Here is a 55,097-nt window from a genome sequence, read left to right as displayed (position 1 = left end):
AAAGCGAGATCCTGTGGCCGGAGCACCGTCGCGAGGAACCCGTCGAGATTGACGACGTCGATGCGAGCCGCGCTCAAGAATATTCACTGCTCGCCACGTTGCTGAGCCGTTCGCCGGATGCAGGGACTCTCGGTCGGATTGCCAAGCTCCGTGGGGATACGACCTCGCTTGGCCTCGCGCATTTGGCTCTTGCGCAGGCAGCCGGCAGCGCGAACGTGGAGCGGATTGCACGCGAGTACTTCACCCTTTTCATTGGAGTTGGGCGCGGCGAGTTGCTTCCCTACGGATCCTACTATCTCACCGGTTTTCTCAACGAGCGGCCACTGGCTCGATTGCGCGAGGATCTCCACGCGCACGGCATTGAACGAGCCGAGGGACAAACAGAGCCGGAGGACCACGCTGCCACGCTTTGCGAGATCATGGCCGGGATGGCTAGTGGTCAATTCCCGGTAACCGATAGAATGCAGCAGCGGTTCTTCGAGAGACATCTCGCATCCTGGATTGGTCGTTTCTTCGCTGATTTGGAGCGCGCCGAGGCGGCTGAGTTTTATCGTCATGTAGGGGCGCTCGGTCGGCTCTTCCTGCAGACCGAGACAGAAGCGTTCGCGTTGTCCGCGTGAGCGGAAGTGCAAAGAAGGAGGACGTGGCGATGCGAGCACTCGACAAGACCTTACTCGGACGTCGCCGATTCCTTTATGCGCTTGGCGCGGGAGCAGCGGTCGCCGCGGCGTCGCCACTTGCTCTAGAGGCGAAAGCCGATAGCGAGAGCAACGATGAAAAACGCAAGTCTCGCTACAAGGAAAGCGACCACGTGAAGGCCTACTACCGAGTCAACCGTTATCCGAGTTAAGGGAGGCGACCGTGCTGATCAAGAGAACCGAACGTGAAAAGCACCGTGGTTCGCTCGCCGCCGCTGCCGGCGATTCGAGCAAGCATCTCGATCGTCGTGCCTTCTTGCGCCGCTCGGGGCTTGCCGCAAGCGGCCTCGCCGCCCTCGGAACTTTGCCGCTCGTCAGCGTGCGCAGGGCGAAGGCCGGCCCGCCGGCCGCACCGGGCGCTGCGGTCACCATCCACAAGAACATCTGCACGCATTGCGCCGTTGGCTGCACGGTTACCGCGGAAGTATCCAACGGCGTATGGATCGGCCAGGAGCCGAGTTGGGATAGCCCGATCAACAGGGGATCGCATTGCGCCAAGGGCGCTTCGGTCCGCGAGCTGGTGCACAGTGAGCGCCGGCTAAAATATCCGATGAAATTGGTCGGCGGCCAGTGGACTCGCATCAAATGGGATCAGGCCATCGATGAGATCGGCAACAAGATGCTGGAGATCCGTCGAAAATCGGGACCGGAATCACTGTATTGGATGGGCTCGGCGAAATTCTCCAACGAGGGCGCCTATCTTTTCCGAAAAATTGCGGCGTTCTGGGGCACAAACAACAACGACCATCAGGCGCGTATCTGTCATTCGACCACCGTCACCGGCGTAGCCAACACCTGGGGCTTTGGTGCGATGACCAACAGCTTCAATGACGTTCGCAATTCCAAGACCATGGTGTTCATGGGCTGCAATCCGGCGGAGGCACACCCAGTCTCGCTGCAGCACATGCTAGAGGGCAAGGAGCTCAACAGGGCGAACTTCATCGTCATCGATCCGCGGATGACACGCACCGCCGCTCATGCGAACGAGTATGTCCGCATTCGTCCCGGCACCGATATTCCCGTGCTGATGGGAATGATGTGGCACATCTTCAAGAATGGCTGGGAGGACAAGGAGTTCATCAAGCAGCGCGTTCACGGTTTCGAAGAGGCGCGCAAGGAAATCGACAAATGGAATCCGCAAGAGGTCGAGCGCGTCAGTGGGGTTCCGGGCGCACAGCTCGAGCGCGTCGCCAAGTTGTTCGCGACCGAGAAGCCGTCGACCCTGCTTTGGTCCATGGGCCAAACCCATCATACGGTCGGCACCGCGAACGTTCGCGCCAGCTGTATGCTATTGTTGGCGACGGGTAACGTCGGCAAGCCGGGGACCGGCGCCAACATCATCCGCGGGCATGACAATGTGCAGGGCGCGACCGACATTGGTGTCGATACCGTCACCACCCCCTTCTACTACGGGCTAAGCGAAGGTGCGTGGAAGCATTGGGGTCGGGTCTGGGAGGTCAATTACGACTATCTGGTCTCCCGCTTCGATTCCAAAAAAATGATGGAAACTGCGGGCATTCCCCTAACGCGCTGGTTCGATGCCGTTCTTTTGCCAAGAGACCAGGTCGATCAGAAGGACAACGTGCGAGGCATGTTCGTGCAAGGACACGCGAGCAACAGCATCACGCGTATCCCGGAATCAATGAAGGCGTTGCCGCAGCTCGATCTGCTGGTCGTCGCCGATCCGCACCCCACCACCTGGGCCTCGCTTGCCGTGGCGGCCGGACGCAAGGACAATATGTACCTGCTGCCGATTTGCACCCAGTTCGAAACCTCCGGATCACGCGTTGCGTCCAATCGTTCGTTGCAGTGGGGCGAGCCGATCGTCAAACCAAGCTTCGAGTCCAAGGATGATTATCAGGTTTTGTACCTGATAGCGAAGAAGCTCGGCTTCGCCGACCAAATGTTCAAGAACATCAAAGTGGAGGGCGACCGTCCCGTTCCCGAGGACGTCCTGCGCGAAATGAATCGAGGTAGCTGGAGCACCGGCTACACCGGCCAGTCGCCGGAGCGGCTGAAAGCCCACATGAGGAACCAGCATAAGTTCGATCTAGTGACGCTGCGCGCACCCAAGGACGATCCTGAAGTCGGCGGTGACTTCTACGGTCTGCCCTGGCCATGTTGGGGCACGCCGGAGCTCAAGCATCCCGGCTCTCCCATCCTCTACAACGCCGACGCTGCTGTCATGGACGGCGGAAATGGATTCCGTGCGCGCTTTGGCGTGGAGCGCAACGGCCAGACGCTGCTTGCCGAAGGTTCCTATCTGCCAGGTTCGGAGATCAAGGACGGCTATCCTGAATTCACGATGGGTGTTTTCAAGAAGCTGGGCTGGGACAAGGATCTTACGGCCGCAGAACTCGCGACGATCGAGAAAGTCGCAGGCAGCCCCGGTAATATTGACACCATGTCGTGGTCGACGGATCTATCCGGCGGTATCCAGCGCGTTGCTATCAAGCATGGTTGTTCGCCCTACGGAAACGCCAAGGCGCGGACGGTTGCCTGGAATTTGCCTGATCCAATCCCCGTGCATCGCGAGCCGATTTATTCGCCGCGCGTCGATCTGATCGCACAATATCCGACGTTGCCGGACGCGAAGCAGTTCAGACTGCCGAATATCGGCTTCTCGGTACAGAAGAGTGCTGTCGACAGAGGCATTGCCAGGGCGTTCCCGCTGATCGTTTCGTCGGGGTCGCCTTGTGGAATACGAAGGCGGCGGCGAGGAAACCCGCTCCAACAGGTGGCTCGCCGAACTGCAGCAGGACATGTTCATCGAGATCAGTCCAGCGGACGCGGCCGACCGCGGAATCAAGGATGGCGGTTGGGTCTGGGTCACAGGAGCTGAGAACAGCGCTAAGGCGAAGATGAAAGCGCTGGTGACCGAACGTGTCGGCAAAGGCGTGACCTGGATGCCCTTCCATTTTGGCGGTTGGTTCGCCGGCGAGGATCTGCGGTCCAGATATCCGCAAGGCTCCGATCCGATCGTGCTCGGCGAAAGTGCCAACACGATCATGACCTACGGCTACGACCCCGCAACCGGCATGCAGGAGCCCAAGGTCAGTTTGTGTCAGATCAGTGCGGCATAGGGAGGCGATACCATGGCTCGTATGAAATTCCTCTGCGACGCTGATCGTTGCATCGAGTGCAACGCGTGCGTTACCGCCTGCAAGAACGAGCACGACGTCCCATGGGTGGAATCAACCGCCGGCGCGTCGTAACCATCAATGACGGCAAGCCGGGCGAGAGATCGGTCTCGATGGCCTGCATGCATTGCACGGATGCACCGTGCCAGGCGGTTTGCCCGGTGAACTGCTTTATCACCACCGCCGATGGCGTCGTGCTGCACTCCAAGGATCTCTGCATTGGCTGTGGCTATTGCTTCTACGCCTGCCCGTTCGGCGCGCCGCAGTATCCCCGTGTCGGCAACTTCGGCTCGCGCGGAAAGATGGACAAGTGCACCTACTGCGCCGGAGGTCCGGAAGCGGACGGCTCGAAGGAAGAGTATGCGAAATACGGCGCCAACCGGCTGGCCGAAGGCAAGCTGCCACTATGCGCAGAGATGTGCTCCACCAAATCGCTGCTGGCGGGTGATGGCGAGATCATCGCGCAGATCTACAAGGAACGCGTGATGAAACGCGGCTACGGCTCCGGCGCGTGGGGCTGGAAGACCGCGTATCACGAGACTGTTGTATCTTGATCCGAGCGCAGTGGGCAGGGCTCAGCTGCGTTCGAGGCTAGCCTCACGGGAGGATGTGAAATGATGATTGTTGCCACCAAATTCCGCGTCATCGCCGGAGCGCTGGCATTCCTCCTGATGGCGTTTGGGCAGCCTGCGAGTGCCCAGCAGCCCACGTCCGTCAACCCTCAGGCGAGCGCGGTCAAGGAAGGTCAGCTCTTGCAAGAACTGAATCGGATATCAGGTCGCTGCACGGTGCCCGATCAGAAGGCCTGCACGATCGAGCAGCCCGCCGGCCGCGATTGGCGACACTTCCACGAGGTGACGCTCCGTTGGATCGGTGGCCTCGTCATCGTCGGTATTCTGGCCATACTCATCGTCTTCTATCTCTGGCGCGGCATGGTGAAGATCGAGAGTGGACGGTCAGGGCGCACCATCGTGCGGTTCAACGGCTTCGAGCGGTTCGTGCATTGGATGACGGCAACCTGTTTCATCATTCTCGGCCTGTCGGGGCTCAACATAACGTTCGGCAAGCCTCTATTGTTGCCCCTCATCGGCCCCGAACCATTCACAGCGTGGTCGCAATGGGCGAAATACAGCCACGACTATCTGAGTTTCCCGTTCACAATCGGCGTGTTCTTGATCTTTCTCATGTGGATCGCGGGAAACATCCCCAATCGCGTAGATTTGGAATGGCTGAAGCGGGGCGGCGGCATCATCAGTCAGGATCACCCGCCGGCTTACCGGTTCAACGCCGGGCAGAAGATGATCTATTGGATCGTTGTTCTCGGCGGGACCGCTGTGGCAGCCAGTGGCTACGTGTTGATGTTCCCATTCTACGGCACTGATGTCGCAAGCATGCAGGTTGCTCAAGTCGCGCACGCTATCGTCGCGGTGCTGTTCGTCGCCGCCATGATCGGGCACATCTACATCGGTACTCTGGGCATGGAAGGCGCTTTCGAAGCCATGGGAACCGGAACCGTCGATCTCAACTGGGCCAAAGAACATCACAATCTATGGCTCGAGAAGGAGCAGGCACCAACGGGGCCGAACGAAATGCAGCGGCAGCAGGCCACCACCCCAGCAGAATAAGTACCTTCGCCGGGACCGCGTATTGGTCGACGGCGGGTCTTCATAAGGAAGCCGAGCTGCTGCGGCAGGAGACGGAAGCCGACGATAGGCGAGAACTAATTTTAACAATTCACGAAGACATCGAGGCAACGTGCCTGGGCTATTGCAAGTCGATGGCTATTCAGATGCCGTTCCAATTTCGAGCGCCGGAAGTGTCAGCTGGTAATACTCCGGTGCGGGGGTTGATTGGCTGCCTACGATCTATTTTCTCGGAGGGACGTCTTTTTTGCGATAGTTGGGGCGGGGGTTTGCGTGCCGGGCGGTGAACCCCCTGGGCGCTCGATGCCGGCGCGCCGCCGGACGTCGTGTTAGTCGGACCGGGATGACCTTGTGGCCGACATTGGAGAACGCTGTGGTCGGATTGCTCGCTGCGAGGTTAGCTGCTTGGATTGCTAGCAGCAAGCGGGAGACGCGCTCTGTGCAAGCGCGGCACCTCCGATAGGCGCCATACTGATCACGAAGATCGATGTCACGCGCGCACCGTTCCATCCTCTTCCGTGTCATGACAACCACTGCGGCACCTTCGCGTTCCACGCCTCGTGAATCTTTGCCAATCTATTTTGGTCGACCAATCGGTTCCAAATGTGCAAGATCAGGCAATGCCGACAACAAGTTACTAAAGGTGAAATGAGACGGCCCACCGACGTGACGTCCGCTGGGTCACCGGGATGTGTGCTTCCGGCTACGCCAATGCGTCTGCGCGATCTCTCTCCATGCGCAGTTCCGCCTGCAGGCTGTCATAATCCCGAAAGATGGAGGCTATCGCCAGTGTACGCCCGCCACGCTTGAACCGTAGAACGCAATCTCTGCTCGGTATATCGCCCTCAATTGTTACTTCATCCCAATTCTCGGCGTGGCCAACATAGTTGATCGGTACGTCGTAGTGCTGGCTCCAAAAGAAAGGAACAGCCGTAAACTTCTCACGACGTCCTATCATATTAAGTGCAGCGGTTCGCCCCTGGCGCTCCGCAACGATCCAATGATCGACCCGAATGTTTCCGCCACTATGCGGATCTGGCCAGCGCGCAATGTCTCCAGCGGCAAACACACCGCTTGCACTGGTCTCAAGATGAGAATTTACGACGACGCCACGGTCGACGACAAGTCCCGACTTTACGGCAAGTTCTACTTGCGGCAGAGCGCCGATACCAGCAATGATGAGATCACCTTCGAGGATGTTTCCGCCAGTCAAAAGCACTTTGTTTCCATCGATCGAAACTGCGGTCTCGCGGAGGTGGAAGATGACACCATGCTCCTCGTGGAGCGATCGCAAAAATCGACCGATCTCCAAGCCTAGAATGTTTCCCAAGGGCTGTCTTTCGGGGGCCACTACATGAACGTCGATGCCGCGTCCACGCAAAGCCGCCGCAACCTCAAGCCCGATGAAACTTGCTCCAAGAATGATTGCCCTGCGTGCTGCTTGGGCGCGTGCAACAATGGCACTACAATCCGCAAGCGAACGAAGGTAATGAACGTGCGCCTGATCGGCTCCCGGAATCCAGAGACGAATAGGCTCAGCACCAGTGGCAAGCAGCAATCGGTCATAAGGAATGCTTTGTCCGTCTGAGAGTGCGATTTCCCGCGAGCCCGGATTAAGGCGTGTAACATTGGTTCCAAGTCGCAGGTCAATTGCTCTTTCGGAATAGAATGAAGTCGGCCGGAGCGATACCGAATCATCCGAGGCGTTGCCGGAAAGATACTTCTTCGACAGACTCGGCCGATCCACGGGCGCGGCAGTATCCTTGCTCAAGATCACGACGCTGCCCGCAAAGTCTTGTCGACGTAGCATTTCAGCGGCGGAAAAGCCGGCGGCTCCCCCACCAATGATTACAATTCGCTTGGGAGTATCGCCGGCGAGCTTTGCGGTCCTCGGGGTCTTGGGCCGGCTATCCCTGGCACGAACGAATACCCGGTCCTTCCGTAGCTCAACCACCCAGCATGGCAACGGATCAAAGGCGGGGACCTGAAGAGCTTCACCTGTCCGCAAGTCGAAACAAGCATGATGCCAGGGACATCGGATCGTGTCACCAACCACAAGTCCCTCTACTAGCGGACCCCCATAATGAGTGCAGTGAGCTCCGATCGCGAAAAAGTCGCGGCCAATTCGCACAAGCAGTACCGCCTCATCACCGACACGACCAAGCAGCTTGGCGCCGTCTCCAAGAGCGTTTTGCGCAATACCAAGAGCAAAATCGGGACCATCAGGATCGAAACGTGGCGTCATTCTGTCTCTTTCGCCGGTGCGGGCTGCGTTCGAGGAGAACGCTTTCGTCACTTCTTATCCAACTGGCGACGGGAATGTCGTGCACGTGAACATCCCCTGACGAATGCCTGTTCAAAATGTGTTGCTCGTTCTTCGGCTTTGGCATCCCCTGGTTCGGACCCATAGCAGCAGATCTCCACGACCGATCTGCGTCTGTAGACAGTGCGTGTGGTTTCACCAGCCATTTAGCGAGGAGTCCACCGATAATGCCTTCGGCACCGCCGACCAGTGTTGCTGCAACTAGGGCGTAGGCGATTGCTCCACCCGAAGTTGAAACTGTGCCTGCCACAGTCCGTGGACAGTACTTTCTCCTATGTCTCTCACGCGGAACGGCACCCGACCATGCTCACTGATTATCAATCATCGACTAACCTGCTTACCGTCTGCGGCAAATTGCTTTAGGTAGGCGATCACGTCTGATATTTCCCGAGCTTTCGTCAGCCCGGAAAAGATCATCTTGGTACCAGGCACGACCGCCTAACGTCCGTTCGTCCCACACCAAACCTGAGTTCTTGTTCGCTGATGAGTAACTATAGTTTGGATACTGACCGGCCGACCGCCCAACAATCCCGTTAAGCACCGGTGCAATTCCATTTTGGGCGCTAGGGCCTATCTGGTGACAGGCCATGCATTTCTTAAAGACGATAGCACCGGCGTCGGGACTCCCCGCAGGGATGGCTGCATCCTGGCCTTGAACTGAGCCGACCGCGATAAGCATCAGCGTAAGCACTAGCGACGAAATTGGGTTCAATTTCTTCTTCCTGGGCAGAGCTTGCGGATAACTCTTTCTGCGTATGCTGCTGTCATTGGTGACGAGGGGAAAAGTTCGTAGTGCCAGCTACTGGCTTGTCAGCCTAAGCGTGACCTTGACCGCCAGGCTCTCTTGTCCTCGTCGGTGAGTGCCACTTTCTCATCGAATAACAAATCAGATAAACGAATTTCATTGACATTTGTACTCATTGATTATGCTATGAAACCATGGACATTGAACTCGCTAGAACGTTCATAGAGATCGTCTCCACGGGGAGCTTCATCAAAGCCGCCGACCGATTACATGTCGCGCAAACGACGGTAAGCGCACGCGTGCGCCTCCTGGAGCAGCAGCTCGGACGACCGCTTTTCGTCCGCAACAAGGCCGGAGCAAGCCTCACTCCGGCGGGTGAACAATTCCTTCGTTACGCTCCGACATTCGTACAGCTGTGGCAGCGCGCAAGACAGCAGGTCGCCGTACCTGAAGGACACCGCGCAGTTTTGACGGTTGGAAGCGAGGTCAGCTTGTGGCAGCCTCTTCTGCTCGAGTGGGTCAGGATGATGCGGCGTTCGCATCCGGACATAGCGCTTCGCGTTCATGTCGACGTTCCTCAGGATCTAATCACACACGTAGCGGCCGGACTCGTTGATATCGCGATCATGTACGCGCCTCAGCATCGACCTGGCTTGGAGATAGATTTGCTGATTGAGGAAGAACTCGTACTGGTAACAACCGATCTCAAGGCATATCACGCAAATGATCCCAGATACGTTCACGTCGAATGGGGACCGGATTTCGCCCTTCATCATGCGGTAAGTTTTCCAGACACGACTCCGAGCTTGGTAGCCAATCTCGGTCCGCTGGCCCTCAATTATATCTTGTCGGAGGGTGGCTCTGGTTACTTCCGAATGCATACCATTCAGCCCCATCTGGCATCAGGCAAACTCCATCTAGTTCCAGGCGCGCCTCACTTCTCTTTTCCGGTCTATGCCACGTACTCGACGAATGTCGATGCTGCTACATTGGGCGCAGCGCTCACGGTGTTGCGCACGGTCGCGAAGATCGAGGTAGATTAATCAATGGCCGGGCTTGATAGTATTCTTGAGATCGTCGAGCCGCAGAGCATAATTTGTACGATCGTTACCGCCAGCCGAGAGGAATACGTCATCGGATTACACGATCATTCTTTCAACGTCGATTAAGCTACCTTTGGAGTCTCTGTCGAACGAATGAACCGCTGGATGCGGCCGGCAAACGTCAGGAGAATTTTTTAGCGAATTGTTTGGCGAGGGCGTCCGCCGTCGCGTCTGCTATTTGATAGACATGCTTCTTCATTTCTTCCCAGGTCTGGGCCTCGGCGTCGTAATTTCGATCCCTCAATTGCTGGATTTGTTGGATGTGATGGCCCCCATGCGCCAGAAGAAGGCCTTGCACTGCGTCTTTCGGCAAATAGGGATTTGCTTGGCTCAAGAAGGTCGCGATCTCATCGGCGTTTGACGTTAGGGACTGCGTTGCCTTTGCCTGGGCAGAAACATCACCGGCTACAACCGCGACCAGATAGGCTTTCACGGCACCATAATGGCCGGCGAGAAGCTTGAAAAACTTATCCTTTGCCGGTGCACCATAAAACCGTTCAATCGAGGCAGCGATAGCTTGCGCATTTGCGACTGCTTGCTTTTCCGCGGCCTTGATCGCCAAATCATTTTTGTCGATCGCGGCGACCGAAACATTACGCACCCAGAAAATGTGACCAAGCCAAAGATCTCGAAGAGCCACTGCGGTGTGAAAAATCTTCTGATCACGGGCAGCATTCTTCTGTGTGTCAGATTCCGAAGTGGCGGTCTTTCTGTGATTGTGCCTGTCGCGCGCGAGAGCGCTTTCCGAAATTGAAACGATCGCCGCGGTGGCGACGGCGAGCGTAAGAAAGCGTCGGCGATTGGCGACGTTCTTTGAAGTCAAGGCTTCTGACATCCCGTCCTCCTATATCGGCGCCGATTTCGTGGTCACGTCCGTGACGAGCGCCGCAACGTCATTTTGGTATTTCATCCACGGCAACACCTAGCAAACGAATTTAATTGTCGTTTGAGTACAGGATTTATGTTTGGAGAATGCGCTACCCAACAGGGTCGCACCACGCGGCCCGCGTGACGATGGCTGAGATCGCGAGTGCGATCAAACTCATCGATGGAAGCAAGAGAGGTATTCGCGCCAGAAACAGGTAGAGGGGAGCGTAACGACCAATCAAAGGATCACCGAGACCTTATGCACGATTCGACGCACATAGCCGATGCAACTCCACGCCTGTTCCGTCTGTAGAGTAGGCATGGTGCCTCCTATCGCTCTCGTCGCCGACAATTCCAAATCAGGAGAGTTTTAAGAGCGAGATAGACTCGGCTTTCGGACCGTGCAAACGAATCTAATTATCGCTTTGCTACGATTGTCTTGTTCTGGGAAAGAAGACGATCGGGATAGGACAATCCGCCGCCCGCTGTCAGTACAGCCCCAGGAGTGAGAGATGCTGGCGCGAGGTGATTCGTCGCCATAATATGGAACACTGTCTCGCCCGCCGCGATGAGATAGTCAGCAATTATTCTTCGATGGCACCGCCACCAGACGGCCTCAGCACACATTATTGCAGGTATCGCTCCGTGGCCGAGTTCGCGCAGCCTGGCCATGCCGGATCGAAACTCGCCGCTCATGGCGTAGTCCGCATAATTGTGAAAGCTCCTATTTTCCCAGAACGAATTCACGTCCGCTGACACATCCCGCTTCCTGCCGCGGAGTCCCCCGAGCTCGGCGATGTGCTCATAGCCAATCTCAAACGTTGATAGAGTGTTGGCGAGCTTCGCGGTATCGTACTGTGGGTTAATCCCGGGATCGCGGAATGGCTCGAACATCGACGACGAGCTTGACCTCTTGCAGCCTTAACAGCTCCACGAACTCACCGATCGAGCGGGTCGAGTGCCCAATGGTAAAAAAGTGATGTTCCATGATCCGAACCAGTTGTCGGTCTAGAGAGCTTCCTCAGCAACGGCCAGAAGGGTATACCGACCAAGCCAAATGTACATTTGCTGGACCGGCGAGGGTCGCAATCCGAAATCCAAAGGCCGAGCCGAACAGAAGTCGAGACGGCGATACGAAACATTAGCCGATGGACCGGAGAGGATCCCGATCGAGATGGCCCGATTGAAACGCCGGCTCGCGTGACCCGTTCATTCGAGGAGTTTTTCTCGGGCTACGGCCAGGACCCCGACCGAGCTTCTGGAAAAGACCTTCGAGAAGATCGAAGGGTATGACGAAATGATCGTACTGCGGGATATTAACTTCGAAAGCCATTGCGAGCACCACATGGCGCCGATCATCGGCCGGGCCTGGGTGGCCTACATCCCGAGCGGCCGCGTGGTCGGTATTTCCAAGCTAGCTCGAGTGGTCGACGTCTATGCCAAGCGCCTGCAAATTCAAGAGAGGATGACAGCCCAGATCGCCAACACCATCAACGACGTGCTCAAGCCGCTGGGCGTTGGCGTGATCATCAAGGCAGCTCATCACTGTATGACGACTCGCAGCGTGCACAAGCCTGGTACCGATCTGGTCACCAGCCGGATGCTCGGGTGCTCCGCGACAGTGCGCTGACCCGCCAGGAGTTCCGCGGGCCACTTACAAATTGGCAAGTAGCCCGGCCGGTGTTTGGCTGTCCGGGATAAGTTTCCATACATACCGTCCTCCTCGATACGACGTCCAGAGCAGGTTGAACGCACCGTTTCGCGTGACTCTTAGGCGAGGGCGCGCTGCTGCCGCGACGGCTGTCAGGCTGCAAAGGTGATGGCGATTATTGCCTCGACTGCGTGATCGAGATGATTGTGACAGGAGAAAGCGATGACAGAGGCGAGAAAGATAGGCCGGGTTATACCTGAAACCACCGATACGGCAGTTGCGATCATCGCTGACCATAATCACACGAGCATGCAATTGGCCCGCGCCATTGCGCTGAGGACGGTTCCGTATTTAGCCCCGCTTGCGGGCGCGAACACTGGGATGGAGACGATCGAGGTGGTGGGTGCGCATTATCGAAATCAACTGAACGCGCTTGGCGAATACACCGACACCCTTATTGATCTTGCTCGTGAGATGCAGAGCATATGTCTGGCTCCTGTAGAGCGCGACGGGTTGTAGCAGGATTTGTTCGCCAGTAAACAGCGCAAGTAGGCAGACGGGGCGATATGACCGCGCATTTGCCACCAATCATCATCGCGCGAGCAGACTATGCGCGCTTTGAACGGTTGGCCGATAACGCCGTGAGAGAGCGTCATCCGGTCGGTAGGTTCTCGATATCGGAGATCCGTTGGGCCGCCGTGTTCGACACCAACCAAGAGACCTGACGGCGTCGCATGTCTCAACGAGTGGATCACTCATAGGATCGATGGCAGTAGGTTGTCTGAAAGTAGCGTCTTGGTCTATCCGGAAGGGCTTAGAATCGATCAAATGGACTTATCGGTGCGTTCGCCGCTGGGTGCTGCCGTTCTTGGACTGAGTATCGGATATCGCATGAACTTCTTTAGTATTAAAGGCGGAGTTCACTCCGTTATCGTTGAGGATGTCGTCGCGCCGCCGGGGGCGCCCTTGCCCTTGCCATTCAAAGCGCGCCGTCCGGCCACTCGGGCTTGCATCGTGTCTCGCCGGCCCGATGATGGCCCTCAAGCTGCTTAAACGGGCGATGCCGAAAGCGAACTCTAGTCGCTAGATAACGTTAAGGAGTAAGAACATGCGTCGAGACGAAATGTCTGAAATGAGACCGCCAATTGGAATTGATGCCAGCCACTTCGCCAAGCTATCTGCGCTGTGATCATTAACGAGCGCGCCGACGGACGCATGCGAGTATCTTCGTGAGGAACTCGATCGTGCGCACGTTCTCCCTGCGGAGAAATTGCGTCCTGACATTGTCAGTCTTGGTAGCCAGGTCGAGTTTCGGGGCGAAACGACGGGAAGGAGCCAGGAGATCATCTGCTTTATCCATTTGATGCCGATCTCGCGCGCGGGCGTGTGTCGGTGTTGACGCCGGTCGTCGCTGCGCTTTTGGGCCTTTCAGTCAATCAGACTGTTTCATTTCCCACCAGAACCGGCGAAAGGGACTAATTGACAGTGCTCAAGGTCAGTCGCGCCGTCTAGGCCGCCATGCGGGGAAAACGAGCGTGGTGTACATGGTTGCGATCGCGCTCACGCTTCTGACCGAACCGAAAGAATGACGTCAAGCGTCGCGATCTTGGCCAGCATCGACAATCGAGTCAGCTGCTTCGGGCCACGGGCCGACCTGCTTGTACGCTATTGGAATGGGACAGTGGTTGTCTCCGAAATCTGGTGCGAGGGCGGTTGGTGACCTGGGCGCAGGGATCCAGCTATGGCGTGCATTGACAGCCATCGCTCACTCAGGCGAATCACGAATGATCAGGGTGCCTACAAACCCCGAATTTGAACTAGTCAGCCAGTGGGTAAGAGACTTATTGGATTCTTCGACCAAGGAGAATCGTTCTCAAAACAACAGCGTCGTTATGAACCTCATCATGCGCTGCAAAAACAAGCGTGATCCGCCGCCTTTGAGCAAGGGAGCGTAGTTCGCGAAGACGGTCGCGATTCCGATGTATCTCTTCCGAGTAGCGGCGTCGAAACTCGCGCCAACGAGCAGGATCATGCCCGAACCACTTCCGTAGCGCGGTGCTCGGAGCGATGTCCTTAGCCCACAGATCGATCGCAGCATCTGCTTTCCTGACTCCCCGAGGCCAAAGGCGGTCGATCAATACTCGCGTGCCATCACGCGAGCCCGCGGACTCGTAAGCCCGTTTCAACTTGATGTTCCCGGCAACAATTCTCGTGCTCATCGATATTCCTTTTGTATCTTCGCCCTAATCTGTTCCAATCCCGCGGGACGTACCGTCCGTTCCAATCAGTTCGTCTGCCTCCTTGTGCAATAAGGCGATCGTGGATTCGACAGAAATGCGCCTTCCGTCCTTGGTCAACCACGGCAGCGACAAGACTTCGCCGTGGCCCGCATTGGCTTTCGCCGGTTGCCAGTAACCGAGTGTATCCGCCCATGGCGTGCTCTGAGATTTTCGGGAATGATCAAATCGAGCGGGTTCCCGACAGCCTGCTCTGAGGTAAAGCCGAATATCCGGGGATTCCAAAACGTGATCCTCCCGTCGGCGTCGGTGGCAATGATTGCGTCCGAAGCGCTGCCGAGGGTTTGCCTCGATAAGGCCGTGCGGTACGAAACCCGCTGCGTTAGGCTTGGAGCCCACGTTGGCTGGCCTTCGATAGATCTTCAGGTGATTGCTTGAGGCATCTCGGAAGCGGCTGCTTGCTTGACCCGTCTCAGCGTTCATCTTTCGGCACAGGTAGGGGTCTTCCGCTGTTGGTTCGCAATCCCCCGCGATTTGGTGGAGAAGCGAGTGATCTTAGGGGGATCGCTCGCTGGGAATGTGCCCTCCAGTTCCTCGTCTAGTTGTCTGTCGAGTTCTTTCTTTGCCCGTTGGGCAACGGTTTCAATCGCAGCCATGTCGAGTTCTCCTTCGGTTTCATGCATGTGCGGTGGCCTAATGATCGTGTTCGGCGGGGTTCCGTTCGTCCAGGGCTCGATTTGGCGGCGCATCTGCAACGAATCGACTTGTGGTCACATACAATCCGTTTCGGCAAGGACGGTTTCAAGCTGCTCACACTGTTTACGATGGAGGAGTAGCAGGTGCATAAGCTTCGCGTTCAGTTTGGAATCGAAGATGTTCAGAACGGCCTGCTCGATCATGTCGGACAGCTTGGACTGATTGGTGCGTGCGAACGTGATCGTGTGTTGAAGGCTGGACTTCGGGTTGGGTATAACGACCGTCTTCCTTTGATTTTGACGAAGCCAAACGGCGCCTCCTCTGGCGGCAATCTCCTTCTTGAGAAGAACGCATATTGCTCCTTGAGCGAGTTCCGACTCAAACGCCAGGTCTGCAATATCAACGTCAGCCGCGCGGCCGATTGCGGCAAACGCCTTGGCGCCGATGCGCTCGGCCTCAAGGAGATCCTTGAGAAAATGCTGCATTTCTTCCTTAGACCAATAACCGAAGTAGGCAGGATCGGCCTCGCTCATTCCACATCGAGAGGATGCGGGCGTCTGGACTGTGTCGCGTAAGTCAACTTGGCGTCGTGACCGGGCATTATGCATGGTTTTCGTTTCCCTGCGAACGAGGACCTGCAGTCTTCCTGAACGCGTGAGGGTCTTATTGCGTGTGGACTGCGACGCCGAGTTCTCGCTGGTTAGGTTAAGTTTGCAAGCGAGAAATATTGCCGGTTTTCATCAATGAAGTTGTTACATCAGCATGGGCCACGGTTAGCATCCGCGAGAGCTGCGCGGCTCTATTGTTTCCGCTGTCTCAGGGCGCACGTCGTGATGTCACGTCTTCGATTACGTTCGCACTACACGTTCGCCAGGCTCTTCGATCTTTTATGGTCGTCTTCGTCATTGCGACCCGTGCATGAGTTCCAACGAGGCGGACGAAGGTTTCCGTCGCGTTCGCGAGCCGTCGCGCCGGTTTGACTTCACGCACCAGTTAACGTCGCTTCAGCCGATCTTTTCCAAGAACATGGACGCTGGCTTTCGGGTTTCAACGAGGTCGCGGCATGTCTCTGAAGTTGCCAACCGACAGACGTGAGGATTTTTGCGCTTAACGGATGAATGCGCCCGCTGACAGAAGACTAGCTGACGCGAAGCAGGCCAGCGGCAAAAACATTGATACTAAGTGACGATAACTTTCGTTGGTCAAAGGCATTTGCGAGCTTACCTTGACGGCAACGCGCCGATGGGTACGCCGCGGCAGACGGACATGGAGACCCAAATGACGAATTCATCGGTTCGATGGTTTGAACTGGCGAGTTCTCTTCGCAGAACCCTCAGAACGTTAAGCCAACTGTCGGACGCTCGTTCGTGTTTGAATAGCTTCGCGATCCTCGGCAGCAATCTATTATTGGCCTTACGCTTTGGGGTTGTCGATGAAGCACGCCTGCGGCCAGTGCTGATACCCATTCGCCGCCGCCGCCATTGAACCTGAGGCAGAGTAGAGCTGCTTTAGAACGTTCTTCGCGTCTGCCGCCACCATGAGTGAACATTGCTTCGGCGGGCGTGAGCCGGCCGATACAAGGGCAGCAGGCGTTGCTCGGCCCAATGCGTTGAGCGCCGGTGCCCAAGTGCTTCAGCAAAGGAGATATTTCATGTACCACAAGATTCTCTTGGCCTTCGACGGATCGCCTGATGGCCGTGAAGCTCTGGCTCAAGCGGAGAAGTTGGCGTTGGTGTGTGGCGCGGCGGTTCATCTTCTTGCGGTCATAGACCCGACCGAGAACATGCTTATTGTGGAGGCAATGCCCTCCGTCCCCGACAATCGACCGTTCGTAATCCAAGCCGTTCTTGACGAGGGAGTGAAGCGCCTGCGAGGTGCTGGATGCGCAGCATCCGGCGAGCTCAAGTACGGCAAGCCAACGGACCAGATAATTCTGTCCGCAAGAGAGGTAGATGCGGATCTGATCGTCATTGGTCATCGAGATCAAGGGACGCTTGCGCGCTGGCTGAATGGCTCGGTAGGCGAGTCAATTCTACATGAGCCGCCATGCAGCGTTCTCGTAGCTGTGAAGTCCGAGCACCGGGCGAGCAACGTCACGCCGATGCAGCAGTTGAAGGTACGGGGGAGACGATGAGCTTTATCTTGTCCCGCTGTTTGTCAGCGCTTTTGCTGCTAACCGCAGCCTTTGCGATGCCGTCGGGTTCGGCTTCTGCGAAAGATATCGTCCTGGGAGCATCCGTACAGTTGACGGGGCCGGTCGCCAATACCGGCCGCTATTATCGCGACGCCTATCAACTTGCGGTCGACAAGATCAATGCCGCGGGGGGCGTCAAGGTCGGTAATGAATCGCACAAGCTGGCACTCAAGCTTTACGACAATCAGTCTGATGTGAACCTGAGTGTGCGTCAGTACACGCAGTTGGTTTCGCAGGACAAGGTCGATTTTCTGTTGGGACCATTCGCGAGCAACTTCGCATTGGCGGATTCGGCCGTCTCCGAAAAGTATAAAATTCCAATGGTCCAGGGTGGTGGGGCGTCTGATCAAATCTTTTCGCGCCATTTCAAGTACATATTCGGTACGCTTGCGCCGGCCAGCAACTATTTTGGTTCGACGGTAGAGATGTTGAAGGGACTTGATCCCGCCCCCAACTCCGTCGCGCTACTATATGCAGACGATGCTTTCGACGTTTCCGTGGCCGACGGTACGCGGTCGAAGCTGAAGCAGGCAGGTCTGATCTTAGCCATGGATGAGCGTTACAGCACCAACGCGACGGACTTCAATTCGCTTCTGTCGCAGATCAGGAGCAAGAATATCGATGCGGTGCTCGTTGCCGGCCACGAGACCGAGATCCTGAATTTCGTGCGGCAAGCGAAGAGCCTGGCGATCGCGCCAAAGATGTATTCCTTCACCGTGGGTGTTCCCAGCGAGGATTTCCGAAAGGCGCTGGGCAAGGACGCTGATTACGCTTTCGGCATGACAGCCTGGCTGCCTTCGGCAGACCTGAAGGACCGCTGGTTTGGCGACGCGGCGCAGTTCGCTGCCGCCTACAAGGCAACGTTTGGCTATGAACCCGATTATCATGCCGCCTCCGGCATTGCTGACGTGGAAGCTTTGGTGCAGGCCGTGGAATCGGCGGGCTCAATCGATCCGGAGACGGTGAGGGACGCGCTGTCGAAAGTGAAGCTCGACAGCCTCTATGGACCGATTGCATTCAGTGAGAACGGTCAGATCGATCTGGCCCAGACGGTCATCCAGATTCAGAGCGGTAAGTTGGTCGCGGTTTACGGTGCCAACGGCAATATCGCACCGCCCAAATATCCGATGCCGACCTGGAACGCGCGTTAAGCAGATCGCGAACGAGCCGCCGGCTGAAACGAGAGCGATGGACCTGCTCGCGCAAATTCTGATCAACGGAATCCTCCTCGGCGGATTGTATGCTGTCATGGCGCTCGGTCTCGCGCTGGTTTGGGGCGTGCTCAATATTGTCAATCTTGCGCACGGTGCATTCATCATGCTGGGCGGGTATGTGTCCTGGTATCTCCACACTTATGCCGGTATCGACCCGTTCCTGGGGCTGCCGATTACCGCTGCCGTGATGTTTGCGATGGGTTACGCCGTGCAACGCGGCCTTCTAAACCTGATCATTCGCGCCCCCATGTTCAACACGCTGCTGATAACCTTCGGGCTCGAGGTCGTACTCACCTACCTCGCCCAGCTTGTGTTCTCAGCGGACTTTCGCACCATCAACCCGGCCTATGCAGGGGACAGTGTCGTGTTGGGACCGGTTGTGTTGCCGGTGGCGCGGCTGCTGGCGTTCGGCATTGCCATTGTGCTGACGGTTGGCATGTGGCTGTTCCTTCTGCACACACGGATCGGACGAGCGATCCGCGCCACCGCGCAAAACCTTGTGGCCGCCCGCCTCTACGGCGTTGAGCCTCGGCACCTCTACGCCATGACGTTTGGCATCGGAATTGCGCTGGCCGGAACTGCCGGAGGCCTCTACGGGACGGTATCCCAGATCAATCCGTATATCGGCGCGGCGCTGACGGCAAAATCGTTTGCCATCGCGATCATCGGCGGACTGGATAATCCGCTCGGCGTGATCGTCGGCGGCTTGTTCCTGGGTATCTTGGAGTCGCTGACCTCGCTCTATATCGGATCGACCTTCGCGGATGTGGCAAGCTTTGGCGTGTTGGTCCTGGTATTGATCGTGCGCCCCAACGGCTTGCTCGGGAAAGCGACGTGACTACGACGCGCATCGCGCTCATTCTGGCGGCGCTCGCCGTTCTGGCGGCCGTGCCGTGGTTCGGTTCGGATGTGCTCATCCAGTTCGGTATCAATGCCCTGCTGTTGGCCGTTCTGGCACAAGGCTGGAATATCATCGGGGGCTATGCCGGTTACGCCTCTTTCGGCAATTCAGTTTTTTACGGGCTAGGCAGCTACGGTGTGGCGATCGCGATGGTACAGTGGCAATTGCCTTTCGGCGTCGGCCTCATGTTCGGTGTGGTCCTTGCGGCAGTTTTCGCCGTGCTGCTTGGGATACCGGTGCTGCGCCTGAGGGGACACTACTTCGCGATCGCCACGCTGGCTCTGGCCCAGGTCATGGCCGCGATCGTTTCCAACGTGAAGCTGGCCGGGCAGAATATCGGCCTTGTCTTGCCGCCACTCAATAATGATCCGCTGTTTTATGAGTTGTCGCTCGGGCTCCTCGTGTTTGCGACGCTGACCATTTACGGATTGACGCGAAGCCGCTTTGGCTTTGGGCTGATCGCTATCCGTGAAAACGAAGAAGGCGCAGCGGTGATGGGGGTCAATACAACACTCTATAAGACGCTGGCCTTTGCCCTCTCGGGAATATTCAGTGCACTAGCAGGCGGCATTCACGCGTACTGGGTTACATTCATCGATCCGGAAAGTGCGTTCGATATCGGCCTGAACGTCAAAATGATCATTATGGCGGTATTCGGGGGACCCGGTACGATCCTCGGACCGGTTATCGGTGCGTTGTCGCTCTCCGCGATCTCCGAATTTCTGTCGAGTGAGATCACCAGTCTCGCGGGTTTGTTCTTCGGCGTTGTCGTTGTAGCCGCGGTTGTGCTGATGCCGCGCGGGCTCACTGATATGTTGCGGCGTTTTCGCAGTGTGGGCTGGCGTTACTTCGTCGAAAATATTCGGAGCCACCAGCTATGACGGCGATACTCGAGATCAGCCACGTGACCCGGCTCTTCGCGGGCTTGATCGCCGTCGACGACGTCAGCTTTGCGCTGCAGCGTGGCGAGATCCTCGGCTTGATCGGTCCAAACGGCGCGGGCAAAACCACGCTGATCAGTCTGATAAGCGGAACGCTGGCTCCCAGTTCAGGCGATATCCTGTTCGAAGGACGGTCTCTTCTCCCCTTGCCTGTATATCGCCGTGCGCGGCTGGGCATAGGGCGCACCTTCCAGATCATGCGGCCGTTTCCCGGTTTGTCGGTTCTGGACAATGTCGCGGTAGGCGCCCTGTTCGGACGTGGAGGCGGACAGGCCCAACTGGCGAAAGCCCGCGAGCAGGCCCGCGTTCAGCTGGATTTCGTCGGGCTTGGCAACAACGTCGATCAGCGTGCGGATGAATTGGGAGGTCCCGGCCGTAAGCGGCTTGAGTTGGCAAAGGCCTTGGCGATGCAACCGAAAGTCCTCCTGTGCGATGAGGTCATGGCGGGGCTCAATCTGGTCGAGATCGAAGAAGTGATCGAAGTGATCCGCAAGGTCCGCGATGAGGGGATCAGCATTCTCGTCATCGAGCACGTCATCAAGGCTATCAGGAGCCTGTCAGACCGGTTGCTGGTGCTGAATCACGGCGTGAAGATCGCCGAAGGCGATCCCGGCAGCGTCCTCTCAAACCAGGCGGTCGTCGAGGCCTATCTCGGCAAGAGGCGGGCATGAAGTCGGACCTGGCGGCCAAAGCGGTCCCACTGCTCGACGTGCGTGGAGTAAGCGCTGGTTACGGCGGAATGCCGGTTTTGCAGGATGTAACCTTGCAGATCTACCCGGCCGAAGTCGTTGCGCTGGTCGGCAGCAACGGAGCGGGCAAGACCACGTTGCTGCGTGTGCTGTCGCGCATGCTTCCCTGCAGGGGCAGCATGGTCATGAATGCCCGGAATCTCTTGCCGATGACGTCCGACCGGGCCTTTGCGGCCGGCCTCGTCCAGGTTCCTGAAGGTCGTCAGCTCTTCGACCGCATGAGTGTGCAGGACAATTTGCTGATGGGTGCTTTTGTACGTGATGACAAAGTCGCCGTAGTCCGTGACCTTGACAGAATGTTCACGCTGTTTCCGCGTCTGGCGGAACGTCGGCGTCAACTCGCTGGCAGCTTGTCGGGAGGCGAACAGCAGATGTGCGCGATGGCTCGTGGATTGATGGCGGCTCCAGTTCTCCTGATGATAGACGAGATGAGTCTGGGGCTGGCGCCCGTCGTCGTGGAACAGTTGATGGATGCGCTGACAATAATCCGCTGTGAGGGCGTGACGATTCTATTGGTTGAACAGGATGTCAATCTGGCCCTATCGATTGCCGATCGAGGTTACGTCATGGAAACAGGGCGTATCGTTCGTAGCGGGTCCGCCAGGACACTGATGGATGATCCTGCAGTCCGACGTGCCTATCTCGGGCTTTGAACCGTAACCTGATAGCGAACGTATAGTAACGTAGTGAATTGCATCTGTTCGATAACTCATTTGCCGCGCGGGACTTACAGCTTGTGTCAAACCGCATGGAGAGCGGCTGGATCGCCGGTATCTCCCAAGAACGCTGGATGGAAAACATGATGACCAGCAAGACGCGATCAATAGACTTCGATCCCTGCAACGGAACGACGATTGCTCCACCGTGCATGCGGAGGCGGACAGGGTTCTCTGCGACGTTCTTGATGCAGCCGGCTATGCAGAGATTTCAGGTGAGTTCCGCAAGATCCACGAAATGTACCCGACGGTCATTCCCAGATACTCGAAGCCCGCTTGGTGGTTGTAGGAACCAAAAGACAGTCTCAACTTATGTGCGTGGAAATATGGTCGAATTCGGAGCTAGTCATGCCCGCTATGTCTAGGGTTGCTGACACGCATGAGGAAGTCCACGCATACCCCAGTGGCTGGCGGCGCTATCTCTATTCGACGAATCACAAGGACATCGGCACGATGTACTTCGTGTTCGCGATCAGTGCCGGGCTGATCGGTGCAATTATTTCCATCTTGATCCGGATGGAGTTGCAACAGCCTGGCCTGCAGATTTCACCAACCCCATACCTACAATGTGTTCGTGACCGGTCACCGTCTGATCCTCTTTACGCTCATTCCGGCGATGATCGGTGGATTGGGGCACTGGATGGTGCCGCTGATGATCGGCGCCCCGGAAATGGCCTTTCCCCGGATGAACAATATATCATTTTGGCTGCTGCCGGGTTCTCGTGACGGCTTTCCTGTTGCTGCTGTCGCTGCCTGTACTCGCCGGCGCCATCACGATGCTTCTCACCGATCGTAATTCTGGAAAAACGTTCTTCGCGGCTCGCGCCGGCGAAGCATGGACGACGGTAGACTCCAGCCAATTCACGGCAGCGGCGCTTCGCCTTTGCGCACACGGTAGCACTCAGTCTATTACTGAAGAACGTGACCCCATGTGCAGGCGTAACGGCTCGCTAAGCGCTGTTCATTCTCATGCATGCGCTAACCGCTGCACTAAAGCGCCAATATAATTCATTTGTCTCATATCTCTGTAAGAGAGATGCTTGTGTCTCCGAGACGGTCTTGACGCGACCGGTACATGCTTCGGCAACTGGAGAGTGACAATGGTCAGAGATATTCTAGTGACGCTTCCAACGGATGATGGGCCGTCATTCGCGTTAGACTACGCTGTAACGGTCGCCAAAGCCTTCGACGCACACCTCACCGGCGTTGCGTTTGTGCAAGATTTGGCCACGGCAGGAGCGTTGTTTGATGGTGGGGCGGCGATCGTTCTGGATGATTACCGTCGGGAATTGGAAGCCGCCGCTGAATCTGCCAAAATTCAGTTCGACGGAACGGGGCAACGAGAAGGCATCTCCGCCGAATCGATGGTTATCAACGCAGGGGTCGCGAGCGTCCCTGAGCTCCTCGCACGCACCGCGCGACGTTTCGATTTGACAATCCTTCCTCAAACTAACCCGGGAGACAGACGTTCGGGAGAGGTGATGATCGAGGCAGCCTTACTGGGATCCGGTCGTCCAATAATGGTTGTTCCGTATCTCCAGGAAGGCGGCGTCAAGTTTGATATGATCCTTGTTTGTTGGGACGGCAGCCACAATGCCGCGCGCGCCATAGCCGACGCGATGCCATTCCTGACGCGCGCAAAACTGGTTGAGGTGGTAACAGTTGCAGCTGGCGGAACCGCTGATGACAGCATGGCTGGGCTGTACATAGCGCACCACCTTTCTCGCCATGATGTGACTGTTGAATTGAGGGATATTGTCGCTCATCACCAAGACGTGTCACTTAGGATTGTTTCTCATGCGGCACAACAATCAGCAAGCTTGATTGTTATGGGCGGCTATGGACATTCACGCCTTCGTGAGTTCGTTCTGGGTGGCGCGACTCGCGACATGCTCGACTCGACGACTGTTCCAATTCTGATGTCACATTGAACCGGCCAACCGCTGCAACGCTGTCGGCCGTCAAAGGGGCGTCATCAATCGGTCGATCCGTCGATCAGGCCACCGAATTCCAAACGCCTGCGTCTGCCTGTCAGACACGGCCGTTGGCCCCTCAGAAAGGCGGAGAGCAGGAGAATATTGATGCGCGGTCTGCGGTCTCAGCGGCCTGCACTACCTCGTAAGCCTCACGGTCTGCGCATAGAGAGCCGACATTTCGTCATCACGACCAAATAACGATCTGGATCACCGCGACTAGTTCACGCGAATTCTGGCGCATCTTTGGAGGAACGACGGACATCATGATTGGTGGCTGGTGCCGATTGTCAGTGTCGAGACGCGGATTGAGACCGATGGACTCGCGTACCGTTTCCGATCAACGCCGTCGATTCCACTTAGCTCCGAAGGCTGGGCGATGAGGATTTTAAGAACCAGAGTTCGACATGATACTGCTTTGGAGGTTCGAAATGGCTGATTTTCGTGTCAGTTCTACAACACATTACGAATCGAGGGTGGGCACAGCTCGAAGCACCTTCAGAGGCGATTTGAGTTGACTTCTGATAGTCCTTCAGGCGCGCTAGTCGCGGCAGAACGACTGTTTGACCGACGCCGCTGGGAGATCGACTGTGTGGAAGTCGAGGGTGTTTCATCTGCTGACCATGACGATGCGAACACCACATCCGCCGGTAGAAACTTGTAAGCTGAACGACGTCGATCCCCTTGCCTTCCTGACTGATGCGCTCACCAGGATCGTCAACGGTCACCCAAACAGCGAAATCGATCAGCTGCTTCCCTGGGCCTATCGCGCGCAACCCCTCAAAACCTGGCCTGAAAACGACGCTTACGATGCAACGATCCTGCGGCGCTGATATCCCTCGCTCGAAAAACCCAGGTGTCCAACTCGGCGTCGCCAGAGGCGTCGCGGCAACCCCCTTTCGGCGCGACAAGGTAACGATCATCGCGTCGCCGGGAATGGCTGATCTCGGCGCCTGGCTGGAGCAGCTTCTGGCGGAGAGTACAGGCAAGCAGGCGCGCCGGCTGATCTTGCCCGAGCGCTACGGCAGCGACCGGTTCTTCGCTTACCTGGAGCTGGACGGGCAGATCGACCCATCGCGACGCTGCGCCGTCGAAGCGCTGGAGCGAGCCGGCCGTGCGGTCGCGCGGATCAGCGTGAGGGATGTCTGGCACATCGGCCAGGAATTCTTCCGCTGGGAGATCGCCACCGCCGTCGCCGGTTCGATCATCGGCACCGATCCATTCAACCAGCCGATGTCGAGGCGAGCAAGGACAATACGCAGGCGCTGACTGACGCGGCGCTCGAATAACGCCTTGCCATAAGGGGTATGCCAAATGCAGATCGGCATCATTGGTTTAGGCCTGATGGGCGGCGGTATCTCTCGCCGTCCGATGAAGGTGGGTATATTGCATGGTGTTCGACACCAACGCCCAGCCGCGCGAAGCGTTGGCGAAGTAGGGCGCCACAGTCGCCCAGGTGTGGAAGAGCGCGTGGTCTTACCGCCACAAGTGGCCGATCGTTCGCCGAGATGATGACGTGTGAGCGTCGTAACCTTAAGCGATGGGTTGAGATGTCGTGCGGTGATTGGAAAGTCAATGGCACGAAGGCTCGTCTTTCGATTTTCGTAATCTTGATTTCAGCGAGAGCCAACAATTCGGTCGCCGCTGACCGCTTTTCGCGCGTAACCGCAGACGTGCAAGTCGGCGCACAAATTTCGCACCACGAGATCGGTAAACGTTAGTGATAACCAATATCCGCGCGTACTTTCCCTCGGAATACCCAGTAGGACCATCCAGTGTACATGAGGATGATCGGCAGCAGAAACGGCGTACCAACGAGAAGAAAGGCTTGCTTGCTTTCGGAGGACGCCGCCTGCCAACCTAGTCGCCTTGACCAGGGTTCGCAGAGAAATATTGCTCTAGCTTGCCAGCTACACCATCGAAGGCTTTTGCGTCCGCTGGTTCCGGGCGCTTGATAGTGATATTCGGCCAGACCGCAGCATATTCAGCATTCAACTTGAGCCAGCTTTCGAGACCAGGCCCGGTGTCAGGAAAGATGGCTTCAGCCGGGCACTCCGGCTCGCAAACGCCGCAATCGATGCATTCATCGGGGTTGATGACGAGCATGTTGTCGCCTTCGTAGAAGCAGTCGACAGGGCAGACCTCGACACAATCCATGTATTTGCATTTGATGCAGTTGTTGGTGACGACGAAGGTCATGGCGTTCGCTCCGGTGGCCATGCACGATCAGGCCGATAAAACAAGGCAAGCTTCAGACTCTCGGCGATGCGCACGGCCTTGGCGCGAAATTCCTCGCTGACGCTATCTTCGAACAGCTCACGGCAGGTCTCGTCGAACAGCGCGAGCCAGCGTTCAAACAGGTGAGGCTGAATGCCTGGAATGACGAGATGCTTGCCGACGGGATTGACCCTTGTAGCGCCCGGTGGTGAGCATCACCGAGGACCAGAAGGCATACATCTTGGTCAAATGCGGTTGCCAGTCACCGGGGATGGCGTGCGCAAAAATGGGAGCGAGTTCGGGATCGAGGCGAAACCTTGGTGTAAAACGCATCGACGAGCTGGCGAATACCGTACTCGGAAACACTATTGAACTTGGCGGCGGCCGATTTCATATCGCGAGCAACACAACGAGAACACCGAATACAGTCCAGAAAAGGGAATTAAACAGCATGCGGACCAGATCACGGTGCCTGGCGAGGCCGAGAGCCGCGCATGCGAGGTTTCCAGGTAGCAAGAATGGCCATGCCACGATGTCACCGATCGGAACGGTCCTCCTCATGGGCTATTCCTTCTATAAGATGTATTAAGAATATCGTTTATAAACCCGCTGTTGCGGTAAAGCAATATAGTGTTTACATCTTTTGTTCATGCTAGGAGAAATAAGCGCGTGCGCCTGACCGTCTATACCGACTACGCGCTGCGAGTGCTGATGTACCTTGCCCTCAAGGAAGATCGGCTGGCGACAATTGCGGAGATCGCCGACAGTTTTGGCATCTCCAAGAACCATTTGATGAAAGTGGCCCATCAATTGGGCGTTGCGGGCTATATTGAGACCGTCCGTGGTAGAGGTGGCGGGTTACGCTTGGCCAAGCCGATCGAAGCAATCGGTCTTGGCGAGGTGGTGCGCTATACCGAGCCGGATATGGCGATCGTGGCGTGTCTTGAACCCGTCGATGCTCCCTGCGTCATTCGCCCGTGCTGCGTTTTGAGGCGGGCGTTGGAGAAAGCGCGTACGGCATTCACTGATGTTCTCGACGGCTATACCTTGGAAGATCTAGTCCAGCCCCGCGGGAGGCTCGTGGGCTTGTTAGGTATTCGCAAAGCAAAGTCCTGAAGTAATTGTCGCAATTGCCTTCTATTTTCTGCGTTAGCCAGCGCAAAGAAGGGTGAATGCTCGAAACCAGATATCGTCGTTCTACCTGGCTGGGGATATGCCCGACTCGCCTATCTTGCATTTGCCGGTCGCGGATTGTGATCTTTGCAGCGTGGGTAGTTCGACGATAGGGCTGTGCCCCATTTCAGCACTCAGAGAGATGATGAGCAAATCTGCAGGACTTAGACACGCGTTTTGGCGCGAAACGCTGATACACGCTGCCATCTATCGCGAATGGGTTGAGAGTCTCGGAGCTTTACCGCCCGCATGGAGTTTATTGGCCTAGCGGACAACGGCAGCTTCCGAATTCCGCTCACGCAGCAAGATGTCGCCGATGCATGTGGGCTTTCACTGGTTCACGTGAACGGACGATCCAGAAACTCAGGAGTTTGGACCTCGTTGAATGGGAGAACCACACGGTGACTCTGCTCCGTGCACAGGAACTTCAAGCTGTAGCGGAGTTCAGCTCTGATTATGTTCATGAGCTGAACCCAAGCGGATGATCAAAGCTCAACATCTGGCTTAGAGCTTTAGGAACGTCGGGGCATTTACCAAGCTAGTGCCAATGTCGCGTCTGATCGGATGAACAATGGCCACACCAAACCTGCCGCCCGGTTGCGAGACGCGCGCCGCTTCTCGGACAGCAGAGGCATATCGCTAATGTCTTGAAGTGACGTGAAGGCGATTGCCAAATCCGCAGGGTCGTCAAGCGAAAGCGAGGTGGAATCACCCAAACGCACGTCTGTCGTTGGGTCGGACTCACGCGCAGCTTCGAACCGAGACGGCGAACTGTCGATTCCGACGATCCTTTACTCTTATGCCCGCGAGGCAATAGGAACTAAGCTGCCGGCGGCAGGGATGTCGGCGCTTCATCCAATCCGGAAGGCATGCCCTCTTGCGGGCGGACCATGAAGCCCGTGCTCGATGGGGCAAGGCCGGACCGCAATGTTTGCCCTCGCTGTGAGGGCGATCCGCTGCATGACCCTACCGCCGTCAAACATATTAAGGCCAGCCGATACACTGACGAAGAGGCTAATCATTCAGGGTACCGTCAAAACCGGGCTTTAAGGGTCAGAGCGAAGAGGAGGAGCGAACAGGAGCCGCTCTTGGTATGCTCCGACCAAGCAGCATGTTTCTCAAAACCACGGCATCGCTATGAGCCTCATCATGCGCGGCAAAACGAGTGTGATCCGGCCATTTCGAGCTAGAGAAGGTAGTTCGCCAAGGCCGCCACGATTTCTTGAGTATCCATCGGCATAAAGACATCGAAACTTATGCCAACGAGCAGGATCATGTCCGATCCACTTCCGGAGTGCGGTGCTCCGGCGATGTCCTTGGCCCACGGATTTATCGCAGCATCTGCTTTCCTGAGCCCCCGGGGCACAGACGGTCGAGAATTCGAGTGCCATCGCCTGAGCCGGCCGGCTCGTATGCTCGCTTTAGCCTGATGTCCTCGGCAACAAGTTTTTTGCTCATTGATATTCACTTACATTCTGCCGCCTCAATCTGTTGCTGTCCCAAGGGAGGATCGTGTTGGCGGATCGCCCTGCAGTGCCAAGCCGATGCTGTGAGCCGGGACATTGGACTCTTTGGTTGATTGTTGCGTGCTATTTCCCGCTACTACGATTGACATAAATACTATCCAGGCGACAGCCAAGAACGTCAGCCGGCCGTTGTTGTCGTCCGCCCAGATCTGGCTCGAGCCCGGCCGACCGCCTGTGGGCAAAAGTTCGATCAAGCGTTCGGCCAGAATGCTCGCCTCTGACGGGGACCATCGGCCGCTGTTGGATTTACCGATCTTCGAAGCAAGGCTGTTTACCGCCTGATCTCTAGAAAGCCGAGCTAAGCACGCAGCCTCTTGCCATGGATCAACGTTCTCACGTGCGAGCACAGACAAGACGCTCAACGTCATCTCATCTGTCTCGCAAACCGAGGCGAACAAAAACGCATCGTACTGGGACTCGGTACGAGTAAATCCAGTCATTTCACACTCCTTCGGAAAATGGGCTGACAGTCAGTGCGACCTCGCAGCAACTGCCGTCCTTGAGTTGACGCCTCCATCCGCAGACCTCTACAACGTGCTTTGCCGGGTGCCGGAAGATCTCTCGTTGCAGCCACCCAGCTGCCCGATCGCGCAACGTGACGAGGTGAATTCGACAGAACTGCGTTGCCGCCCGCTGTCCAGTGCCGGGGCGGACGCAGGATCGCCCGGGCCACAATGGCTTTCGTGGGTTGCTATGGCGCAAGTGTATCGGGACCAATGATCGCTTCGAAAGTCCCGGAATAACGCAATCGACGAACCTCCTGACTGTCTGGTGCGCGGCATAGCCGAACATCCGGCTCGCGCCAGGACTCCAAAATTTGAGCCGCCCTCCGGCCGGCGGCAACAATTGCGTCCGAGTTGCCGAGGATTGCCTCGATAACACCCGCGCGGCATGCGCGCCGCTGCATTTGATTCGGAGCTCAGCATGACGTTGCATTCTGCAAAGAGTTGATCTTCAGCTGAATGCTTGAGCCACCCCGAACCCTGCTGATTCGTCAGGCGCTATCAGGGCCTCGATTTTGGAACAATAGCGCTCTTCCACGACTGGTTCGCAGTTTTGCGAGAATCGCTTGAAAAGCGAGAATTTTTGGCGGATCGCTCGCCGGAAATGCACCCTTCAGTTCCTCGTTCAATTGTAGATCGAGTTCACTCTTCGTACGTTGCGCGCAAGCTTCTGTTGGAGCCATCTCGATTCTCCATCACTTCTATTGGACGTCCAAAACACTTTCGGTCGGCAGCTCTCCAGGAGTCGCCTGGCGGCGCCGTCTCAGCAACCGGAGCGATCCCGCGCAGCACCTTTCGCGGGAACGGAAGGTTGCACAAAGTGTTCAGCTGAGAAACGTTTCCAGTTGCTCAACCTGTTTACGATGAAGAAGGAGCAGGTACGTAAGCTTAGCATTCAGTCTAGAATCAAAGCCGTTCAGGACGGCCTCTTCAATCATGTCCGACAACTTGGTCTGGTTGCAGCATGCGAACGTTATCGTGCGCTGGAGGCCGGACTTCCTGCTGGGCATCGCGATCGCGTTGACTTGACTTTGGTGGCGCGGGTCCGCGCCACCTCTCGCGACAATCTCCTTCTTGAGAAGAACGCATATAGCTCCTTGGGCGAGTTCCGACTCAAACGCTAGGTCTGCAACATGAACGTCGGCGACACGGCCGATTGCCGCAAACGCCTTGGCGCCGAGGCGCTCAACCTCAAGAAGCTCGTTCAGAAACCGCACCGTCTCTTCCTTAGACCAATACCCGAAACATGCCGGATCCGACCCGCGCATTCCGCACGGAGGCGATGCGAACGTTTGTATTGTGCCGTCCAAGTCAATTTCGTGTGGCAATCGGAGCTTGTGCATGTTTTCGTTTCCCTGCGAACGAGGACCTGCAGCCTTCCTGATCACGTCAGTTCGTATTTGCATGTGGCCGCCGTTCGAGTTCTCGCTTTCTGGACTGCATTTGCAAGCGAGAAATATTGTCGGTTTGCATCAAGGAAGTTGTTACGTCCCGGCGGGTTCGAAGGCGATAGCTACAATTTACGCGCGCTCGTCTCGACCGCCTGCCAGACTTTTCGGATCTTAACTCGCTGTCTCGCCCCAAGGCGATGCTGGACAAGCGCTATGTGTCACTCGTCAGCGCGACCTCCAAGCGCCGCGCATCTGCTGTAAACCCGTTGCGAGAGAACGCTTTCCCCAAGGACGATAAGTCATCGGTCGCCGCGATGTCGCTGAATTCGTCGGGAAACATCGATGGCATCGGGCGGATAGTCTCTCGCCTACTCGCGTGTGGCGCGGTTCACTGGAACAGTCGATCGGTAGCCGAGTGTTCTGTCGGCCTGAGATTCGCAGGGGCAGTTCGACCAACGAGTGAACGTGCGTGCTCACACTCTTTGGCGACGTGCGGCCGGTTAGCCGCAAAAAAATCGACAAGAACCGGCCATACTTTTCCTTTGTCAAAGTCAGACGCAAGCATACCTTGGTGTCAACGCGCCGGTCAGGTCGTCAGCGGTAAAGCGCAGACGGTGGGAGGCCCAAATGAAGAATGCGTTGCTTACGTCCCTGCTATCAGGTTTCTTTCGCGTGCCGCTAAATCAGCTCTTGAGCTTCTTTTAACGTTGCGGCGGGTACCCATCGATCGTTCGATCGGCTTGGCCCTGTTGACGAACAACCGCAGCGGCGAGTGCGAGTACTCACTAGCAGTCGCCGCCGGCGATTCTGAGGAAGACAGTCACTGCTTCGGAGGGTTTCGTCGCTGCTCTGCGGCCTTCGGTAATGCAAAGCACGCCGCCGTTAGCCAAAGGCCGCGTCCAGCAGCTCAACGGCCGGAGAAAGGAGATATCGGATGTATCAGAATATTCTCTTGGCTTTCGACGGTTCGCCGCGAAGCTCTCGCTCAGGCCGAAAAGTTGGCCTCTGTGTGCGGTGCGACGGTTCACCTTCTTGCGATCATCGACCTGTCCGAAAGCATGATTATCGTCGAAGGAATGTCCTTTGTTCCTGACAATCAGCGATTTGTACTCCAGACCGTGCTTGATGAGGGCGTGAAACAGTTAGGGGACGCCGGGTGCAGCGCAGCCGGCGAACTCAAGTACGGAAAGCCGACGGAGCAGATAATTCTGTCCGCAAGAGAGATAAACGCGGATTTGATCATCATTGGCCATCGAGACCAAGGAACGCTCGCTCGATGGTTAAGTGGGTCGGTGGGCGAATCGATCCTGCATCGACCGCCGTGTAGTATGCTCGTAGCTGTAAGGTCGGCGCATCGAGGGAGCAGTATCGCGCCGATTCCGCAACTGAAGGTACGGGGTAAGAGATGAAGTGCATATCGTCCCCGAACGCAACTGAGCGGGCCCGTTGCACTACTCAAACCGGGGACTCGAGTATTCAGCCTCAGAGCAAGAAACAGCGGCCCCGTTCCACTGAATTCGCCCAGAACTTCACGCTGTGACAAGTGCCCCTCGGAACTTCGGGCGATCAAAAATACTGCACGATGATGACAATTTAATTCGTTTGCCGGGTCATACGCAGATGCGACATAGAAACACTGCCGCTGCGGCCCATAGTGGGTCTGCAATCGAGCTTAAACCACGGTCGTTTTCGGAGCTAGTAAATGTCGACATCGTCGAGGGTCATTGAGGCGGACAGGGTTGTTCACCCGAACCCAACAGGATGGCGGCGCTATCTCTACTCAACTAACCACAAAGACATCGGCACGATGTACTTTGTGTTCTCGATATGCGCAGGCTTGATCGGCGGAGTCCTTTCCATCGTCATTCGGCTGGAGCTGCAGCTGCCGGGTCTCCAGATATTCTCTAACCCGCACACCTACAACGTGTTCGTAACGGGGCACGGCCTGATCATGATCTTTTTCACGCTCATGCCAGCAATGATGGGCGGTTTTGGCAATTGGATGGTGCCACTGATGATCGGCGCGCCGGATATGGCCTTTCCGCGAATGAACAACATTTCGTTTTGGTTGCTGCCGACGTCGTTTGCACTGCTGGTCATATCGATGTTCGTGGAAGGTGAACCGGGCTCGAGCGGCGCTGGGACCGGGTGGACGCTCTACGCCCCGCTATCGACGGCAGGCCACCCGGGACCGGCCGTCGATTTTGTGGTCCTGTCCATGCATATTGCCGGTGCGTCTTCAATTCTTGGCTCGATCAACTTCATCACGACGATCTTTAATATGCGAGCCCCGGGAATGACCCTGCATAAGATGCCCTTGTTCGCGTGGGCAGTCCTCGTCACCGCTTTCCTGTTGTTGTTATCGCTACCAGTACTCGCCGGCGCCATCACCATGATCCTCACCGATCGCAATTTTGGGACAACGTTCTTCGCGCCGGAAGGCGGAGGAGATCCGGTATTGTATCAACATTTGTTTTGGTTCTTTGGTCATCCCGAAGTCTACATTATGATTCTGCCAGGCTTCGGCATCATTAGTCATGTCATCTCCACCTTCAGCCGCAAGCCGATCTTCGGTTATCTCGGAATGGTCTATGCGCTGCTTGCGATTGGACTAATCGGGTTTCTCGTCTGGGCCCATCACATGTACACAGTCGGGATGTCGAGCAGTGCCCAAGCATATTTTGCGTTCGCCAGCATGGTGATTGCGGTGCCGACCGGTATCAAGATCTTCTCCTGGATAGCCACTATGTGGGGAGGCTCCATGACGTTTAAAACACCGATGCTGTGGGCCATCGGGTTCATCTTCGTGTTCACCGTCGGCGGCGTCACTGGTGTTGTTCTCGCCAACCCGGGTATTGACCGAACTCTGCAAGATACCTACTACGTCGTTGCGCACTTCCATTATGTGTTATCGCTTGGCGCGGTGTTCGCAATCTTCGCGGGTTGGTACTACTGGTTTCCGAAAATCACTGGATACATGTTCTCGGAATTCCTCGGCAAGCTGCACTTTTGGTTGACATTCGTCGGTGTCAATCTAGCGTTCTTTCCAATGCATTTTCTCGGCTTGTCAGGAATGCCGCGACGAGTAGCAGATTATCCCGATGCATTTGGCGGTCTGAACCAGATCGCTTCGGTTGGATCCTACATCTCCGCAGCTGGTCTGATCGTGTTCTTCGTCGGAATGTTTTATGCGTTCGCTCGGAAGGACAGGGCTGCGGGCAATCCGTGGGGCCCTGGTGCAACCACGTTGGAGTGGACGTTAACTTCGCCTCCGCCGTTTCATCAATTTGAAGTCTTGCCTCGAGTTGACTAGGTGGCTCCGCGAGCACAACAAATCGCCCACTGCCGGAGCATAGGCGATATGGCCGCTTCGCGATCCTGCGCCTAAGTAATGATACAGCTTTGCCTCGCACGAACAGCGGTCGCTAAGCCGATACTGAAGGATGTTGGTTGTGCTAGGTCGATAGGATCCGCGAGAGCCTCTGTTCACATGCACAGTCGCTGCACCTAAAGTCATTAGAATTCGTTTGTCCAACGACTTTGCAGGATGTCTCATCGAGTGTGGACGGGGCGATCGCGAAGAGAGGCGGTGATCGTGATCAGGGACATTCTGGTGGCGCTCCCAACGGTTGATGTACTACTGTGTGCTGGACTACGCCATTAGCCGTTACCAAGGCCTTCAATGCGCACCTCACAGGCGTCACGTTTGTGCAGAACAAACCTATCGTTGGACCGTTGTTTGACGGCGCGACAATGATCACCGTTCATGAGTATCGGCGAGAATTTGCAAGCCGCTGCGGACGCTGCCGAGGTCCGGTTCAGAATGCGAACCAACTCGATGGGCTCTCCGCCGAATCCATGGTTCTCAGCGCGGAACGGAGCAGCGTTCCTGAACTCCTTGCACGCACTGCGCGGAGGTTCGACTTGACGATTCTTCTTCAGGCCGAGCCAGAAGAGGGAGGTTCAGAAGAGGTGATGATCGAGGCGAGCTTACTACGATCTGGCCGCCCGATCCTGATCGTGCCTTATTTCCCAGGAGTGTAGAGCCAAATTTGACATCCTTCTGGTTTGTTGAGATGGCAGCCATAATGCTGCGCGCGCGATAGCGGATGCGATGCGCCGTTTCTCATTCGCGCTAAACGCGTTGAGGTGACAGTTGTCGCAACTGACGGGTAGGCCAATAACGGCATGGTCAGATTGAATATGGTGCATCATCTTTCTCGCCATGACGTGATTGTCGAGCTGAGTAATGTTGTGAGTCATCACCAAGACGTCTCCCGCAGGAGTCGCTCTCATGCAGCACAGGAATCAGCCGATTTGATTGTAATGGGTGGATACGGCCATTCGCAGCTGCGTGAGGTTATTTTCGGTGGTGCGACGCGCGACATGCTCGGCTCGACCAATGTTCCGATTCGAATGTCACATTGAGGGGCGCCGCGCAGCTTCTGATATTGATCCATTTCCAGGCGTTTGCGTCACGAACGTTTGCCACGGGTGCGAATCCGCGTTTGCGACTGTGGACTCAAACGCGACCGTTGGCTTCCACGGAGGCCCGATTACAGAGACTCATCAAATTTTCTGATCTGAACGCGCAATAGTTGTCGCTTGTCAATTGCGCGCGAAAGAGGACAATGACGAAGAGGTTAAATGCGGTCCTTGGAAAGCGAGGACGTCGAGCCCGGAGGAGGGAAAATGAACACGCACCAAGTTGCAGTTGGCCAGGATCTCCCAGGGAAATTGCCGCCGGTGACGATTTCGCAGACGGATCGAGAAAGGCTCGTTTCGGTCGCGACGGCGGCGCTGACGGACAGACGCGGGTCCTCGGCCGCCGCGAATCTCTTAAGGGAGGTCTGCCGAGCAACCATTGTTCCGGATGAGCAGCTTCCGACAAACGTTGTGGCCGTCCACTCGCGCGTTGACGTGCACGACAATCTCACGGGCACGAACAACCAGATCCTTCTCATCTTTCCAGACGAGAAGTGCGCCAGCCCAAATGCACTTTCAGTGCTGACGCCGTTGGGCGCCGCCCTAGTTGGATTGACTGAGGGTGCTTCGGTCGACTGGTGCACCGCGAGCGGTGACCGAAGCAGTAAGACGGTTCTTCGCTGCAGGTGAGGCCAGCGAGGTAATCGACGATCTCGGGAGCCGAGCGTCAGGGGCCGAGCATAACGGAAGGATATTTGAAATGTTGGCATTGTCCAAGCCCGCAACCGAACGCCCAGTAATGAGTAAGGAAGAAGCGATTGGGAGACTTCAATCTCTCCAATACCATGGTGAGGAGGGCAAGTAACGTGCATGCCAGCGCAGACACGGTCCTGTGCGACTTCCTCGATGCAGCGGGCTATCAAGAAGTCACAGCCGAATTCCGGAAGATTCATAGGATTTATCCGACAGTGGTCCCCCGATATTCGAGGCCTTCTTAGCAGTTGCAGGCGGAAGCTCGGCGAACTCGCCGGCTCAAAGACTTGGGCGAGGCATTGGAACTCGGTGATCGCAAACCGGGCTTGACGTACTTTATGCCTTGCAAAGAGCGGGTTTGACGATCAGGCGCCTGGGCTGGCGACTCTCCTGTAACCACTGGTCGATCCGGTTACTAAACGGCTTGCCAGCCTCGCGTCCCGCCGCAGGCGGTTTTAGGGGTTATCATTGTGGGTCTAATCTGTTCGGTTGAGGATCTCCGGCGGTCACGACTCGTTTAGTAAGCAGCAGCGTCTATGAAGCCACCGCTCGCACGCACGTTCTCTCGAAGAATCTGGAAGCCGCGAGTCGCGCGAGAGTTCGATGGGGCGATCTCAAGCAGGTCGACCGGAGAGCCCTCAGGGAGGCTCCCACCATGGCGGCAGCTTCGGCTGCTGAGCGGATGACCGGCATCGCTGATTCCACATTTGATCTCTCGACGGCTGGCGTTCAGGCATTCGAAGTTGCCGTGGCGAAATAATGAACGAACGTCGGCAAACCGAAGTCCCACTCCGGGACCCTCCATGAATTAGGGAATGAGTTCGTCGGGCTCCGCACGCGGCCCCGCAGTGGGGGCGCGCCGCAGCGGCGAACCAGGAGCATCGCCGCGCTCGCGTGGGGACGGACGACCGGACCGATCCCGATCGAGCTTGGCTCTAAGCTCGACCAAGTCGGTGAAGACGTCCGCCTGGCGGGGAGACGGACGGCGACGGCCGGGGGCCGACGCTCGATGGTCGATACCATGGTCACGCGCACGCCACGGCGCTGCACGGCCTCCACCAGCGACCGGAAATCGCCATCGCCGGAAAACAGGACCATCTCGTCGAGGTTCGCCGGCGAGCTCCAAGGCCTGGACCGCGAGTTCGATGTTCATGTTGCCCTTGACCGTGCGCTGTCCGGACGAGTCGACGAATTGCTTCGCGGGCTTCGTCACGACGGTGTAGCCGTTGTAGTCGAGCCAATCGAGCAGCGGTTGGATTGATGAGAATTCCTGATCTTCGATGATGGCGAGTAGTAGAAGGCGCGGAGCAGGGTGCTCCGGCTCTGGAATTCCTTGTAAAGGCGCCTGTAGTCGATGTCGGAGCCAAGCGTCCGGCAGGTGGCATGAAGACTGGCGCCGTCGATGAAAAGGGCAATTTTACTGAGCGAAGACGGCATGTTGGCAGCCCGTATGAGCCGGGCGGAAGCACGGTTCGGCACCTCACTCGCATTCTTCGCGTTGCGGCGCGAACGTGAGCTCCGGATGGAGAGGCTCCCCGCCATCACTGTGGGAGCCGTCCGCGCCGACGCGCTTCATCAGCCGGATGAGGCCCGGACAAGCTCCGTTGCTTCAAGCAGCAATATTTTTTTGGCGTCGATGGAGTCGAGATTCGGAATTACCAGTGTGAAGAGTCCGTTTGCCTCGCGGAAACCATCTGGATCTGAAATCCAGATGAACATGACCCATGAGGTCAGGACGAGCAGCGCTAAAAACACCGACATAAGAAACTCCCGGCTTTGGTTGCAGAAATATTTAGGTACTGTCCCGGACGATATGGAATCGTCCGGGTTACCGACGGATCTGCAGCTGGGTCCTATGAGTCCGGCGTCGTAGCGTTGTAGTCATCCCTGCCTCTGTTTGCGGTGCGGCTTAGTTGCGAGCGGCATGTGCATGGCTCTACCACGCGCGGAGCTTAGAGCCGTCGTGCACGGAGTTCGGGTTGATTGCCTCCGATCAGGCGGCCAATGTAAAAGGTTCGGCGAGCTCGCTTACTACTCAGCATCATGCACTTAGAGGTAGGCATGCGGTGCAGGAAATCAAATGCGACATATGGCCTGGATTAGCCGGTTCGCCGGTCAAGGAACCTGGTATGAGAGCGGCGTTTTTCGCCGAGAGCACACGCCTGTTGCCGTCGTAGGCCTGATCGTTGCACAAGTGTAAAGGGCTGCCTGCAACTTGGGTGCGGCCGGAAGTCGAAATCGCCCGTCTCGCCCTAGTTGCGCTCTGGTCCACGAACTTGCGTACTCTTTTCGGCAGTGTCGCGAAAGCGCGCTGCGCCCACCAATATGCTCAATGCAATAGGAGTGCTTACGGCGCCAAGCCCAATGATCAGGATTTCGTGCAGCACGGGCCTGCTCTGAAGTAGCGAAAAGAAACGATTGAAGCAGCTGCAATGAATACAGTGCTGAGCGCTGTCCCCAGCTTCGGCGCGCTGTACTACGGCTCACATTCACGTCAAACCGCCGCCGGACCTACGGGTCGAAGCGAAGAGACCGATCGCCTGCGGCAATGCCAGACTAACCATCCTGCTCGATGTAACATGCCACCCATGCTCTTGCTCAGGTTCGTAAGCCGCGTGGCGGTCGACTCTTTCGCTCCAACGACCCGCCTTCGTCCCGTCTAAACATTTCGTGTTGCACAGGTGCTGTGCGGTTTCGTCGCAATGTTTCCGGCGAGATGAACTCCTATAGTCATAGTGCCATGGCGTATCTCGTTGACATTGATAGGCGCACCGCGCGTTTTGGTCTTCACGCCGGCCGCCTCCAAACGGGCGGTTAGCCGGACGGTGTTCGCGCCGTCCGGGCTCTTTTCCAGTTTCGTGACCTCCACCCGAGAGGTCGTCTTGAAGAAGGAGTGCGCCGTGCTGCCTCTTCCAAAAATTGCACTAACCTCATCAGACTATCCGCGGCTCGAACAACTCGCCCGTCTTGCCGTCCAAACCGGAGACCCGGACGGGATCTTTCTCATGGGTGAGATTAACCGAGCCGATATCGTGCCGGACGAGTGTGGTAACGTCCGTCCGCTCGTGACCATCGGATCATGGGTCACCCATTGCACGAATTGGGGCGTTCCGCGTCGTACCGTGCGATTGGTGTGGCCCGAGGAGTGTTGGTCGGATCCAGCCTGCATTTCGGTATTGACCCCGCTAGGTGCGGCTTTGATCGGACTGCAGGTTGGCGATCAAATGCCGTATTTCGTCGCCGGATGCCCGAATGTTGCCAGGGTCCAAAGCGTAACCCAGTCGGATTCGAATGTAGTCCGACTCTTCCGGGGAGGGGCGAGGCGGTCGGGCAAGCCGTTCGATGACGACCCCGGACCAACCGCAGCATAGGAGCGATCAATGCGCAATTTCGAAGCTGATAGTCTGCGAGAACAGCCGGCGTTGCCGCCGATCAAGATCACTGAGGACGAATCACGGCGTCTCAGTTCCTTGGCCAACTCGAGCATGGATCTGTTTCCGCGAGTCGCCCATTTTCTGGCTCGAGAAATGGAACGTGCCACGGTGACGGACGAGAACAACTTGCGAGGCGTGATCAGGATGGGGTCGAAAGTGACCTATCGCGATGACGAGACAGGTGCGAGCCGGGAGATCGTGCTGGTCTATCCGCATGAGGCAAACATCGAGCTCAATCGGATCTCGGTCCTGACGCCTGTTGGAGCGGCCTTGATCGGCCTATCGCCGGGGCAGCGGATCGACTTCGAGACACCCCACAAGCGCCTCAGGGGCCTAACCGTTCTCGCCGTTTCCGAATGAGCGCCGCACGTTTTACTCTGATTGAGCATCGCCTCTTCAGATCCAGGCGCACTCGTCCCGGAGGGCGTCGCGCCTGGATCGCGGGCTCTCTCATACGAATTCGGTGGATCGGACTACCCGCGACGGCGTTGCTCCCGCGCAGCAAGTCGCCACCCTAGGTTTGGCGATCCGGCGCAGGCGCGTTCCGGCGCGCAAACGCAGAAGAGCGACTCGCCTCAGCAAGCCTTCTCGGTCTTCGCAATTGACCTTCGTGTGGCAAACACGGCGGTGAACAGCCATGAAACCATCATTGCCGGCCAGATCGTGCTTTTGGTCGCTCCGGCCTTTGGACTTTCTCGGTTTTGGGGAGCCAGCAGCGGGGTCGAAATGGACAAGCATGAATGAGTAGCCCTTGGCGGTAGTGAGCCGATCTTCCGCGATGCGTGCAAGATAATCGCGCGTCGCCACGACGTTCTGCACGAAACCCTGCGGCATGCGTCCGATGGCGCTGGCGCCGAGTCCGATCAGCTGGTGCTTCTTGAACGACGCAGTGTGTGCGTAACCGAACACCGAGAAGCGGTCTGAGCGCAGTTCGACGCACTGGCGACGGTATCCAGGCACGACTCCGCCGTCTGCAGCGGCAGGCCGTAGAGAAGCTCGAGGTTGAGCCTACCGAGGCCGGCCCTGCGCAATCGTTCGACCGAGATGGCCGTCTGTTCGAAGCTCTGCAGGCGGTGGATGACGCCGGTCCTGCGTGACATCCATACGGCGTAGGCCGAAGCGTCGTGCCAACTGACGCCGACCACCGGGCTGTCCAGGGAGCCGGTCGGGGCAGCGATGCGCGGGCAGGCTCCTTCGTCGACGCAGAGCGCGTAGTCGGCGACCGTGACCTGTCGCTTCACGACGAGGAGATCGGCGGGCAGGCGCAGTTCGCGCAGCGGTCCTTCGACCGGTCTGCCATTGCGGGAAAAGTCGCCGGCGGCGCGATAGTTGAAAGTAGCGGAGGCGAGGTGCTGTGCGCCTTCCGTATCATGAGGTGGAGCGGGCGTAAAAAAGGTGGCCAGAACAGGCGCGGCCGGCGCGCCGGCGAGCATCGCCGTTTTCACTTTCATCAAGATGAGCATAACATCACCTCGTCTTCGTGAAACGGCCCGCGGTCGAAACCGCGGGCCGTTTTCGGCACCACTTAGCGGGTGACGGCCACCGGGTCGGTGGCGCCGAGCTTGGCCGGCGGGATTGGGCCGGGAGGAGTGATCTGCTGCATCAGGTCGTCGTTCCACTTGCCTTCGATCTTGAAGTGGGCGGCGGCGCCGAGCTCGACGGCCTCGATCAAGTTGTGATTGACGTAAGCATAGATGCCGGGCTCGCGGAACGTGTAGAGGGCGGCGCCGGCTGAACCTCCGCCGACGAACCAGGTCTCGAGATCCTTCTCGGGCGGATTGTTGAACTTGCCGGTCGCCCCGACATAGTCGCCGTGGCCGCCGATCAGGGGGGCGGGTGTCGCGGTTGGCCTGCGAGTGCACGATCAGCACGGTCTCGCTGACCTTCGCGGTCATCGCGTTCTTGCCGGTGAGCGAGCCGACCCGGCCGTTGAAGACCACGTGGGTGGGATGAGCTTGCGCATCACCTCCGTCGTGTCCGCGAAAGATTCCCTGACCGTCTCATAGGTCTTGTACCTGCCGTTCGCGTCCTTCGGCAGGTAGAGGTCGTCCTCGCCGATGCAGAAGATCTCGTCGTAGCCAAGCGCTTTGCCTTCGGCGTCCTTGCCGTCGCGCGGCAGCACCATCACGGTGCCGTGCATGCCGGAGACGACGTGCCACGGATCATGCCCTCCGGCGGCGCGCAGTGGTAGACGAACACGCCGGGACGCGTTGCCTTCCAGCGCAGCACGATTTGTTCGCGCGGATTCACATGGGTCAGCGCGTCACCGCCGAGCCCGCCGGTCGCCGAGTGCAGGTCGATGTTGTGGGGCATGGAGTTGGTCTCGGGGTTGACGAGGGTCAACTCCATGTAGTCGCCTTCGTGCAGAACCATCATTGAGCCCGGCATAGAGCCATCGAAGATCACCGCATGGAACTTCGTGCCGGCATCGTCGATGACGGCTTCCTTCTCGCGGATCGTCAGCTTAAACTCGACGATCTTCGGCCCCGCTTTGGTCGCCTGTTCGCGCGGATGCACGGCAGGGGGCGCGACCAGCGTCACGCCCTCGCGCGGCAGCTTGACGCCGACCCAGCCATGGCCGGCATGGTCATCATGAGCGTCGCGATCGCGGCGCCCATCAAAGCAGTCCTTCGCGTGAGCATGATGCTCTCGATCGGTTGACTATCCAATTCGATGGGTGGATCATGCGCGACCCGGAAGCGAGGCTCTTTGCTCTCGAACAATGAGCGCGACGGTTTCGAAGCTCCGTGCGATCGCGAGGGAGTTTGCGCGGGAGCAAAGAGAGCTTGAGGGCGACGGGCTAGGGTCTGTTGGGATTCAGGATTCTCATCGGGGCTTGGTTGTGATTCAAGCTTGGGATGGACCGATTCGTTTTGACTGACGCCCAATGGGCGAAGATGGAGCCGCATTGTCTTGGCAAGCCGGGAGATCCGGGCCGCAGCGGCAAGGACAACCGACTGTTTGTCGAGGCCGTTCTGTGGATCGCCCGAACCGGCAGTCCCTGGCGGGATCTGCCGGCGATGTTCGGCCACTGGAATAGCACATTCACGCGCTTTCGCGACTGGGTGAAGGCGGATGTCTGGAAGCGGCTGTTCGAGGCCATCTCCGACGATCCCGACATGGAATACGCCATGGTCGACGCCACCATCGTCAAGGTCCACCGCCACGGTCTGGGCGCAAAAAGGGGGACGCAAAGCCAGGCGATCGGCCGCTCGAAAGGCGGCATGACCACCAAAATTCTGGCGCTCACCGATGCGCTCGGCAATCTCGTGCGCTTCGTGCTCCTGCCGGGACAGCGTTTCGATACGGTGGGCGTGCCGCCGCTCATCGAGGGATTGGCCTTCAACGCGCTGATCGCTGATAAGGCCTTCGATAGCAACGCCATCATCGCCGAACTCGAAGCGCGTGGCGCCAAAGTCGTCATCTCCCAGCATCCGCGCCGTGCACAGCCTCTCGCCATCGACAAGGAGATGTACAAATGGCGGCATCTCATCGAGAACTTCTTCGGCAAGCTCAAGGAATTCAAGCGCATCGCAATGCGCGCCGACAAGACCGACCAGAGCTTCACTTCAATGATCTATCTGGCCGCGGCCGCGATAAACTCCAGATGAATCCCAACAGACCCTAGGCTGGCTGCATGCGAAAGAATGCAGCGCCCACCGCCGAAATGACGGTCGATGACGTGATGCGCCGATGGCCGTCCACGATCCGCGTCTTCCTGGACTTCGGGATGCGATGCGTCGGCTGCCCAATCGCCACGTTCCACTCGATCGATGAGGCGTGCGAGGAGCACGATATCGACGCCGACGTGTTCCTGCCGAAGATCATGGAAATCGCGAAGGCGGCGGCCTAGGGTCCGCGCTTGCGGAACTGAAACGCCTCCTCGCCTTCGGCCAGGCCGTGCAGCCGGTGGGCGTCGCGCAGAACGATGCGCTGTCTGCCGCCCTCGACCGGTTCTTCGCTCTTCCTGGCGCTAAGAATGCGAATCACGGTGTCCAGCGTCGTTGCGGTCATCCGGCAGGAGAAAGCGCTGATGATTTTGCGGGAGCAAGGAAGCGCGACGGCAAGCGCTTTGTTGATGCCGCGAAACGCAACACGTCACCGCTGGCAGAGACGACGGTCGACGAGGTCATACGTCGAGCCCCATCGCGGCCAGCCGCGCCAGCGCCCATCTGGCACGCCCGATCGCTGACGCGGCGCTGATCGCACCCAACATCCAGGGAGCGCCTCAAGGGGCCGATCCTCTGACTTGATCCGCTTCGTTGCCTTCGGCGAGCATATGCAGTTTGTGTGGATCCCGGAGCACGATGCGCTGGCGGCCGCCTTCCACAAGTCCCTGCTGTTCCCAAGCGCTCAATATGCGACTCACGGTGTGCAGGGTCGTGCCCGTCATCTCCGCGACGTCCTGCCGGCTGATCGGAAAGTCGATCTCAACTCCCGCGTCAACCTTGCGTCCGGCCTGTTTCGCCAGGCGCAGCAACGCGTGGGCAACTCTCTGCTCGACCTGTTCATTGGATATCTCGATCACTCGGGCCTGCGTGTCTTGCAGGCGGCTGCCGACGGTTTGCAATGCGCTGACGGCAAGGGTCGGAAATGTGACGATCAGCCGGTGCCAGGACGAGGACGGCCAGGAGAGCGCGATGCTGTCGACGGCGGCGACCGCGGTCGCCGGATAGCTCTTGAGGTTCATCGCCTGCGCGACACCGAATAGTTCGCCGGCCGAAACGTAACGCATCACCATCTGCTGCCCCTGCGGGGTGGTCTTCTCCACACGCAGGTGGCCATGCAACAGCACGAAGAAGCGCTCGGCCTCTGTGCCTTGATTGAAGACCGCCGTTCCCTTGGGGTAGCGGACCGAGCGTGCTTCGCGCAAGAGCTCGTCCTGCTCGGCGGGCGAAAGTCCCGCGAACATCGCCAAATTCGCGACCAGGGATCGGTCGACCGCGGCCATTTCAATCCTCATTTTCGATGCGGGCACACATTATCTGCCGCAGCGGCAAGCATCTGCATCTGCCGCAGCGGCAAGCCACAATGTTGACGCCACTGATAGCGAGTGAACCTACCGGAACGTTGCGCTGGCTCAAACTCGCGCCTCTCGGAAAAGGATATCGACCCTTTGGACATCCGGAGTTCGGGAAATCCATTCGAAAAGGGGTCGGTAGATGAACAAATTGGCAAATTTTGACCGTCGTGGCGGCGAGTTTGGCGCTGGCGGGAACCGCCCGCCCGGCGGAGGTCGAAGTCAAGCTCCTGAACAAGGGATCCGAGGGTGCAGTCATGGTCTACGAGCCTGCCTTCGTGAAGGTGGCGCCGGGCGATACCGTGAAGTTCGTATCCACCGACAAGGGGCACAACGCCGAGTCCATCAAGGGCATGCCTCCAGAGGGCGCCGCGGCCTTCGTCGGCAAGAACAGCGCGGACATCGCCGTCAAGTTCGACCAGGAAGGCATCTACGGCGTGAAGTGCCTTCCTCACTACGGAATGGGCATGGTTGCGATGATCGTGGTCGGCACGCCTTCCAATCTGGACCAGGCCAAGGCCGTTCCCCAGGTCGGCAAGGCCAAGCAGGCGTTCGCGACGCTATTCGACAAACTCGAAGCCAGCAAGATCGCGTCGAAGTGAGCATCTACGGCCGCCAGCTTCGCCAGTGAGTAGGATGGACGAGCACCGCCTTGTCCGTCCAGACGTTGTACCACACGCCCGATTTGCGCCTGCTCGGAAAGCGCAGCGCCTCGATGCCGACCAGGCGGACTTGGCCGAGTTCGAGGCTATAATTATCTGGGCAAGCGCGATCGGAAGCCAACCATCGCGCGGGGCGGTATTGCACATCGGGGCTTCTTGTGTCGCCGAATGCAGGGTCCGCATTGATCTGGCGCAATTACCGACGCGGCATCTCTTCGGCCCAACAACAGGAACAGCACGTGGATTTGCTCTCGGGGAGGACCGCGGCCTCGGTTCCCTGCTCGATGCGGCGGAGAAGATCGCCGGCGATCGCTTCGAAAAGCTTGCGCTCGATGCTGCTTCCGCTCCGGTTCCGGTCCCGCAATCTCTCGAAAATCGCATCGCAACCTCCATTGATGACGGAGTCGAAAATACAGGTCGAACGCGGCTCGCTCTTTGTCGCGGATGAAACCCGTAGCTGAACATTGCTGCAATTTGCGCTCCGACAAAGAGCCCTCGATCACGACGATCTACGATGAGGGCCACTGAACAGGAACACATCCATGGCAACGATGCAGAAATTGAGGGCCTACCGGGGACCGGCGGTGTTCTCGCACGGTTTCCGGCCGTTCTTCCTGTTCGGCGCGATCTACGCCGGCGCGATGGTTCCGCTGTGGCTCGCGGTGTTCGCCGGCAACGTCCACGTTCCGACGGTGCTGGCGCCGCGAGACTGGCACGTCCATGAGATGCTGTTCGGCTATATGGCTTCGGTGATCGCTGGCTTCCTTCTGACCGCCGTTCCGAACTGGACCGGTCGCCTGCCGATCCAGGGCGCACGGCTGGAGTGCCTGTTCGCGGCCTGGTTCGCAGGGAGGCTTGCGATGACGTTCTCCGCATTTATCGGGTGGCAAGCCGCCCTTGCGATCGACGTAGTCTTTCTGCTGCTGCTCGCAGCCGCCGCCGCCCGCGAGATCGTCGCCGGCCGCAAGTGGAACAATCTGAAGGTGGTCGGCATCGTTCTCGCTTCTTGCGATGGTTAACATCGCGTTTCACATCGAGGCGCATTTCCGCGGCTTGGCGGAGTATTCCACGCGGGCCGGCATTGCCCTCGTCGTCACGCTGGTTTGCTTGATCGGTGGACGGATCGTGCCGAGCTTCACGCGCAACTGGCTCGCCCGCGGCGAGCCGGGACGGCTCCCCGTTCCCTTCGGTCGGTTCGACGCGATCGCGATGGTCGCGGGCGTCTGCGCCATGGCCGCCTGGACCGTAAACCCTTCGGGTGGGCTCGTCGCGGGCGCGCTTTGCGTCGCCGGAGTGCTCCACGTCGCCCGCCTGGCTCGCTGGGCCGGCTACCGGACCTTGTCGGACCGGCTCGTCCTCATTCTTCACGTGGCCTACGCATTCGTGCCGGTCGGCTTCTTTCTGGCGGCACTCGCCGCGATGGACATCGTTGCCCCGGGCGCGGGCGTGCACGCTTGGACCGGTGGAGCAATCGGCACGATGACCATCGCCGTGATGACGCGTGCCTCGCTCGGCCATACCGGGCAGGCCCTCTCGGCGTCCGTTGCCACCCAAACGATCTACGCTGCGATCGTCGTTGCGGCGGTGGCTCGGGTGTGTGCGGCGCTTGAGCCGACCTATTCGATGCCGGTGCTGACGGTCTCGGGCATCGCGTGGGCCGGGGCGTTCCTGGGCTTCGCGCTCGCCTACGCGCCGCTCCTGTGCCGGACACGAAGGTTCTGAGGTCGCGATGATCGGCGCCAGCACATCAAGATGGACGATGAGTTATTTTGCGGTGGCGCTCGCGTGGCTCTTCATCGCGCTGGCCCTGATGGTCGCGGGTGTCGGCTATCCGGCCGCCGAACTAACTGCGCCGGATACGCTCGTCCTGGTGCACGTCGTCAGCATCGGATGGCTAAGCCTGGCGATGTGCGGTGCGCTGTTCCAGTTCGTTCCTGTGCTCGCCGTGAAACCCTTGTTTTCCGAGAAGTGGGCCTCGCCGGCTTTGGGCCTCCTGACCGCCGGCCTCGTCTCCCTGCTCGCGGGTTTTCTGGCTTTGGGAGGCCGCTTGCCCACCTGACTCTGGCTTCTTCCCGTCGGCGGGATGCTGCTCGTCACCGGCTTCGGTCTGGTTGTCGTCGATCTCGGCCTGACTGCGTGGCTGCGGCCGACGGGGCCGGCCAGCTTCGTCCTCGTCGGCCTGGCATCGCTCTGCGCAACAGCGGCCTTCGGCGCGGTATTCGTGTTCGCGCTTGCGGGGCGGGCGGGATCGATAGGCGAATCAATTTTGGCGTCCGGCATCCCGCTCCACGCCATCGCCGGTTTCGGCGGCTGGCTGACCTTGACGGCCATGGGTGTCAGCTACCGGCTCCTGGCCATGTTCATGCTGGCGCCGGACGTGGACGACTGACAGAGCCGCATGACGCTTGCGGCCGGCGCGCTCGCCGTCGGCGTGACGGTGGCGGGCGAGATCCTCGCGATAGGGCTCGCATCGGGATTGAGCGTCGTGCTGTCTATTGCCGCGGTTTTCGGTCTTGCGTCCGCCGCCCTGTACGCACGGGACATCGCCGGCATCTTCCGCACCCGCAAGCGGCGGCAGCTCGAGCTCAACATGCGGATGGCGACGCTATCCTTCGCGAGCCTGGCGGCAACGGCAATGCTGGGGTCGCGTTCGGGGCGACAGACACGTTCGTCGCGCATGTCGGCGCCTTCGCCTTCCTCGCCATCTTCGGATGGCTGTCTGGCCTAGTCCTCGCAAAGCTCTACAAGATCGTGGCATTCCTGACCTGGCTCGAGACCTACGGCCTCCTCATGGGACGTGTACCCACTCCCCGCATCCAAGACCTCGTCGCGGAGGGGAGGGCTTCGAAGTGGTTCGTCACCTACTACGCTGCCGTGTGGTTCGGGACGCTGATGCTGCTGGCCGGCGAACCGCACGCGTTCCGCGCGTTTGCGGCTGTAATGACCCTAGGCATCGCGGGAATCGTCCGCGAAGTGATCCGGACGCGGCGGCTTGCCGACGTCGCGAGCCCGCTGCGTCTCCCGGGTGGCGCGCACGCACCCCATCTTCTGTTCGCTAGAAACTGATGAGCCGACGAAAGGAAGCAACATGACCGAATACATCGATGTCGGCGTCCGTCCGATCCTGCGAGCAGGCGGAGAGCCGTTCTCGGTCATCATGTCCGCGCTCGAAAGCCGGCTCCGCTGCAGCAAATGCGCCAAGGCCAATCGCCGGCCGGCGGCGAGCGCGGCCTGGAGTTCGGAAAGTTGGTGCGGCCGTCCTTCACCACGACGACTTCGCCGTCGAAGATCGCAGTCGCGACGGGGATCGAACGCGGCTGCGATCGACGGGAAGCGCTTGGTCCAATCCAATCCAATCCGGTCCGGGTGTAGACCCTCGCCCGGCCCTTGTTGAGGTGAAACTGGAGCCGATAGCCGTCGTACCTGATTTCGTGGAGCCAGTGGTCGCCGGCGGGCGTCTTGGATCTCAGCGTGGCGAGCTGGGCGGGATGAATCCCGGCATCGCCGACGGCTTCGAGCCCGTCGACCGTTCGCGCGAGAAACCGTGTCTGGGTACGCTTCGCCAATTACGCAAACTCGCAAAGTTCCGGCCGGGGCCGGAGGACAACGGCGGGCAGTCTACTGGATATTTTCCGAAGGCGGCCAACGGTCAGACGCGAACTTGAGGTGGGTCAAGGCGAGATCGGAGCCTCGCCCTAAAGTTAGAATCGTACCGAGCGGCATGAGCGCGCTCAGGTGCTGTTACGGTTGCGGCGCCCGGGCTCCTAGGCACTCCGGGTCCCGTTTTATAACTAGCGGCCGCAGACGGGAGTTGGCCCGAGAGCGACTCCGCCGGAACGGCAGCCGGCGTTGCGGGTCGATCGGCGACCAGCCGCACGAAAATGCGAGCAATTCGGCCTCGGCAATCCATTGGTTGCCCGGGAGCGAATTCTGTCGGCACCGCCTCACCCCTACGCCTTGCCTGGAGCCCGCAACGTGCCGTCCGCCCACCTGCGGGCTGTTGGGTCGTGCAGCGGGTCGTCGTCGCAACTGGCGCAGACGTAGCGCGGCCGCCCCTCGGCGACGTCGTCGGGCACTGCGGCCATCGGCTTGCCGCACGACGGGCACGCCTTCCGGATCGGGTGGAGCGCCGTCATTTTGGAATTTCCCCTGCCGCCGTAGCTTAATCCTGCGATGGCGGCGGGCTCAAGTGGATCGCGGAAAGTTGCTTGGGGCGCGCTCACGCCGGACGACGTAGCCTGGCTCTTGACGCGGCCGAAGCTGGCGTACTGAACGTTGCGCAGGGCGATGTCGTTGTTGGGGTGCGTCATGGATCGGGAGTTCTATCGGCAGCAGGCGCGGCGCGTCCGCGATCTGGCGAGAAGGCAGATCCGTTCACCAGGCGGCGCCTGCTGGATCTGGCAGGTCAGTACGATGCCAGGGCCAGCAGCCCTTCCGTGGCGTCGAGGATGATCGAACGGCCGCTGCCGCGCACCGCGCCGCCCGTCTCTGCCTTCTCCGGCGCCGGCGAGGCATGACGAAACCGGCCGCCCTCGAATCCGCTGCGACGCCTGCAACGGCACGGGCTCGGCGCCGGCCCATGAGCCGGAGCCCGAGCCCACAACTCTCCCAAAAAGCGGAGTTCCTGGGGACGTCGCTGGTAACGGCACTCTGGGCGCCGTCTCTGCACCGTCTTCTGAACCCTCCAACGTTTGTCACGATGCGACGCGAACCGGTGCAACTAGCCCCAGTATTCGGAAAAAAGATCCAACTGGAAGGTCGTTGTTGGGCCTCAGCGGCTCGTATTGCGGCGGACAATCAGCTTTTGGCCAAAGCAAACCCTTCGCGGGCGTCGCGCTGGCCGATTGAGGTGTTTCGGACGGGCCCACGAAGGCTAGCGCCCCGTATATTTCCCAACGGACACTTGGCTCAACCTGCATCATCGATTGATCGAAATAGCACGTGGCGGGTGCTTTCGTCCGCCTGTTACGTTTTTTTTCGAAGGTGATGACGAAGAGCGTAGGCTCTGCTGAGATCAACCGCGATTTAACCAGAGCTCGACCACCGATTGAGCACCGAAACCGTGCGCATAAAGGGCGATAAGGGTGGTCGATCAGGAACTTGGGTTGTTTTTGCTGGATTTTTCGATCGCTACTTACGTTCCGGACGCAGGGCTGGGGGTTCCCCATGCGATTTACAATCCGCGTGTAACCTATTGATCTATATAGGCTCATTGAACGACCATCTTACAGCTAAGTACCTGTTTGAGTTCGTAGAAGATGAGACTCTTAATCAGCGGGTCCCAGGTTCGAGCCCTGGTGCGCCCACCATCTAATCCACATCAGTCGCTTAGGCCGATCTCGGTTCGTTCTTTTGGCCGCCGTGCGGCACGTTTGTGCGACCGATTTTGTCGCACGCCGTGCGACTTTTCGAGCTAATCGCGCTTGTGCCATGGACGGCTATTGCCGTTCTCGATCGCGCGCGCCCTTTTTGGTTGCAAGAAATCGGTCGATGAGCGAGCCCTCTACCGTCGATCAGGCCGATCAATACCGCCGCGGCGTTGTTCCTGCGGTCCTCCCAACTGACATCCAGAACGGCGTCGACGATTGGCCTTTTAGCAACCTCGTCCAGCTTCAACAGGACTTCGTCTGCGTGAAGTCCGGCGGACAGGCGCTGTTGCAGTCCTTCCCCTAACGCTGCGGGCGCAACCGCAGCAGGTGGAGATCGTCGGCAATAATGGTAGCGAGGTTCGCCAGCCGGTCGGCGAGCTTGGAGAACGCACGTCCTGCCGGCATTGGTCGCCCGATAGACCCAGAGCCAGTCTCCGCGTATCGCGTTAATTAAATGCAAAATGGGAGTCGAATAGGTGATCGTCGGCAATGTCAATCGATCAAAAGAGGCAGTTAGCTGCGTAAATTCCATTTCAATCATCGATTTAATCGTGTTATTAAAATCAACTAGACCAGTTTGGGATCGTGCCTCTTTATCCTTCTATTGTGCCCATGCGGATCTACGTGATTTGGTGAGACCATCCTGTCATCTATATTGGAAGTTGCCATGTCGGTCGATTGTAATCGCGCTGTTGAATGGGATGGAAAGGTTCTGACTGGTTTGGTGGTTGTAAATGGGGTGCCCACCAAGGTAACTGCGGACCGAGCCACTATCCATGCGTATGCCACAGGGTTTAGCGATGCGCTTACCTGGGAGATTGATCGCTTTCGGTCGCAAATCTTCGAGAAGCTGATGCCATTCTTCATTCGACAGAATAGCTGACGGTGCGGTATGGCGCTCGCGGCGCATTCGCCAAGCTTTCGGCCAGCGATGTTACAGGAGACAAGCTGGTGATCGTTGGGTCGAGGAGCTTGGCGCGATTCGAGATAAACTCACGCCTCCAGCCACCATCGAACTTCCATTTCCTGGCGTCTCGGAATGACTGAAAACTGCAAATGGGTTCTTTTCCTTTGTACGGGCAACTACTACCGCAGCCGGTTTGCGGAGGAACTGTTCAATCACCTTGCTGAACAAGAGGAGCTGCCCTGGCGAGCATTCTCCAGAGGCTCTGCCGAGAGGGGGGCGCTTGAGAACACCGGTCCCATCTCCGGCTTTGCACTCGAGGGATTGCAAGCCCTGGGAATCAGCCCGAAGGGCGCTGATAAATTTCCGCAGGCCTGCAGTTTAGCTGACTTCAGTCAAGCAGATGTCGTCATAGGATTGAAAGAGGCGGAGCATCGATCGATGATCGAACGCCACTTTCCGGCTGTGGCGGACCGGGTCCTATATTGGCAAGTGGATGATATCGATGTCGCCCAGCCCAGCGATGCCCTGCCGCACCTGACGCAAATGGTCACGAACTTGATCGCTATATCGCGACAACCGGCGGTCCTGAAGGGGCATGCCGAAAGCCTGCGGAAAGAATAGCGGGAGGCGCGGACATCCCCACTCCATCATAGCGCCACCTTCATCCGCGTGAGGCAGATGGTTGTTCTATTCGTTCGCCGAAAGGGCATGGCAGAGCCGTCAGCCCCCTGTCGCATCGACAGCGAAGCAGCCTGGATTGGCCCTCATGGCATTCAGTGTGTCCATTCTTCAATTAATAAGAATAATCATTGGAGCATATAAATAAGAAGTTGCAACGGGCTCAATTCCCTACATGGCAGCCAAGGCGCCGTCGGGGAGCCCGGCGACGTCTGTGATTATCTATGGAATTGAAATGCTATAGCTTAAGGTATATTCCTCAGATATTTGGGTAGAATAATATTGTCGATGTCGCTCCCATAAATTGAGCTATTCCAATGTCGATGCATTCATTACCAAGCACACATATCGCTTCGCTCAACAGGTCGCCCAATAAACCCAATCCGGAGCTCCTATTCTCGTCGGAGCATGCGGATGCCAAGCTTCTTCACTTGGGGTGTAGGTTCAGGCGGGTGACGGATACTGCTAAAACGTGGCCACCGAGGCAACGGAGGGCTCTCCAGGAGCAGTTGGACAAGGTTGAGCGTGAAATCGAGATGTACATTCAAGTCGATGGATTTGAAAAAGTTCGGTTCAATCGAGAGTCTTACTTATGGACTGCAGAAGATCGAATCGAGTGGCAGGAAACACAAATTGGCAATGCTCAACGTCTGAACGAACTACTCGAAGAGCGTAACGATCTGCAAAAGCAGCTTCGATCGTAAGAGCGCAACCTTTAGCCCCGTGCCACCGAACAGGGAGCACCGAGAGGCTCATATGGGCAATATCAAAGAGGTCATTCTTCGAGCGGTACCCCAAATGTTGTTCTTCACGGGATATGCGGCTGTCTTTCTGCTTGCGGTGCATCTTTACGTCTCGCTAGCGTGGGGTGCACGACAGTAACGCGGAGGAGGTGGCACGCAGTGTCCCTTTCGCTGCCGACCAGGCTGGCTCCGATTTTCGTCCTAGGCCCTAAAGCTGCGCCGATGGCGAGCACGGTGGATCATTCGAAAACTCAGACGGATCTATCAGTAAGATGTCACCCCGGCGGGAGGAAGGACTAAGCAGCAGGCGCCCCGCCAAAACGTGAGGGCCCCATTGAGGCCATCTCCCGGGAATTTATGCGGTTGAACATTCTTTCACGACGGCAAAGCGAGCGGATGCTGTTAGGGCGACGGCACTCAACCGTGCGCTGCCGGAGGGGTACCCTGGCCTCAAAGCCGGCGAGATTCCATGCCCGCGATTGCGTGTGCCCGGCCCTTGGGCTCTCATTTTCCGACCAAGCGCTGAACCTGTAAGCTGAGGCTGGTAAGGGCCTCCCAGGGATCTATCCAACATCGGAGAATGTGAGAATCACCGCCTGTCCGCGTGCGCTCCAACCTTGCTCGCAATGCATCGCAAAGAGACATAAGGCCGGCATAGGTCCCCAAATCTTGTTCAATTATTTAATTTATTCAAGTGAGAAACTTTAAACGGCAAGCTTAAATTCGACAAAATACAAGGCGTTCTCTTGGCTGGGGCGGGGCCATTAATCGGGAGTCCCTGCATGTTTAGTCGAGTAGTAACTGCGTTAATTTTCGCTTTAACAATCTCCGTTTCTTCGGAGGCGCGCCCTTTACGTCCTCCTCCACCCGAATGCAACGTCACTATGCCCTGCGATTTTTCAACGTCGTTGGTGCACATGCAGAGATCTAGCAGATCAGCACGAGGTCTAAAACCAGATGCTGTTCGGAGCTTAAGGATGTCCGCAGTCAGCTCAGACATGGCTGAGACTGAGATCGTCGGCGGTCGTCCAGCCGGTTGCCCTCGATCGTTCTGTGGATGTGGTGCGGCAATACGAGTGTTTGGTCGCATAGTGCCGGAACTTAACCTGGCGGCTAATTGGCTGCGTTTTCCGCGCGCCTCGCCCGCCCCGGGAATGGCTGCAGCGCGACGCGGACACGTCTTTGTCCTGGAGCGGCACATCGCCGGTGACATCTGGTTGGCGTATGACGCAAACTCGGGAGGGCACGCGACGAGGATCCACGCGCGCTCCCTAAGGGGGTACACCATCGTGAACCCTCGCTCAGCCTAGCAGCATCGTGCAGCGCGTCCCAATCAGGACTCCACATCCAGGAGGCGCGCCTCCTGTCGAGAACCGCAGCGGAGATTCGCTGCGGCTTTTTCTCGCTCGGACAATTTGCAGGCGACCAGTCGTTTAATGTTTTGCAGGAGCCGTTATCGGCGATCGGGCCGATGAACGAGATCCGCATCCCCGCTTAGCGCGGTCGCCTGCGAAGTTTGAAGCTAGGCGCGATTCCACCCGGTGAGGGCGAAGCGACCATGATAGCGATCAGCTGAGAGGAGGTAGGACCCTGATCTCTCAACTGCACATAGCCGCTGCGGATCTGGCCGAAGCGGCATAGCAACAGTCTCCATTGAGAAGCGCATCATTTCGCTTCTATCAGGCGCGGCCAAGTTCCTTTCCACGGGTCGGAAGGGGGAGCGCAATAGAACTCAGCAAGCGCGGTGCCAAATAAGGCTATCCATCCGGTCCGCATTCCATCGTTAATTCGGCTAGACGTATACGCCGACGATATTCGACATCAGCACGACGGCGCCCCTCCGAACATCTTGACAAGCTGAGTGACCGGCTCTTCCACCCAAGCCTCGCGAGCAAACCAATTGTGATTGGCGCGGCAAATTGGACAATGAGTATTGCCGAAAAACACGACGCTTCGCAGAAATGTCTCACGATCGGACATGATACCGGTGGGAATAACGTGACCGGTTTGGGGGCACTTGACCATAATCATACCCATGTAGGCCTTTCCTAGATATTGCTCGCTGCTGATCGGAAACCGGCTGGCTTGAGTGGGAGTGCTGTTTACTTAGCGGCATCGGGCACTGGGCGTTTGCTTGGCGCCATGAGAGATGCCGGTGACGGCGCTTCTCGACAGCTTCACTCCCCGTTCTTCACTTCGTCATATGTTCGCTTCGAAAAAATCAATTTGCAAATTAAATCGCATTTGCCCGAATGAATCGAGCGTATGCGTTCTGGAAATCGGAATAAGGCTCGATGGATATCTGCCGTTGATGAGCCGGCTAATCGTCGGCGGGTCTCTGAGCGCCTTCTACGAGCGCGCTCCTTGGTATCAAGGGGGATGGTGCAGGTTCAATCATGCGGCGCATTTTTATTATATTTGACGCCGCGAATATTGATTGTCAATTCTGCCGCATGACGTAAGCTAACTTTGTAAGTTGTGCTGTGCTGGGAGGGAACCATGTGG

Annotated in this window: 54 protein-coding genes and 8 pseudogenes (2 of these 62 cut by a window edge); 42 read left to right on the top strand and 20 right to left on the bottom strand. The window is 57.9% G+C overall.

The window, feature by feature from the left end:
- From ACVWW3_RS19485 to ACVWW3_RS19465, 5 genes and pseudogenes are all read left to right on the top strand, one after another.
- A protein-coding gene (locus ACVWW3_RS19485; protein ID WP_456648968.1) for a TorD/DmsD family molecular chaperone crosses the window boundary here: on the top strand, positions 1 to 620 show its 3' portion. The gene continues 193 nt to the left of window position 1, outside the view; 620 of the gene's 813 nt are visible here — the last part of the coding sequence; its start codon lies off the left edge, out of view; its stop codon occupies positions 618 to 620.
- A 29-nt stretch (positions 621 to 649) separates the two neighbouring features.
- On the top strand, positions 650 to 850 hold the full coding sequence (locus ACVWW3_RS19480) for a twin-arginine translocation signal domain-containing protein (RefSeq protein ID WP_456648969.1): 201 nt from the start codon (positions 650 to 652) through the stop codon (positions 848 to 850).
- Positions 851 to 861: 11 nt separating this feature from the next.
- Positions 862 to 3,781 (top strand): annotated as a pseudogene (locus tag ACVWW3_RS19475) (formate dehydrogenase subunit alpha).
- Between the two features lie 12 nt (positions 3,782 to 3,793).
- Positions 3,794 to 4,392 (top strand): annotated as a pseudogene (gene fdh3B / locus ACVWW3_RS19470) (formate dehydrogenase FDH3 subunit beta).
- A gap of 60 nt (positions 4,393 to 4,452) precedes the next feature.
- A complete protein-coding gene (locus tag ACVWW3_RS19465; RefSeq protein ID WP_456648971.1) occupies positions 4,453 to 5,463 on the top strand; it encodes a formate dehydrogenase subunit gamma in 1,011 nt (336 codons plus the stop codon).
- Positions 5,464 to 6,184: 721 nt separating this feature from the next.
- On the opposite strand, the gene ACVWW3_RS19460 is transcribed toward ACVWW3_RS19465, so the two are convergent.
- Both ACVWW3_RS19460 and ACVWW3_RS19455 read right to left on the bottom strand, forming a co-directional pair.
- Entirely contained in the window at positions 6,185 to 7,726 is a 1,542-nt protein-coding gene (locus ACVWW3_RS19460) for an FAD-dependent oxidoreductase (protein WP_456649793.1), read from the bottom strand.
- A gap of 415 nt (positions 7,727 to 8,141) precedes the next feature.
- On the bottom strand, positions 8,142 to 8,393 hold the full coding sequence (locus ACVWW3_RS19455) for a c-type cytochrome (RefSeq protein WP_456672414.1): 252 nt from the start codon (positions 8,391 to 8,393) through the stop codon (positions 8,142 to 8,144).
- A gap of 350 nt (positions 8,394 to 8,743) precedes the next feature.
- Here ACVWW3_RS19455 and ACVWW3_RS19450 point away from each other — a divergent pair, with 350 nt between their 5' ends.
- A complete protein-coding gene (locus tag ACVWW3_RS19450; RefSeq protein WP_456648972.1) occupies positions 8,744 to 9,592 on the top strand; it encodes a LysR family transcriptional regulator in 849 nt (282 codons plus the stop codon).
- 181 nt (positions 9,593 to 9,773) lie between these two features.
- Here the strand turns inward: ACVWW3_RS19450 and ACVWW3_RS19445 are convergent, their stop codons facing one another.
- Both ACVWW3_RS19445 and ACVWW3_RS19440 read right to left on the bottom strand, forming a co-directional pair.
- Entirely contained in the window at positions 9,774 to 10,487 is a 714-nt protein-coding gene (locus tag ACVWW3_RS19445; RefSeq protein ID WP_456648973.1) for a hypothetical protein, read from the bottom strand.
- A gap of 449 nt (positions 10,488 to 10,936) precedes the next feature.
- On the bottom strand, positions 10,937 to 11,413 hold the full coding sequence (locus ACVWW3_RS19440; RefSeq protein ID WP_456672074.1) for a DUF488 domain-containing protein: 477 nt from the start codon (positions 11,411 to 11,413) through the stop codon (positions 10,937 to 10,939).
- A gap of 171 nt (positions 11,414 to 11,584) precedes the next feature.
- Between ACVWW3_RS19440 and folE the strand changes: the two are divergent.
- The 3 genes and pseudogenes from folE to ACVWW3_RS19425 all read left to right on the top strand — a co-directional run.
- Positions 11,585 to 12,220: pseudogene (folE, locus tag ACVWW3_RS19435) on the top strand (GTP cyclohydrolase I FolE).
- A gap of 172 nt (positions 12,221 to 12,392) precedes the next feature.
- On the top strand, positions 12,393 to 12,689 hold the full coding sequence (locus ACVWW3_RS19430) for a hypothetical protein (RefSeq protein WP_456648975.1): 297 nt from the start codon (positions 12,393 to 12,395) through the stop codon (positions 12,687 to 12,689).
- Positions 12,690 to 13,505: 816 nt separating this feature from the next.
- Positions 13,506 to 13,649: pseudogene (locus tag ACVWW3_RS19425) on the top strand (GreA/GreB family elongation factor); the annotation flags it as partial.
- A 362-nt stretch (positions 13,650 to 14,011) separates the two neighbouring features.
- On the opposite strand, the gene ACVWW3_RS19420 reads toward ACVWW3_RS19425, so the two are convergent.
- The 3 genes from ACVWW3_RS19420 to ACVWW3_RS19410 form a co-directional block, all read right to left on the bottom strand.
- Positions 14,012 to 14,389 (bottom strand): DUF488 domain-containing protein, encoded by a 378-nt coding sequence (locus ACVWW3_RS19420; RefSeq protein ID WP_456648976.1) that lies wholly within the window; start codon positions 14,387 to 14,389, stop codon positions 14,012 to 14,014.
- A gap of 134 nt (positions 14,390 to 14,523) precedes the next feature.
- Positions 14,524 to 14,823 (bottom strand): PAS domain S-box protein, encoded by a 300-nt coding sequence (locus tag ACVWW3_RS19415; RefSeq protein WP_456649795.1) that lies wholly within the window; start codon positions 14,821 to 14,823, stop codon positions 14,524 to 14,526.
- Between the two features lie 354 nt (positions 14,824 to 15,177).
- Positions 15,178 to 15,636, bottom strand: coding sequence for a DUF6306 domain-containing protein (locus tag ACVWW3_RS19410; RefSeq protein WP_456648977.1), 459 nt, complete (start codon positions 15,634 to 15,636; stop codon positions 15,178 to 15,180).
- Positions 15,637 to 16,754: 1,118 nt separating this feature from the next.
- Between ACVWW3_RS19410 and ACVWW3_RS19405 the strand changes: the two genes are divergently transcribed.
- The 10 genes and pseudogenes from ACVWW3_RS19405 (at position 16,755) to ACVWW3_RS19360 (ending at position 25,060) form a co-directional block, all read left to right on the top strand.
- The gene (locus ACVWW3_RS19405) at positions 16,755 to 17,237 is read left to right on the top strand and encodes a universal stress protein (RefSeq protein ID WP_456648979.1); all 483 of its coding nucleotides are present in this window, start codon (positions 16,755 to 16,757) and stop codon (positions 17,235 to 17,237) included.
- Positions 17,234 to 18,448: an amino acid ABC transporter substrate-binding protein gene (locus tag ACVWW3_RS19400; RefSeq protein WP_456648980.1), complete on the top strand. Its 1,215-nt coding sequence runs from the start codon at positions 17,234 to 17,236 to the stop codon at positions 18,446 to 18,448. Before ACVWW3_RS19405 ends, ACVWW3_RS19400 begins: the two co-directional genes overlap by 4 nt.
- Positions 18,449 to 18,485: 37 nt before the next feature.
- Entirely contained in the window at positions 18,486 to 19,349 is an 864-nt protein-coding gene (locus tag ACVWW3_RS19395) for a branched-chain amino acid ABC transporter permease (protein ID WP_456648981.1), read from the top strand.
- Positions 19,350 to 19,360: 11 nt separating this feature from the next.
- A complete protein-coding gene (locus tag ACVWW3_RS19390) occupies positions 19,361 to 20,293 on the top strand; it encodes a branched-chain amino acid ABC transporter permease (protein WP_456649796.1) in 933 nt (310 codons plus the stop codon).
- Positions 20,290 to 21,024 (top strand): ABC transporter ATP-binding protein, encoded by a 735-nt coding sequence (locus tag ACVWW3_RS19385; protein ID WP_456648982.1) that lies wholly within the window; start codon positions 20,290 to 20,292, stop codon positions 21,022 to 21,024. Before ACVWW3_RS19390 ends, ACVWW3_RS19385 begins: the two co-directional genes overlap by 4 nt.
- Entirely contained in the window at positions 21,021 to 21,755 is a 735-nt protein-coding gene (locus tag ACVWW3_RS19380; RefSeq protein WP_456648983.1) for an ABC transporter ATP-binding protein, read from the top strand. The genes ACVWW3_RS19385 and ACVWW3_RS19380 overlap by 4 nt, the downstream gene beginning before the upstream one ends.
- 420 nt (positions 21,756 to 22,175) lie before the next feature.
- A pseudogene (locus ACVWW3_RS19375) lies at positions 22,176 to 22,648 on the top strand (cbb3-type cytochrome c oxidase subunit I); the annotation flags it as partial.
- 270 nt (positions 22,649 to 22,918) lie between these two features.
- Entirely contained in the window at positions 22,919 to 23,749 is an 831-nt protein-coding gene (locus tag ACVWW3_RS19370; RefSeq protein WP_456648984.1) for a universal stress protein, read from the top strand.
- A 692-nt stretch (positions 23,750 to 24,441) separates the two neighbouring features.
- Positions 24,442 to 24,624: pseudogene (locus ACVWW3_RS19365) on the top strand (transposase domain-containing protein); the annotation flags it as partial.
- Positions 24,625 to 24,727: 103 nt separating this feature from the next.
- A complete protein-coding gene (locus ACVWW3_RS19360; RefSeq protein ID WP_456648985.1) occupies positions 24,728 to 25,060 on the top strand; it encodes a hypothetical protein in 333 nt (110 codons plus the stop codon).
- 591 nt (positions 25,061 to 25,651) lie between these two features.
- Here the strand turns inward: ACVWW3_RS19360 and fdxA are convergent.
- Complete coding sequence (gene fdxA, locus ACVWW3_RS19355; RefSeq protein ID WP_456648986.1) at positions 25,652 to 25,990, bottom strand: ferredoxin FdxA; 339 nt, start codon at positions 25,988 to 25,990, stop codon at positions 25,652 to 25,654.
- A gap of 687 nt (positions 25,991 to 26,677) precedes the next feature.
- On the opposite strand from fdxA, the gene ACVWW3_RS19350 reads away from it, so the two are divergent.
- Positions 26,678 to 27,124, top strand: a complete 447-nt coding sequence (locus ACVWW3_RS19350; protein WP_456648987.1) for an RrF2 family transcriptional regulator — start codon at positions 26,678 to 26,680, stop codon at positions 27,122 to 27,124.
- A 1,540-nt stretch (positions 27,125 to 28,664) separates the two neighbouring features.
- Here ACVWW3_RS19350 and ACVWW3_RS19345 read toward each other — a convergent pair.
- Entirely contained in the window at positions 28,665 to 29,147 is a 483-nt protein-coding gene (locus ACVWW3_RS19345) for a hypothetical protein (RefSeq protein WP_456648988.1), read from the bottom strand.
- An 887-nt stretch (positions 29,148 to 30,034) separates the two neighbouring features.
- On the bottom strand, positions 30,035 to 30,427 hold the full coding sequence (locus ACVWW3_RS19340; protein ID WP_456648989.1) for a hypothetical protein: 393 nt from the start codon (positions 30,425 to 30,427) through the stop codon (positions 30,035 to 30,037).
- A 371-nt stretch (positions 30,428 to 30,798) separates the two neighbouring features.
- On the opposite strand from ACVWW3_RS19340, the gene ACVWW3_RS19335 reads away from it, so the two are divergent.
- From ACVWW3_RS19335 to ACVWW3_RS19315, 5 genes are all read left to right on the top strand, one after another.
- Entirely contained in the window at positions 30,799 to 32,010 is a 1,212-nt protein-coding gene (locus tag ACVWW3_RS19335; RefSeq protein ID WP_456672073.1) for a universal stress protein, read from the top strand.
- Positions 32,011 to 32,303: 293 nt separating this feature from the next.
- On the top strand, positions 32,304 to 33,914 hold the full coding sequence (gene ctaD / locus ACVWW3_RS19330; protein ID WP_456648990.1) for a cytochrome c oxidase subunit I: 1,611 nt from the start codon (positions 32,304 to 32,306) through the stop codon (positions 33,912 to 33,914).
- 395 nt (positions 33,915 to 34,309) lie between these two features.
- Positions 34,310 to 34,645 (top strand): hypothetical protein, encoded by a 336-nt coding sequence (locus ACVWW3_RS19325; RefSeq protein ID WP_456672072.1) that lies wholly within the window; start codon positions 34,310 to 34,312, stop codon positions 34,643 to 34,645.
- A gap of 144 nt (positions 34,646 to 34,789) precedes the next feature.
- A complete protein-coding gene (locus ACVWW3_RS19320) occupies positions 34,790 to 35,029 on the top strand; it encodes a universal stress protein (RefSeq protein ID WP_456648991.1) in 240 nt (79 codons plus the stop codon).
- Positions 35,030 to 35,293: 264 nt separating this feature from the next.
- Positions 35,294 to 35,716 (top strand): GreA/GreB family elongation factor, encoded by a 423-nt coding sequence (locus ACVWW3_RS19315; RefSeq protein WP_456648992.1) that lies wholly within the window; start codon positions 35,294 to 35,296, stop codon positions 35,714 to 35,716.
- Positions 35,717 to 36,587: 871 nt separating this feature from the next.
- Here the strand turns inward: ACVWW3_RS19315 and ACVWW3_RS19310 are convergent.
- Positions 36,588 to 37,216: pseudogene (locus tag ACVWW3_RS19310) on the bottom strand (LabA-like NYN domain-containing protein).
- A gap of 138 nt (positions 37,217 to 37,354) precedes the next feature.
- Positions 37,355 to 37,540 (bottom strand): hypothetical protein, encoded by a 186-nt coding sequence (locus ACVWW3_RS19305; protein WP_456648994.1) that lies wholly within the window; start codon positions 37,538 to 37,540, stop codon positions 37,355 to 37,357.
- Between the two features lie 974 nt (positions 37,541 to 38,514).
- Between ACVWW3_RS19305 and ACVWW3_RS19300 the strand changes: the two genes are divergently transcribed.
- Positions 38,515 to 39,150 (top strand): GreA/GreB family elongation factor, encoded by a 636-nt coding sequence (locus ACVWW3_RS19300; protein WP_456672071.1) that lies wholly within the window; start codon positions 38,515 to 38,517, stop codon positions 39,148 to 39,150.
- A 9-nt stretch (positions 39,151 to 39,159) separates the two neighbouring features.
- The gene (rnk, locus tag ACVWW3_RS19295; RefSeq protein WP_456648995.1) at positions 39,160 to 39,573 is read left to right on the top strand and encodes a nucleoside diphosphate kinase regulator; all 414 of its coding nucleotides are present in this window, start codon (positions 39,160 to 39,162) and stop codon (positions 39,571 to 39,573) included.
- A gap of 90 nt (positions 39,574 to 39,663) precedes the next feature.
- On the opposite strand, the gene ACVWW3_RS19290 is transcribed toward rnk, so the two are convergent.
- The 3 genes and pseudogenes from ACVWW3_RS19290 to nirK form a co-directional block, all read right to left on the bottom strand.
- Complete coding sequence (locus ACVWW3_RS19290; RefSeq protein WP_456648996.1) at positions 39,664 to 40,122, bottom strand: hypothetical protein; 459 nt, start codon at positions 40,120 to 40,122, stop codon at positions 39,664 to 39,666.
- Positions 40,077 to 40,676 (bottom strand): SUMF1/EgtB/PvdO family nonheme iron enzyme, encoded by a 600-nt coding sequence (locus ACVWW3_RS19285; protein ID WP_456648997.1) that lies wholly within the window; start codon positions 40,674 to 40,676, stop codon positions 40,077 to 40,079. The genes ACVWW3_RS19290 and ACVWW3_RS19285 overlap by 46 nt, the downstream gene beginning before the upstream one ends.
- Before the next feature lie 62 nt (positions 40,677 to 40,738).
- Positions 40,739 to 41,855: pseudogene (gene nirK, locus ACVWW3_RS19280) on the bottom strand (copper-containing nitrite reductase).
- 216 nt (positions 41,856 to 42,071) lie between these two features.
- Here nirK and ACVWW3_RS19275 point away from each other — a divergent pair.
- Positions 42,072 to 42,824: an IS5 family transposase gene (locus ACVWW3_RS19275; protein ID WP_456672070.1), complete on the top strand. Its 753-nt coding sequence runs from the start codon at positions 42,072 to 42,074 to the stop codon at positions 42,822 to 42,824.
- Between the two features lie 26 nt (positions 42,825 to 42,850).
- Entirely contained in the window at positions 42,851 to 43,066 is a 216-nt protein-coding gene (locus ACVWW3_RS19270) for a DUF1858 domain-containing protein (protein WP_456648998.1), read from the top strand.
- Here ACVWW3_RS19270 and ACVWW3_RS19265 read toward each other — a convergent pair.
- Positions 43,063 to 43,227, bottom strand: coding sequence for a hypothetical protein (locus tag ACVWW3_RS19265; RefSeq protein WP_456648999.1), 165 nt, complete (start codon positions 43,225 to 43,227; stop codon positions 43,063 to 43,065). The two genes, ACVWW3_RS19270 and ACVWW3_RS19265, sit on opposite strands and share 4 nt — an antisense overlap.
- A gap of 214 nt (positions 43,228 to 43,441) precedes the next feature.
- Entirely contained in the window at positions 43,442 to 44,164 is a 723-nt protein-coding gene (locus ACVWW3_RS19260; protein ID WP_456649000.1) for a Crp/Fnr family transcriptional regulator, read from the bottom strand.
- A 230-nt stretch (positions 44,165 to 44,394) separates the two neighbouring features.
- On the opposite strand from ACVWW3_RS19260, the gene ACVWW3_RS19255 reads away from it, so the two are divergent.
- The 8 genes from ACVWW3_RS19255 (at position 44,395) to ACVWW3_RS19220 (ending at position 47,961) form a co-directional block, all read left to right on the top strand.
- A complete protein-coding gene (locus ACVWW3_RS19255; protein WP_456672069.1) occupies positions 44,395 to 44,835 on the top strand; it encodes a pseudoazurin in 441 nt (146 codons plus the stop codon).
- Positions 44,836 to 44,869: 34 nt separating this feature from the next.
- Entirely contained in the window at positions 44,870 to 45,343 is a 474-nt protein-coding gene (locus tag ACVWW3_RS19250; RefSeq protein WP_456649002.1) for a hypothetical protein, read from the top strand.
- 94 nt (positions 45,344 to 45,437) lie between these two features.
- The gene (locus ACVWW3_RS19245; RefSeq protein WP_456672068.1) at positions 45,438 to 45,914 is read left to right on the top strand and encodes an NnrS family protein; all 477 of its coding nucleotides are present in this window, start codon (positions 45,438 to 45,440) and stop codon (positions 45,912 to 45,914) included.
- A 34-nt stretch (positions 45,915 to 45,948) separates the two neighbouring features.
- Positions 45,949 to 46,617, top strand: a complete 669-nt coding sequence (locus ACVWW3_RS19240) for an NnrS family protein (RefSeq protein WP_456672067.1) — start codon at positions 45,949 to 45,951, stop codon at positions 46,615 to 46,617.
- 7 nt (positions 46,618 to 46,624) lie between these two features.
- Entirely contained in the window at positions 46,625 to 46,954 is a 330-nt protein-coding gene (locus tag ACVWW3_RS19235) for a hypothetical protein (RefSeq protein ID WP_456649004.1), read from the top strand.
- 24 nt (positions 46,955 to 46,978) lie between these two features.
- Entirely contained in the window at positions 46,979 to 47,284 is a 306-nt protein-coding gene (locus ACVWW3_RS19230) for a hypothetical protein (protein WP_456649005.1), read from the top strand.
- 9 nt (positions 47,285 to 47,293) lie between these two features.
- Positions 47,294 to 47,623: a hypothetical protein gene (locus tag ACVWW3_RS19225; protein WP_456649006.1), complete on the top strand. Its 330-nt coding sequence runs from the start codon at positions 47,294 to 47,296 to the stop codon at positions 47,621 to 47,623.
- 23 nt (positions 47,624 to 47,646) lie between these two features.
- On the top strand, positions 47,647 to 47,961 hold the full coding sequence (locus ACVWW3_RS19220) for a hypothetical protein (protein ID WP_456649007.1): 315 nt from the start codon (positions 47,647 to 47,649) through the stop codon (positions 47,959 to 47,961).
- A gap of 89 nt (positions 47,962 to 48,050) precedes the next feature.
- Here the strand turns inward: ACVWW3_RS19220 and ACVWW3_RS19215 are convergent, their stop codons facing one another.
- Together ACVWW3_RS19215 and ACVWW3_RS19210 are read right to left on the bottom strand one after the other, a co-directional pair.
- Positions 48,051 to 48,461 (bottom strand): ATP-dependent DNA ligase, encoded by a 411-nt coding sequence (locus tag ACVWW3_RS19215; protein WP_456649008.1) that lies wholly within the window; start codon positions 48,459 to 48,461, stop codon positions 48,051 to 48,053.
- Between the two features lie 384 nt (positions 48,462 to 48,845).
- Complete coding sequence (locus tag ACVWW3_RS19210; RefSeq protein WP_456649009.1) at positions 48,846 to 49,205, bottom strand: hypothetical protein; 360 nt, start codon at positions 49,203 to 49,205, stop codon at positions 48,846 to 48,848.
- Between the two features lie 1,180 nt (positions 49,206 to 50,385).
- Here ACVWW3_RS19210 and ACVWW3_RS19205 point away from each other — a divergent pair.
- The 3 genes from ACVWW3_RS19205 to ACVWW3_RS19195 all read left to right on the top strand — a co-directional run bounded on the left by ACVWW3_RS19205 (position 50,386) and on the right by ACVWW3_RS19195 (position 52,553).
- A complete protein-coding gene (locus ACVWW3_RS19205) occupies positions 50,386 to 50,568 on the top strand; it encodes a hypothetical protein (protein WP_456672066.1) in 183 nt (60 codons plus the stop codon).
- Positions 50,569 to 51,303: 735 nt separating this feature from the next.
- Positions 51,304 to 51,792, top strand: coding sequence for an arsenate-mycothiol transferase ArsC (locus ACVWW3_RS19200; protein ID WP_247444011.1), 489 nt, complete (start codon positions 51,304 to 51,306; stop codon positions 51,790 to 51,792).
- A gap of 566 nt (positions 51,793 to 52,358) precedes the next feature.
- Positions 52,359 to 52,553 carry a hypothetical protein gene (locus ACVWW3_RS19195; RefSeq protein ID WP_456649011.1) on the top strand — a complete coding sequence of 65 codons (195 nt, stop codon included), beginning with the start codon at positions 52,359 to 52,361 and terminating at the stop codon, positions 52,551 to 52,553.
- Positions 52,554 to 53,265: 712 nt separating this feature from the next.
- On the opposite strand, the gene ACVWW3_RS19190 is transcribed toward ACVWW3_RS19195, so the two are convergent.
- Positions 53,266 to 53,511, bottom strand: coding sequence for a hypothetical protein (locus tag ACVWW3_RS19190; protein WP_456649845.1), 246 nt, complete (start codon positions 53,509 to 53,511; stop codon positions 53,266 to 53,268).
- Between ACVWW3_RS19190 and ACVWW3_RS19185 the strand changes: the two genes are divergently transcribed.
- Together ACVWW3_RS19185 and ACVWW3_RS19180 are read left to right on the top strand one after the other, a co-directional pair.
- Positions 53,477 to 53,902 (top strand): hypothetical protein, encoded by a 426-nt coding sequence (locus tag ACVWW3_RS19185; RefSeq protein ID WP_456649799.1) that lies wholly within the window; start codon positions 53,477 to 53,479, stop codon positions 53,900 to 53,902. The genes ACVWW3_RS19190 and ACVWW3_RS19185 overlap by 35 nt on opposite strands.
- A 1,189-nt stretch (positions 53,903 to 55,091) precedes the next feature.
- Positions 55,092 to 55,097, top strand: partial view of a hypothetical protein gene (locus ACVWW3_RS19180; protein ID WP_456649012.1) — the 5' portion only. The gene runs 240 nt beyond the window's last position; the window shows 6 of its 246 coding nt (coding positions 1-6); it begins with the start codon at positions 55,092 to 55,094; its stop codon lies off the right edge, out of view.

The sequence above is a fragment of the Bradyrhizobium sp. LM2.9 genome (assembly GCF_054056555.1).
The sequence above is the reverse complement of the archived record's forward strand: the minus strand, read 5'-3'. Positions and strand labels throughout refer to the sequence as shown.

What these genes read in the sequence shown, in the direction of transcription:
- ACVWW3_RS19480 (WP_456648969.1), top strand. Translation starts at nt 650, where the DNA reads ATGCGAGCACTCGACAAGACCTTACTCGGACGTCGCCGATTCCTTTAT.
- ACVWW3_RS19465 (WP_456648971.1), top strand. Translation starts at nt 4,453, where the DNA reads ATGATGATTGTTGCCACCAAATTCCGCGTCATCGCCGGAGCGCTGGCA.
- ACVWW3_RS19460 (WP_456649793.1), bottom strand. Translation starts at nt 7,726, where the DNA reads ATGACGCCACGTTTCGATCCTGATGGTCCCGATTTTGCTCTTGGTATT.
- ACVWW3_RS19455 (WP_456672414.1), bottom strand. Translation starts at nt 8,393, where the DNA reads ATGGCCTGTCACCAGATAGGCCCTAGCGCCCAAAATGGAATTGCACCG.
- ACVWW3_RS19450 (WP_456648972.1), top strand. Translation starts at nt 8,744, where the DNA reads ATGGACATTGAACTCGCTAGAACGTTCATAGAGATCGTCTCCACGGGG.
- ACVWW3_RS19445 (WP_456648973.1), bottom strand. Translation starts at nt 10,487, where the DNA reads ATGTCAGAAGCCTTGACTTCAAAGAACGTCGCCAATCGCCGACGCTTT.
- ACVWW3_RS19440 (WP_456672074.1), bottom strand. Translation starts at nt 11,413, where the DNA reads ATGTTCGAGCCATTCCGCGATCCCGGGATTAACCCACAGTACGATACC.
- ACVWW3_RS19430 (WP_456648975.1), top strand. Translation starts at nt 12,393, where the DNA reads ATGACAGAGGCGAGAAAGATAGGCCGGGTTATACCTGAAACCACCGAT.
- ACVWW3_RS19420 (WP_456648976.1), bottom strand. Translation starts at nt 14,389, where the DNA reads ATGAGCACGAGAATTGTTGCCGGGAACATCAAGTTGAAACGGGCTTAC.
- ACVWW3_RS19410 (WP_456648977.1), bottom strand. Translation starts at nt 15,636, where the DNA reads ATGAGCGAGGCCGATCCTGCCTACTTCGGTTATTGGTCTAAGGAAGAA.
- ACVWW3_RS19405 (WP_456648979.1), top strand. Translation starts at nt 16,755, where the DNA reads ATGTACCACAAGATTCTCTTGGCCTTCGACGGATCGCCTGATGGCCGT.
- ACVWW3_RS19400 (WP_456648980.1), top strand. Translation starts at nt 17,234, where the DNA reads ATGAGCTTTATCTTGTCCCGCTGTTTGTCAGCGCTTTTGCTGCTAACC.
- ACVWW3_RS19395 (WP_456648981.1), top strand. Translation starts at nt 18,486, where the DNA reads ATGGACCTGCTCGCGCAAATTCTGATCAACGGAATCCTCCTCGGCGGA.
- ACVWW3_RS19385 (WP_456648982.1), top strand. Translation starts at nt 20,290, where the DNA reads ATGACGGCGATACTCGAGATCAGCCACGTGACCCGGCTCTTCGCGGGC.
- ACVWW3_RS19380 (WP_456648983.1), top strand. Translation starts at nt 21,021, where the DNA reads ATGAAGTCGGACCTGGCGGCCAAAGCGGTCCCACTGCTCGACGTGCGT.
- ACVWW3_RS19370 (WP_456648984.1), top strand. Translation starts at nt 22,919, where the DNA reads ATGGTCAGAGATATTCTAGTGACGCTTCCAACGGATGATGGGCCGTCA.
- ACVWW3_RS19360 (WP_456648985.1), top strand. Translation starts at nt 24,728, where the DNA reads ATGGCTGATCTCGGCGCCTGGCTGGAGCAGCTTCTGGCGGAGAGTACA.
- fdxA (WP_456648986.1), bottom strand. Translation starts at nt 25,990, where the DNA reads ATGACCTTCGTCGTCACCAACAACTGCATCAAATGCAAATACATGGAT.
- ACVWW3_RS19345 (WP_456648988.1), bottom strand. Translation starts at nt 29,147, where the DNA reads ATGACTGGATTTACTCGTACCGAGTCCCAGTACGATGCGTTTTTGTTC.
- ACVWW3_RS19335 (WP_456672073.1), top strand. Translation starts at nt 30,799, where the DNA reads ATGCTGGACAAGCGCTATGTGTCACTCGTCAGCGCGACCTCCAAGCGC.
- ctaD (WP_456648990.1), top strand. Translation starts at nt 32,304, where the DNA reads ATGTCGACATCGTCGAGGGTCATTGAGGCGGACAGGGTTGTTCACCCG.
- ACVWW3_RS19320 (WP_456648991.1), top strand. Translation starts at nt 34,790, where the DNA reads ATGGTCAGATTGAATATGGTGCATCATCTTTCTCGCCATGACGTGATT.
- ACVWW3_RS19315 (WP_456648992.1), top strand. Translation starts at nt 35,294, where the DNA reads ATGAACACGCACCAAGTTGCAGTTGGCCAGGATCTCCCAGGGAAATTG.
- ACVWW3_RS19305 (WP_456648994.1), bottom strand. Translation starts at nt 37,540, where the DNA reads ATGTCGGTGTTTTTAGCGCTGCTCGTCCTGACCTCATGGGTCATGTTC.
- rnk (WP_456648995.1), top strand. Translation starts at nt 39,160, where the DNA reads ATGCGCAATTTCGAAGCTGATAGTCTGCGAGAACAGCCGGCGTTGCCG.
- ACVWW3_RS19285 (WP_456648997.1), bottom strand. Translation starts at nt 40,676, where the DNA reads ATGCTCATCTTGATGAAAGTGAAAACGGCGATGCTCGCCGGCGCGCCG.
- ACVWW3_RS19275 (WP_456672070.1), top strand. Translation starts at nt 42,072, where the DNA reads ATGGACCGATTCGTTTTGACTGACGCCCAATGGGCGAAGATGGAGCCG.
- ACVWW3_RS19270 (WP_456648998.1), top strand. Translation starts at nt 42,851, where the DNA reads ATGCGAAAGAATGCAGCGCCCACCGCCGAAATGACGGTCGATGACGTG.
- ACVWW3_RS19265 (WP_456648999.1), bottom strand. Translation starts at nt 43,227, where the DNA reads ATGACCGCAACGACGCTGGACACCGTGATTCGCATTCTTAGCGCCAGG.
- ACVWW3_RS19260 (WP_456649000.1), bottom strand. Translation starts at nt 44,164, where the DNA reads ATGGCCGCGGTCGACCGATCCCTGGTCGCGAATTTGGCGATGTTCGCG.
- ACVWW3_RS19250 (WP_456649002.1), top strand. Translation starts at nt 44,870, where the DNA reads ATGGACGAGCACCGCCTTGTCCGTCCAGACGTTGTACCACACGCCCGA.
- ACVWW3_RS19245 (WP_456672068.1), top strand. Translation starts at nt 45,438, where the DNA reads ATGGCAACGATGCAGAAATTGAGGGCCTACCGGGGACCGGCGGTGTTC.
- ACVWW3_RS19235 (WP_456649004.1), top strand. Translation starts at nt 46,625, where the DNA reads ATGATCGGCGCCAGCACATCAAGATGGACGATGAGTTATTTTGCGGTG.
- ACVWW3_RS19230 (WP_456649005.1), top strand. Translation starts at nt 46,979, where the DNA reads ATGCTGCTCGTCACCGGCTTCGGTCTGGTTGTCGTCGATCTCGGCCTG.
- ACVWW3_RS19225 (WP_456649006.1), top strand. Translation starts at nt 47,294, where the DNA reads ATGACGCTTGCGGCCGGCGCGCTCGCCGTCGGCGTGACGGTGGCGGGC.
- ACVWW3_RS19210 (WP_456649009.1), bottom strand. Translation starts at nt 49,205, where the DNA reads ATGACGCACCCCAACAACGACATCGCCCTGCGCAACGTTCAGTACGCC.
- ACVWW3_RS19205 (WP_456672066.1), top strand. Translation starts at nt 50,386, where the DNA reads ATGAGCGAGCCCTCTACCGTCGATCAGGCCGATCAATACCGCCGCGGC.
- ACVWW3_RS19200 (WP_247444011.1), top strand. Translation starts at nt 51,304, where the DNA reads ATGACTGAAAACTGCAAATGGGTTCTTTTCCTTTGTACGGGCAACTAC.
- ACVWW3_RS19185 (WP_456649799.1), top strand. Translation starts at nt 53,477, where the DNA reads ATGCCCTGCGATTTTTCAACGTCGTTGGTGCACATGCAGAGATCTAGC.
- ACVWW3_RS19190 (WP_456649845.1), bottom strand. Translation starts at nt 53,511, where the DNA reads ATGTGCACCAACGACGTTGAAAAATCGCAGGGCATAGTGACGTTGCAT.